Annotated in this window: 52 protein-coding genes, 1 tRNA gene and 1 pseudogene (2 of these 54 cut by a window edge); 34 read left to right on the top strand and 20 right to left on the bottom strand. The window is 71.5% G+C overall.

Features of this window, described 5'->3' with window-relative positions; all coding sequences use genetic code 11:
* The 3 genes and pseudogenes from IF88_RS40975 to IF88_RS48305 form a co-directional block, all read left to right on the top strand.
* Window positions 1–3,044 carry the 3' portion of an RHS repeat protein gene (locus IF88_RS40975; protein WP_051837657.1) on the top strand. 979 nt of this gene lie to the left of the window's left edge, so only the last 3,044 of its 4,023 coding nucleotides appear in the window; its start codon lies beyond the left edge, outside the window; its stop codon occupies window positions 3,042–3,044.
* 313 nt (window positions 3,045–3,357) lie between these two features.
* Window positions 3,358–3,642 (top strand): annotated as a pseudogene (locus IF88_RS48310) (RHS repeat-associated core domain-containing protein); the annotation flags it as partial.
* Window positions 3,643–3,992: 350 nt separating this feature from the next.
* Window positions 3,993–4,448, top strand: a complete 456-nt coding sequence (locus IF88_RS48305) for a hypothetical protein (protein WP_234323725.1) — start codon at window positions 3,993–3,995, stop codon at window positions 4,446–4,448.
* 700 nt (window positions 4,449–5,148) lie between these two features.
* Here IF88_RS48305 and IF88_RS0127775 read toward each other — a convergent pair.
* Entirely contained in the window at window positions 5,149–5,949 is an 801-nt protein-coding gene (locus IF88_RS0127775; RefSeq protein ID WP_030718227.1) for a phosphatase, read from the bottom strand.
* 56 nt (window positions 5,950–6,005) lie between these two features.
* A complete protein-coding gene (locus IF88_RS0127770; RefSeq protein ID WP_030718224.1) occupies window positions 6,006–6,584 on the bottom strand; it encodes a TetR/AcrR family transcriptional regulator in 579 nt (192 codons plus the stop codon).
* Between the two features lie 99 nt (window positions 6,585–6,683).
* Here IF88_RS0127770 and IF88_RS0127765 point away from each other — a divergent pair, with 99 nt between their 5' ends.
* The 10 genes from IF88_RS0127765 to IF88_RS0127720 all read left to right on the top strand — a co-directional run bounded on the left by IF88_RS0127765 (window position 6,684) and on the right by IF88_RS0127720 (window position 19,963).
* Complete coding sequence (locus IF88_RS0127765) at window positions 6,684–8,315, top strand: carboxyl transferase domain-containing protein (RefSeq protein ID WP_030718222.1); 1,632 nt, start codon at window positions 6,684–6,686, stop codon at window positions 8,313–8,315.
* Between the two features lie 16 nt (window positions 8,316–8,331).
* On the top strand, window positions 8,332–10,422 hold the full coding sequence (locus tag IF88_RS0127760; RefSeq protein ID WP_030718219.1) for a biotin carboxylase N-terminal domain-containing protein: 2,091 nt from the start codon (window positions 8,332–8,334) through the stop codon (window positions 10,420–10,422).
* Window positions 10,419–11,354, top strand: coding sequence for a hydroxymethylglutaryl-CoA lyase (locus IF88_RS0127755; protein ID WP_030718216.1), 936 nt, complete (start codon window positions 10,419–10,421; stop codon window positions 11,352–11,354). The genes IF88_RS0127760 and IF88_RS0127755 overlap by 4 nt, the downstream gene beginning before the upstream one ends.
* A 7-nt stretch (window positions 11,355–11,361) precedes the next feature.
* Window positions 11,362–12,522 (top strand): acyl-CoA dehydrogenase family protein, encoded by a 1,161-nt coding sequence (locus IF88_RS0127750; RefSeq protein ID WP_030718213.1) that lies wholly within the window; start codon window positions 11,362–11,364, stop codon window positions 12,520–12,522.
* A gap of 141 nt (window positions 12,523–12,663) precedes the next feature.
* Window positions 12,664–13,701 carry an ABC transporter substrate-binding protein gene (locus tag IF88_RS0127745; protein ID WP_030718209.1) on the top strand — a complete coding sequence of 346 codons (1,038 nt, stop codon included), beginning with the start codon at window positions 12,664–12,666 and terminating at the stop codon, window positions 13,699–13,701.
* A gap of 72 nt (window positions 13,702–13,773) precedes the next feature.
* Window positions 13,774–14,679, top strand: a complete 906-nt coding sequence (locus IF88_RS0127740) for a siderophore-interacting protein (RefSeq protein ID WP_030718206.1) — start codon at window positions 13,774–13,776, stop codon at window positions 14,677–14,679.
* Window positions 14,680–14,825: 146 nt separating this feature from the next.
* A complete protein-coding gene (locus IF88_RS0127735) occupies window positions 14,826–16,316 on the top strand; it encodes a pyridoxal phosphate-dependent decarboxylase family protein (RefSeq protein ID WP_030718202.1) in 1,491 nt (496 codons plus the stop codon).
* A complete protein-coding gene (locus IF88_RS0127730) occupies window positions 16,300–17,601 on the top strand; it encodes a lysine N(6)-hydroxylase/L-ornithine N(5)-oxygenase family protein (protein ID WP_030718199.1) in 1,302 nt (433 codons plus the stop codon). The genes IF88_RS0127735 and IF88_RS0127730 overlap by 17 nt, the downstream gene beginning before the upstream one ends.
* On the top strand, window positions 17,598–18,185 hold the full coding sequence (locus tag IF88_RS0127725) for a GNAT family N-acetyltransferase (RefSeq protein ID WP_030718198.1): 588 nt from the start codon (window positions 17,598–17,600) through the stop codon (window positions 18,183–18,185). Before IF88_RS0127730 ends, IF88_RS0127725 begins: the two co-directional genes overlap by 4 nt.
* The gene (locus IF88_RS0127720) at window positions 18,182–19,963 is read left to right on the top strand and encodes an IucA/IucC family protein (protein ID WP_030718195.1); all 1,782 of its coding nucleotides are present in this window, start codon (window positions 18,182–18,184) and stop codon (window positions 19,961–19,963) included. Before IF88_RS0127725 ends, IF88_RS0127720 begins: the two co-directional genes overlap by 4 nt.
* 265 nt (window positions 19,964–20,228) lie before the next feature.
* Here IF88_RS0127720 and IF88_RS0127715 read toward each other — a convergent pair whose 3' ends face one another.
* A complete protein-coding gene (locus IF88_RS0127715) occupies window positions 20,229–21,827 on the bottom strand; it encodes a beta-N-acetylhexosaminidase (RefSeq protein WP_030718190.1) in 1,599 nt (532 codons plus the stop codon).
* A 51-nt stretch (window positions 21,828–21,878) separates the two neighbouring features.
* Here IF88_RS0127715 and IF88_RS0127710 point away from each other — a divergent pair, with 51 nt between their 5' ends.
* The 3 genes from IF88_RS0127710 (at window position 21,879) to glmS (ending at window position 25,018) form a co-directional block, all read left to right on the top strand.
* A complete protein-coding gene (locus IF88_RS0127710) occupies window positions 21,879–22,763 on the top strand; it encodes a DUF4429 domain-containing protein (protein ID WP_030718188.1) in 885 nt (294 codons plus the stop codon).
* Window positions 22,764–22,859: 96 nt separating this feature from the next.
* Window positions 22,860–23,135 (top strand): hypothetical protein, encoded by a 276-nt coding sequence (locus IF88_RS0127705; protein ID WP_030008735.1) that lies wholly within the window; start codon window positions 22,860–22,862, stop codon window positions 23,133–23,135.
* A gap of 65 nt (window positions 23,136–23,200) precedes the next feature.
* Entirely contained in the window at window positions 23,201–25,018 is a 1,818-nt protein-coding gene (glmS, locus tag IF88_RS0127700; protein WP_030718185.1) for a glutamine--fructose-6-phosphate transaminase (isomerizing), read from the top strand.
* Between the two features lie 33 nt (window positions 25,019–25,051).
* On the opposite strand, the gene IF88_RS0127695 is transcribed toward glmS, so the two are convergent.
* The 3 genes from IF88_RS0127695 to IF88_RS0127685 form a co-directional block, all read right to left on the bottom strand.
* Window positions 25,052–26,227 (bottom strand): RNA-guided endonuclease InsQ/TnpB family protein, encoded by a 1,176-nt coding sequence (locus IF88_RS0127695; protein WP_030718182.1) that lies wholly within the window; start codon window positions 26,225–26,227, stop codon window positions 25,052–25,054.
* 125 nt (window positions 26,228–26,352) lie between these two features.
* Entirely contained in the window at window positions 26,353–26,919 is a 567-nt protein-coding gene (locus IF88_RS0127690) for an acetate uptake transporter (protein ID WP_030718179.1), read from the bottom strand.
* A gap of 98 nt (window positions 26,920–27,017) precedes the next feature.
* Window positions 27,018–27,551, bottom strand: a complete 534-nt coding sequence (locus tag IF88_RS0127685) for a universal stress protein (RefSeq protein WP_030718175.1) — start codon at window positions 27,549–27,551, stop codon at window positions 27,018–27,020.
* A 458-nt stretch (window positions 27,552–28,009) separates the two neighbouring features.
* Here IF88_RS0127685 and IF88_RS0127680 point away from each other — a divergent pair, with 458 nt between their 5' ends.
* From IF88_RS0127680 to IF88_RS0127665, 4 genes are all read left to right on the top strand, one after another.
* Complete coding sequence (locus tag IF88_RS0127680; RefSeq protein WP_037807239.1) at window positions 28,010–28,330, top strand: hypothetical protein; 321 nt, start codon at window positions 28,010–28,012, stop codon at window positions 28,328–28,330.
* Between the two features lie 376 nt (window positions 28,331–28,706).
* Complete coding sequence (locus IF88_RS0127675; RefSeq protein ID WP_030718170.1) at window positions 28,707–29,876, top strand: helix-turn-helix domain-containing protein; 1,170 nt, start codon at window positions 28,707–28,709, stop codon at window positions 29,874–29,876.
* 107 nt (window positions 29,877–29,983) lie between these two features.
* On the top strand, window positions 29,984–30,586 hold the full coding sequence (orn, locus tag IF88_RS0127670) for an oligoribonuclease (RefSeq protein ID WP_030718168.1): 603 nt from the start codon (window positions 29,984–29,986) through the stop codon (window positions 30,584–30,586).
* 95 nt (window positions 30,587–30,681) lie between these two features.
* Window positions 30,682–30,754, top strand: a tRNA-His gene (locus tag IF88_RS0127665).
* A gap of 47 nt (window positions 30,755–30,801) precedes the next feature.
* Here IF88_RS0127665 and IF88_RS0127660 read toward each other — a convergent pair.
* Window positions 30,802–31,827, bottom strand: coding sequence for a LacI family DNA-binding transcriptional regulator (locus tag IF88_RS0127660; protein WP_030718167.1), 1,026 nt, complete (start codon window positions 31,825–31,827; stop codon window positions 30,802–30,804).
* A 101-nt stretch (window positions 31,828–31,928) separates the two neighbouring features.
* Between IF88_RS0127660 and IF88_RS0127655 the strand changes: the two genes are divergently transcribed.
* Genes IF88_RS0127655 through IF88_RS0127640 form a run of 4 tightly spaced genes read left to right on the top strand, consistent with a single transcriptional unit; the run spans window position 31,929 to window position 36,421 of the window.
* Complete coding sequence (locus IF88_RS0127655; protein WP_030718165.1) at window positions 31,929–33,266, top strand: ABC transporter substrate-binding protein; 1,338 nt, start codon at window positions 31,929–31,931, stop codon at window positions 33,264–33,266.
* Between the two features lie 7 nt (window positions 33,267–33,273).
* A complete protein-coding gene (locus tag IF88_RS0127650; RefSeq protein WP_030718163.1) occupies window positions 33,274–34,269 on the top strand; it encodes a carbohydrate ABC transporter permease in 996 nt (331 codons plus the stop codon).
* Window positions 34,266–35,090: a carbohydrate ABC transporter permease gene (locus IF88_RS0127645; protein WP_030718161.1), complete on the top strand. Its 825-nt coding sequence runs from the start codon at window positions 34,266–34,268 to the stop codon at window positions 35,088–35,090. The genes IF88_RS0127650 and IF88_RS0127645 overlap by 4 nt, the downstream gene beginning before the upstream one ends.
* Window positions 35,087–36,421 (top strand): GH1 family beta-glucosidase, encoded by a 1,335-nt coding sequence (locus IF88_RS0127640; RefSeq protein ID WP_030718158.1) that lies wholly within the window; start codon window positions 35,087–35,089, stop codon window positions 36,419–36,421. Before IF88_RS0127645 ends, IF88_RS0127640 begins: the two co-directional genes overlap by 4 nt.
* Window positions 36,422–36,442: 21 nt before the next feature.
* On the opposite strand, the gene IF88_RS0127635 is transcribed toward IF88_RS0127640, so the two are convergent.
* Window positions 36,443–37,258, bottom strand: coding sequence for an SDR family oxidoreductase (locus IF88_RS0127635; protein WP_030718157.1), 816 nt, complete (start codon window positions 37,256–37,258; stop codon window positions 36,443–36,445).
* Between the two features lie 80 nt (window positions 37,259–37,338).
* Here IF88_RS0127635 and IF88_RS0127630 point away from each other — a divergent pair, with 80 nt between their 5' ends.
* Window positions 37,339–37,917, top strand: coding sequence for a TetR/AcrR family transcriptional regulator (locus tag IF88_RS0127630; RefSeq protein WP_037807233.1), 579 nt, complete (start codon window positions 37,339–37,341; stop codon window positions 37,915–37,917).
* Window positions 37,918–37,935: 18 nt separating this feature from the next.
* Here IF88_RS0127630 and IF88_RS0127625 read toward each other — a convergent pair whose 3' ends face one another.
* Window positions 37,936–38,757, bottom strand: coding sequence for an NAD(P)H-binding protein (locus IF88_RS0127625; RefSeq protein ID WP_030718153.1), 822 nt, complete (start codon window positions 38,755–38,757; stop codon window positions 37,936–37,938).
* 109 nt (window positions 38,758–38,866) lie between these two features.
* On the opposite strand from IF88_RS0127625, the gene IF88_RS0127620 reads away from it, so the two are divergent.
* Window positions 38,867–39,370 carry a MarR family winged helix-turn-helix transcriptional regulator gene (locus IF88_RS0127620; RefSeq protein WP_051837654.1) on the top strand — a complete coding sequence of 168 codons (504 nt, stop codon included), beginning with the start codon at window positions 38,867–38,869 and terminating at the stop codon, window positions 39,368–39,370.
* A 100-nt stretch (window positions 39,371–39,470) separates the two neighbouring features.
* Window positions 39,471–39,788 (top strand): hypothetical protein, encoded by a 318-nt coding sequence (locus IF88_RS46755; protein ID WP_158754596.1) that lies wholly within the window; start codon window positions 39,471–39,473, stop codon window positions 39,786–39,788.
* A 659-nt stretch (window positions 39,789–40,447) separates the two neighbouring features.
* On the opposite strand, the gene IF88_RS40970 is transcribed toward IF88_RS46755, so the two are convergent.
* The 5 genes from IF88_RS40970 to IF88_RS0127590 form a co-directional block, all read right to left on the bottom strand.
* Window positions 40,448–40,627 (bottom strand): hypothetical protein, encoded by a 180-nt coding sequence (locus IF88_RS40970; protein WP_037807229.1) that lies wholly within the window; start codon window positions 40,625–40,627, stop codon window positions 40,448–40,450.
* Window positions 40,628–40,664: 37 nt separating this feature from the next.
* Window positions 40,665–41,336: an NADPH-dependent F420 reductase gene (locus tag IF88_RS0127605; RefSeq protein WP_030718147.1), complete on the bottom strand. Its 672-nt coding sequence runs from the start codon at window positions 41,334–41,336 to the stop codon at window positions 40,665–40,667.
* A gap of 53 nt (window positions 41,337–41,389) precedes the next feature.
* Window positions 41,390–41,524, bottom strand: a complete 135-nt coding sequence (locus IF88_RS49140) for a hypothetical protein (protein WP_267884534.1) — start codon at window positions 41,522–41,524, stop codon at window positions 41,390–41,392.
* Between the two features lie 212 nt (window positions 41,525–41,736).
* Complete coding sequence (locus IF88_RS0127595; protein WP_030718145.1) at window positions 41,737–43,131, bottom strand: sensor histidine kinase; 1,395 nt, start codon at window positions 43,129–43,131, stop codon at window positions 41,737–41,739.
* Between the two features lie 7 nt (window positions 43,132–43,138).
* Window positions 43,139–43,828: a response regulator transcription factor gene (locus IF88_RS0127590; protein WP_078893179.1), complete on the bottom strand. Its 690-nt coding sequence runs from the start codon at window positions 43,826–43,828 to the stop codon at window positions 43,139–43,141.
* Between the two features lie 79 nt (window positions 43,829–43,907).
* On the opposite strand from IF88_RS0127590, the gene IF88_RS0127585 reads away from it, so the two are divergent.
* Complete coding sequence (locus IF88_RS0127585; RefSeq protein WP_030718141.1) at window positions 43,908–44,450, top strand: hypothetical protein; 543 nt, start codon at window positions 43,908–43,910, stop codon at window positions 44,448–44,450.
* Between the two features lie 25 nt (window positions 44,451–44,475).
* Here the strand turns inward: IF88_RS0127585 and IF88_RS0127580 are convergent, their stop codons facing one another.
* The 3 genes from IF88_RS0127580 to IF88_RS0127570 all read right to left on the bottom strand — a co-directional run bounded on the left by IF88_RS0127580 (window position 44,476) and on the right by IF88_RS0127570 (window position 46,617).
* The gene (locus IF88_RS0127580; protein ID WP_030718139.1) at window positions 44,476–45,120 is read right to left on the bottom strand and encodes a class I SAM-dependent methyltransferase; all 645 of its coding nucleotides are present in this window, start codon (window positions 45,118–45,120) and stop codon (window positions 44,476–44,478) included.
* A gap of 176 nt (window positions 45,121–45,296) precedes the next feature.
* A complete protein-coding gene (locus tag IF88_RS0127575; RefSeq protein ID WP_030718138.1) occupies window positions 45,297–46,175 on the bottom strand; it encodes a spermidine synthase in 879 nt (292 codons plus the stop codon).
* A gap of 34 nt (window positions 46,176–46,209) precedes the next feature.
* On the bottom strand, window positions 46,210–46,617 hold the full coding sequence (locus IF88_RS0127570) for a hypothetical protein (RefSeq protein WP_030718137.1): 408 nt from the start codon (window positions 46,615–46,617) through the stop codon (window positions 46,210–46,212).
* 240 nt (window positions 46,618–46,857) lie between these two features.
* Here IF88_RS0127570 and IF88_RS0127565 point away from each other — a divergent pair, with 240 nt between their 5' ends.
* Complete coding sequence (locus IF88_RS0127565; protein WP_030718136.1) at window positions 46,858–48,177, top strand: hypothetical protein; 1,320 nt, start codon at window positions 46,858–46,860, stop codon at window positions 48,175–48,177.
* A gap of 9 nt (window positions 48,178–48,186) precedes the next feature.
* On the opposite strand, the gene IF88_RS0127560 is transcribed toward IF88_RS0127565, so the two are convergent.
* Both IF88_RS0127560 and IF88_RS0127555 read right to left on the bottom strand, forming a co-directional pair.
* Entirely contained in the window at window positions 48,187–48,528 is a 342-nt protein-coding gene (locus tag IF88_RS0127560) for a VOC family protein (protein ID WP_030718135.1), read from the bottom strand.
* 826 nt (window positions 48,529–49,354) lie between these two features.
* Window positions 49,355–49,951, bottom strand: a complete 597-nt coding sequence (locus IF88_RS0127555) for a histidine phosphatase family protein (RefSeq protein WP_030718133.1) — start codon at window positions 49,949–49,951, stop codon at window positions 49,355–49,357.
* A 169-nt stretch (window positions 49,952–50,120) separates the two neighbouring features.
* On the opposite strand from IF88_RS0127555, the gene IF88_RS0127550 reads away from it, so the two are divergent.
* From IF88_RS0127550 to IF88_RS0127540, 3 genes are read left to right on the top strand one after another with little or no spacing between them, the layout of a single operon-like run.
* Complete coding sequence (locus IF88_RS0127550) at window positions 50,121–51,263, top strand: hypothetical protein (RefSeq protein ID WP_078893178.1); 1,143 nt, start codon at window positions 50,121–50,123, stop codon at window positions 51,261–51,263.
* Window positions 51,260–52,897 carry a hypothetical protein gene (locus tag IF88_RS0127545; RefSeq protein WP_030718129.1) on the top strand — a complete coding sequence of 546 codons (1,638 nt, stop codon included), beginning with the start codon at window positions 51,260–51,262 and terminating at the stop codon, window positions 52,895–52,897. The genes IF88_RS0127550 and IF88_RS0127545 overlap by 4 nt, the downstream gene beginning before the upstream one ends.
* Window positions 52,894–54,234, top strand: a complete 1,341-nt coding sequence (locus IF88_RS0127540; RefSeq protein ID WP_030718126.1) for an AAA domain-containing protein — start codon at window positions 52,894–52,896, stop codon at window positions 54,232–54,234. The genes IF88_RS0127545 and IF88_RS0127540 overlap by 4 nt, the downstream gene beginning before the upstream one ends.
* A 205-nt stretch (window positions 54,235–54,439) precedes the next feature.
* Here the strand turns inward: IF88_RS0127540 and IF88_RS0127535 are convergent, their stop codons facing one another.
* A complete protein-coding gene (locus IF88_RS0127535; RefSeq protein WP_030718123.1) occupies window positions 54,440–54,919 on the bottom strand; it encodes a MarR family winged helix-turn-helix transcriptional regulator in 480 nt (159 codons plus the stop codon).
* A 112-nt stretch (window positions 54,920–55,031) separates the two neighbouring features.
* On the opposite strand from IF88_RS0127535, the gene IF88_RS0127530 reads away from it, so the two are divergent.
* Both IF88_RS0127530 and IF88_RS0127525 read left to right on the top strand, forming a co-directional pair.
* Entirely contained in the window at window positions 55,032–55,601 is a 570-nt protein-coding gene (locus IF88_RS0127530; RefSeq protein WP_030718120.1) for an NADPH-dependent FMN reductase, read from the top strand.
* A gap of 222 nt (window positions 55,602–55,823) precedes the next feature.
* Window positions 55,824–55,941, top strand: the 5' end (the start) of a protein-coding gene (locus IF88_RS0127525; RefSeq protein ID WP_030718117.1) for a hypothetical protein. It continues 224 nt past the right edge of the window; 118 of the gene's 342 nt are visible here — the first part of the coding sequence; the start codon lies at window positions 55,824–55,826; its stop codon lies beyond the right edge, outside the window.

Raw genomic sequence — 55,941 nt, 5'->3', positions numbered from 1 at the left:
GCGCGTACCAGGACGTCGACTCCTGGACCCTGGACCAGAACTTCCCGCCGGCGGGCGACGGCATCTCCACGCCCATGTGGCTGAAGTCCATCGCGCGCACCGCCAAGGGGGGCGCCGCGACGGACGTCCCGTTCGATCCCGTCACGTTCGCCGGTGAACCGCGCCCCAACCGGGTGGACAAGACCGGGGACGGCCTGGCCCCCTACATCCGACTGCGGATGTCCCAGGTCAACACGGAGACCGGCGGCACCATCGGTGTCACCTACTCCCAACAGGACTGCACGCCCACCGCGCTCCCGGCCGCGGACGCGACGAACACCACCCGCTGCTACCCGGTCAAGTGGGTGTGGGAGGGCGACGACTCCAAGCTCGACTGGTTCAACATCTACGTCGTCACCCAGATCGTGGAGGGCGACAACCTTGCCTCGACGCCCGACAAGGTGACCTCGTACACCTACGTCGGCGGGGCAGCCTGGGACAAGGACACCAGCGAGTTCACCAAGGCCGAGGACCGCGTCCACTCCATCCCACGCGGCTACGAACTGGTCCAGACCCGCACCGGTGCGGCCAGTGACCCGAAGACGCTGTCGGAGAGACGTTACTTCCGGGGCCTCGACGGCAAGGCGGTCAAGGACGGCACCGGGGCCACGGTCACGGACCGGCCAGAGTTCGCCGGCATGGTCCGCGAGTCGGCCACCTACGAAGGCGACGACACGAGCAAGCTCGTGAGCGCCACGTCCAGCACGCCGTGGCGTTCGGGTGAGGTGGCCAAGCGTCTTCGCCCCGGCCTTCCCAACCTCGTCTCCTACAAGACCAATGTCGAGAAGGAGTCGACCCGCACCACCGTCACCGGTGGCACCCGCACGACCGAGACCAGCCACCACTTCGACGAGTACGGCATGGTCGACTGGCAGTCGAGCACCGGTGACACCGCCAAGACCGGCGACGAGTCCTGCACGAGGACCAGCTACGCACGCAACACCGCCACCTGGATCCTGGACCGGCAGAGCCACGTCGAAACTGTCGCGCTGCCCTGCGAAACCACCGGCAGCACTCCGGGCGACGTCATCAGCGACACCCGCACCTACTTCGACAACGGCACGCTCGGCACCGTACCCGGCACGGGTCTGGTGACGAAGGCCGAGAAGATCAACGGCAAGGGCGACGGCTACGACACCACGTCGAGCATCCCGTCCACCTGCGGTGCGGACAAGAACCAGCTCTGCTACGACATGTACGGCCGGGCACTGGCGGCCGCCGACGCCTACGGAAAGGTCGCCACCACCGCCTACACGCCGGCCACCGGCGAGGTCCCGACCGCGATGACGGCGACCAACGCGCTGGGCCACACCGTCACCAGCCAGCTCGACCCGTTGCGCGGTCAGGCGACCAAGGTCACCGACCCCAACGGCAAGGTCACCACGACCGCGTACGACGCACTGGGCCGGGTGACGAAGGTCTGGGTGCCGAACTGGACCGCGGAGGCCAACCCGGACCTGCCGAGCCGGGTGTTCGAGTACACCGTCCGCAACAGTGGTCCCAACGTCGTCACGTCCAAGACGCTGACCCACGACTACAAGTACTCCGTCGTCCACTCCATCCAGGACGGTCTGCTGCGCGAGCGCCAGACGCAGACCCAGCCACCCGACCTGGCCGGCCGTCTGGTCACGGAAACCTTCTATGATACCCGCGGCCTGGCGTGGCGTTCCTCCGGTACGTACTACGCCGACGGCACGCCTTCGCCCGATCTGGTCACGGGACAGGAGCTCAACTACCCGTCCTCCACCGACATCCTCTTTGACGGTGCCGGCCGCCCGGCCTCGGTGATCGCCAAGAAGTTCGGCACCGAGACCAAGCGCACCACGACCAGCTACACCGGCGACACCATCACCGTCAGCCCGCCCCCGGGCGGCACCACGAGCACCACCGTCGTCGACGCGCTGGGCCGCACGATCGAGACCAAGCAGTACACCGACCCGGCTCGAACCGCCTCGCAGTCGACCGTCTACACCTACAACAAGCTCGGCCAGCTGAGCCAGGTCACCGACCCGGGCAACGCCAAGTGGACGTACACCTACGACGTCCGCGGCCGCCAGGTGGAGGTGAACGACCCGGACAAGGGCGTCACCAAGACGGCTTACGACATTGGTGACCGCGTCACCGATGTCACGGACGCCCGCGACGTCACCCTGCACACCGACTACGACGACCTCGGCCGTCCCGTCGCCACCAAGCAGGGATCGACGACTCTGACGTCGTCCGTCTACGACGTCGTGGCCAAGGGCCAGCCGGCCAAGTCCACGCGCTACGTCGACGGCAAGGCGTACACCTCGGAGGTCCTGGCCTACAACGACCTCTACCAACCTCTCGAATCCCAGGTCACCGTTCCGTCCACCCCCGACACCGGCGCCTTGGCCGGCACCTACAAGTGGACGAACACCTACAACATCGTCGGCCAGGTCCTCACGACCAGGCACCCGGCCATGGGCGGTCTCCCGGCCGAGACGGTCGGCAGCACCTACAAGTCGGTCTCCGGCCTGCTGAACAACATGGGCGCAGGCAGCAGTCGCCTCGTGTCGGCGATGACCTACGACCACTACGGCCGCACGATCCGCCAGGAGCTGGGCGCGTCCGGCCAGCGCCTGTACCGGACGAACGAGTACGACGAGCACACCGGTACCCTCACCCGCACCGTCGCCGACCGGGGAGCTTGCGCCCCAGCGGATCGAGGACACCAAGTACACCAACGACCCCGTCGGCAACCTGACGGCGATCGCTTCGGCCTACGGCCAGGACGCCGCCCGGACCACGGACACCCAGTGCGTCAACCTCGACTCCCTGCGCCGCATCACCGAGGCCTGGACCGACAAGGGCGAGACCTGCGCGACCGCCCCGTCGGCTTCCGTCATCGGTGGCGAGGACCCGTACTGGACCACGTACACCTACGACGCCGTCGGCAACCGCAAGACGGAGACCAAGCACAAGACCGCCTCGGGCCCGACCGCGGACACCGTCCGCACGTACGCGCCCCCTACGCCCGGTAAGCACGACCTGCCGAAGGTCACCCAGACCGGCACCGCCCCGCACGACGAAACCTTCACCTACGACGCGATCGGCAACACCAAGACCCGCAAGAGCGGCACGGGTGAAACCCAGTACCTCGACTGGGACGCCGAGGGACGCCTCAAATCCCTCGCACAGGGCACGTCCACGAATTCGTTCGTCTACTCGGCCACGGGTGAACGTATTCTGCGCAAGGAGAAGGACACCACCACGCTGTACCTGCCCGGGGACAACGAGCTGAAGCTCGACAAGGCCGGCACGATCACCGGGACCCGCTACTACGGCGATGTCGCGATGCGCACGGGCGGCAAGCTGACTTTCACTCTCAGCGATCACCACGGGACCGGCACCACCCAGATCACGGCTGATGCCACGCAGACGGTCACACGCCGCAAGACCGGGCCCTTCGGTGAGGCTCGCGGCAGCCAGGCCACAGCCTGGGCCGGCGAGAAGACCTTCGTCGGAGGCACGAAGGACAACGACAGTGGCCTGACCCACATCGGTGCCCGTGAGTACGACCCCATGATCGGCCGATTCATCTCCGTCGACCCGATCATGGACCTGAAGGACTCGCAGCAGCTCCACGGCTACACCTACTCCGCCAACAACCCCTTCACCTACTCCGACCCGGACGGCCTCCGGTACTTCGAAGGCGACAGCGACGGTGGCTTCGAGGCCGCTCCCGAAAAGGTCGTCGAAGCAGCCAGGAGGTACAGCGCCGGATACGGAAAGAAGTCCAGCGGGTGCGTGATCTATTGCGGTATCAATGGGACCTACTTCAAAACACCGGGGAAGGGGTCGAAGCCGGCACCGCCCCCCAAGAAGGTTGAACACGCCCTTGGCGCTCCCCTCACCACCGATCAATTCAAGTCGATGCGGCAAAACGGCTACCAAGGAACTTCCGACTACACAGTGGAAGAGCAGAAGACTTGGATGGAAATTCAGGACTGCGTGAAGGGGGGAGCAATATTGAGGAATGCAGAGGGAATAGCGAAACAAAGAAGAACGCGTGGGCGATCGAAGATTGGATCGACGAGAACAAGGACAGTATCTCCCTCGCGAACGAGACCGCTGGAACTATCGCCACGGTGTCCGCGGTGGGCGGCGCAGGGTGTGCCCTCTGGGGGAATATGCCGTGCGCTGCAGTCGGAGCGTCGATCGCCAAGTGGTCCATGGTCGGCAAGACCGTCATCCGGGTACCCATGGTCATCCACGCCTGCGGGTCCTACTCCAGCGGCGCCCAGGGTTGCACCGAGCAGATTCTCGGCTTCGTGGGGGACCTGTCTGGTGTAGCGTTCGGCTTTGTCGGCGAGGGAGCGATCGCGCAAACCATAGCCGACAGGGTCGTGACGACTTTCGGGTTCAGGGGGATGTGGCGAGAATGAAGAGGTCGACAAGCAATATACTGAAAGGCCTCCTCTATTCTGGAATATTCCTCACCATTCCGGTGATCGTCCTGGTCGAGGCCATTAGCTCGACGCACGACTCTTACCTCCCGCTTGCCGCGGCGTTGATGACCTGCCCCCCATTCCTGTGCATCATATGGCGATTCCAATTCGCCCCTGGATTGCGCATGGAGAAGGAGCACCTCGTTGTTCGCGAGCCGTATCGCACGGTATGTATTCCATGGTCGGAGATTTCTGAACTGAAATGGCGACGAACTCCCCTTGGGTATCATCTTTACTTGGTGAATAGAGCAGTCGGCGGAGGGAAATTTTGCCCTCGGGCCTTCCAACGAGTCCTGGGAGGAAAAAATGCAAGAATGCGGCTCTTGGTCGACATGGAAGCCATGCGACATGCCGCGTCCGGGGCGCCGGGAGGGCCTATGCGCCAGCAGCGGTCCAGCCTCGTACCGGAATTCGCCTCTGTCATCCTTTTCGTCCTCTGCCTGATCGTGACACTGGCCGGCCAGTGATCACGAGGGGTGGTCCGGCGGGCACTCCCCGCCGGGCAACCTCGGGGATCCCGGGGCTACATCGGCGCACGCGGTCATCGCGGCCGCGCCGAATTCCCCTGGCCCGGACACGAGGAAGCCCCGGCCGGATTTCCGGCCGGGGCTTTCCCCTGTCCGTTGTGGCGGCGCCTTCAGCTCAAACCCGCCGCCTGCAGGAGGTACGCCACCAGCGGGTCGTAGAAGCGGGGGTCGCGGACGTGGTCGTCCAGGGGGATCGCGACCTGGAGGGTGCCTTCGGCTTCGCCGATGAACAGGGCCGGGTCGTTGCAGTCGGCGTAGCCGACCGCGTCCAGGCCGCGCTGGGCCGCGCAGCCCGCCCAGCCGTGGTCGGCGACGACCAGGTCCGGCTGGGGGCGGCCCGAAGCCGTCAGGCCGTCCAGGATCGCGGCCATCGGCTCCGGGGAGTGGGTGTGCCAGAGCGTGGCGCCCCGCTCCAGGACCGCGACGTCGGCGAACTGCCACACCGAGCCCTCGTCGGCCACCAGGCCCGACGGGATGACGACGATCTCGCAGCCCGCGGCGCGCAGGGCCGCCGCCGTGGCCCGGTGGACGTCCAGCAGTCCGCCCGGGTGGCCGGTGGCGAACAGCACGCTCTGCCGGTCCAGCACCGCCTTGCGCAGCCGCGCCGCCAGCCGGTCCAGGCCGGCCACGGTCAGCTCCGGGTCGATGGTGTCCTGGCCGTACCGGAAGGCCGGGTCGTCCACGACCCCGCACCGCTCCGCCATCACCGCGAGGACGTCCTGCTCGTCCGTCCAGCGGTCGCCCAGCTCCAGCCCGAGCCAGTAGTGCCGGTCGCCGTTGGCGAGCTTGCGGTAGTGGGAGAGGTTGTTCTCGCGCGGGGTCGCCACCTGCCCCGCGATCCGCGTACGGACCAGATGGTCGATGAGTTCGGCACGGCTCGGCGTCTCTATCGGCTTCGGCATACGGGCCATTCTGCCGCCGCCCGGGCGGAGGCGGCGCGTCCATTCCGATCGGCGGACGCCCCGGGTCATGCCGTCAGCGCCCCGAACGCCCCGTGCGCGAGGCGGCGCAGCAGCGATTCCGTCGCCTCCCGGCCCAGGGCCGCCAGGTGGGGGGTGGAGTTCAGCAGGCCGAAGACCGCGTGCACGGAGACGCGCACCTCGGCCTCGGCGACCTCCGGGTGCAGTTCCCGTACGACCTCCACCCACAGCTCCACGTACTGGCGCTGGAGCTGCCGTACGAGCTTGCGGTCGGCCTCCCGCAGCCGGTCGAGCTCCCGGTCGTGCAGCGTGATCAGCGCACGGTCGTCGAGCGCGAAGTCGATGTGCCCGTCGATGAGGGAGGACAGGACCCGCTCCGGGGCGCCCGCCGCCTGCGCCACCCGGTGGCGGCCGCCGGTCAGCAGCCGCTCGCTGATGCCGACGAGCAGCTCGGCGAGCATGGCGTCCTTGCCCGCGAAGTGCCGGTACAGGCCGGGGCCGCTGATGCCGACCGCGGCGCCTATCTCGTCGACGCCGACACCGTGGAATCCACGCGCGGCGAAGAGGCGGGCGGCCTCACTGAGGATCTGCTCGCGACGGGTGGGGGCGGCCGCTCTGGTGCTCATGGGAAACCATTCTAGACAGGGCCGTTAGCGCTCGTTAACCTAGGCCGTACATGCGTTAACGCTTATTAACAGCGTGCACCGAGCAAGGGAGCTCGACCGATGCAGCAGGCACCAGTGCTGACGAGCGCCGCGGACCCGGCGTCCGAGGCCTGGCGGACCAACGAGGCCGCCCACCGCGAGCTGACCGAGGGCCTGCGCGCCCGGCTCGACGCGGCCCGGCTCGGCGGCGGCGAGAAGGCCCGCGCCCGCCACACCGCCCGCGGGAAGCTCCTCCCCCGCGACCGCGTGGACACCCTCCTCGACCCCGGATCGCCCTTCCTGGAGCTGGCCCCGCTGGCCGCCGAGGGCATGTACGGGGGCGCCGCCCCCGCCGCCGGGGTCATCGCGGGCATCGGCCGGGTCAGCGGACGCGAGTGCGTGATCGTCGCGAACGACGCCACCGTCAAGGGCGGCACGTACTACCCGATGACCGTCAAGAAGCACCTCCGCGCCCAGGAGGTGGCCCTGGAGAACCGTCTCCCCTGCCTCTACCTGGTCGACTCCGGCGGCGCCTTCCTCCCCATGCAGGACGAGGTCTTCCCCGACCGCGAGCACTTCGGCCGCATCTTCTACAACCAGGCCCGCATGTCGGGGGCCGGCATCCCGCAGATCGCCGCCGTCCTCGGCTCCTGCACGGCGGGCGGGGCGTACGTGCCGGCCATGAGCGACGAGGCCGTCATCGTCCGCAACCAGGGCACGATCTTCCTCGGCGGCCCGCCGCTGGTGAAGGCCGCCACCGGTGAGGTGGTCACGGCCGAGGAGCTCGGCGGCGGCGAGGTCCACTCCCGCGTCTCCGGCGTGACCGACCACCTCGCGGAGGACGACGCGCACGCGCTGCGGATCGTACGGAACATCGTGGCGACCCTGCCGGAGCGCGGGGCCCTGCCCTGGGCGGTCGAGGCTCCGGAGGAGCCCAAGGTGGACCCGTACGGCCTGTACGGCGCGGTCCCCGTCGACTCGCGCACCCCGTACGACGCCCGCGAGATCATCGCGCGGATCGTGGACGGGTCCCGCTTCCAGGAGTTCAAGTCCGAGTTCGGCCAGACCCTGGTCACCGGCTTCGCCCGGATCCACGGCCACCCGGTCGGGATCATCGCCAACAACGGCATCCTGTTCGCCGAATCCGCCCAGAAGGGCGCGCACTTCATCGAGCTGTGCGACCAGCGCGGCATCCCGCTCCTCTTCCTCCAGAACATCTCCGGCTTCATGGTCGGCAAGGACTACGAGGCGGGCGGCATCGCCAAGCACGGCGCCAAGATGGTGACGGCCGTGGCCTGCACCCGGGTGCCGAAGCTGACGGTGGTCGTCGGCGGCTCGTACGGCGCGGGCAACTACTCGATGTGCGGGCGGGCGTACTCGCCGCGGTTCCTGTGGATGTGGCCCAACGCCAAGATCTCCGTGATGGGCGGCGAGCAGGCGGCCTCGGTCCTCGCCACCGTCAAGCGCGACCAGATCGAGGGCGCGGGCCAGGAGTGGCCGGCCGAGGACGAGGAGGCCTTCAAGGCCCCGGTCCGCGCGCAGTACGAGGAGCAGGGCAACGCCTACTACGCCACGGCGCGGCTGTGGGACGACGGGGTCATCGACCCCATGGAGACCCGGCAGGTGCTGGGACTGGCCCTGACCGCGTGCGCGAACGCCCCGCTGGGCCAGAAGGATCAAACGCAGCCGGGCTTCGGCATCTTCCGTATGTGACGTGAGGACCTCACTGATGTTCAGCACTGTTCTGGTCGCGAACCGCGGCGAGATCGCGGTCCGGGTCATCCGCACACTGCGGGAGCTCGGCATCCGCTCCGTGGCCGTCTTCAGCGACGCCGACGCGGACGCCCGGCACGTACGGGAGGCCGACACGGCCGTCCGGATCGGTCCGGCGGCGGCCGCCGAGAGCTACCTGTCGGTGGAGCGGCTCCTCGACGCCGCCCGCCGCACGGGCGCCGAGGCCGTCCACCCGGGCTACGGCTTCCTCGCCGAGAACGCGGCCTTCGCCCAGGCCTGCGCGGACGCCGGGCTGGCCTTCATCGGGCCACCGGCCTTCGCCATCTCGCTGATGGGCGACAAGATCCGCGCGAAGGAGACGGTGAAGGCGGCGGGCGTGCCCGTGGTTCCCGGCTCCTCCGGCAGCGGCCTGACCGACGCCGAACTGGTCGCGGCCGCGGCGGAGATCGGCATGCCGGTGCTGCTCAAGCCCTCCGCGGGCGGCGGCGGCAAGGGCATGCGGCTGGTCCGCGACGAGATGGTGCTGGCCGAGGAGATCGCGGCGGCCCGCCGCGAGGCGAAGTCCTCCTTCGGCGACGACACCCTGCTGGTGGAGCGGTGGATCGACCGGCCGCGGCACATCGAGATCCAGGTGCTGGCGGACGCCCACGGGAACGTGGTGCACCTCGGTGAGCGCGAGTGCTCGCTGCAGCGCCGGCACCAGAAGGTGATCGAGGAGGCGCCGTCGGTCCTGCTCGACGAGAAGACGCGTGCGGCGATGGGCGCGGCGGCGGTCGACGCGGCCCGCTCGTGCGGGTACGTCGGCGCGGGCACGGTGGAGTTCATCGTCCCGGGCGGGGACCCCTCCTCCTACTACTTCATGGAGATGAACACCCGCCTCCAGGTCGAGCACCCGGTGACGGAGCTGATCACGGGGCTGGACCTGGTGGCGCAGCAGATCCGGGTGGCAGCCGGCGCCCCGCTGGGCTTCGACCAGTCCGGGGTGACGCTGACCGGCCACGCGATCGAGGCCCGCGTCTGCGCGGAGGACCCGGCGCGCGGGTTCCTGCCGTCGGGCGGTACCGTCCTGGCCCTCTCCGAGCCGGACGGCGGGGCCGTGCGCACGGACTCCGGGCTGACGGCGGGCGTGCCGGTGGGGTCGACGTACGACCCGATGCTGTCGAAGGTCATCGCGTACGGGCCCGACCGCGCCAGTGCGCTGCGCCTGCTGCGGGGGGCTCTGGCGGACACCGTGATCCTGGGTGTCCAGACGAACGCCGGTTTCCTGCGGAGGCTGCTGGCGCACCCGGACGTGGTGTCGGGCGACCTCGACACCGGGCTGGTGGAGCGCGACCTCGCCGAGCTCCTGCCGGAGGGGGTCCCGGGCGAGGTGTACGCCACTGCAGCCCTGCTGGCGCAGGGTCCCCGGGCTCTGCCCGGACCCGCTCCTCAAACGCCGGAGGGGCTGGGTGGGTGGGCCGACCCCTTCGACGCCGCCAACGGCTGGCGTCTGGGCGGCACGCCCGCCTGGACGGTCCACCACTTCCGCCTTCCCGGCCAGGATCCGGTGCAGGTTCGTACTCGCCCCCTGGGAACGGACTCCGAGCTCCTCATCTCGGACTCGTCCGGGCCAAATCCAGCCCCGCCGGCGTTTGAGGCGCGGGGGTCCGGGGGCAGCGCCCCCGGCGCACCGGCCCGCGGCCGGATCCTCACCCGCACCCCCGACACCGTCACGGTCGAACTCGACGGCGTCACGCACCGGTTCAGCCACGCCACCTCCCCGGAGGGGACCTGGCTCGGCCGCGACGGCGACAGCTGGCACGTCCAGGCGTACGACCCCGTCGTGGCGAACCTCAGCGGGGCCGGACGCGGAGGCGCGGACACCCTCGCCGCCCCCATGCCCGGCACCGTCACCGTCGTCAAGGTGGCCGTCGGCGACCGGGTGACGGCCGGGCAGAGCCTGCTCGTCGTCGAGGCCATGAAGATGGAGCACGTCATCTCCGCCCCGCACGCCGGCACCGTCACCGAGCTCGACGTGACCCCCGGCACCACGGTGGCGATGGACCAGGTCCTGGCCGTCGTCACCCCGGACGAGGAGGGCGAATGAACCGCCTGCCCATGACCGTTCCGGTCTCCGGCCTCCCGGCCCGGGTCCGGATCCACGAGGTCGGCGCGCGCGACGGGCTCCAGAACGAGAAGAGCGCCGTACCCACCGAGGTCAAGGCGGAGTTCATCCACCGTCTGGCCGCCGCCGGGCTGACCACCGTCGAGGCCACCAGCTTCGTGCACCCCAAGTGGGTTCCGCAGCTGGCCGACGCCGAGGCGCTGTTCCCGCGGCTCGCGGACCTCGACGGGGTGGCCCTGCCCGTCCTCGTCCCCAACGAGCGCGGCCTGGACCGCGCGCTCGCCCTCGGGGCCACCCGCATCGCCGTCTTCGGCTCGGCCACCGAGACCTTCGCCTCCCGCAACCTCAACCGGACCGTCGCCGAGTCCCTCGCGATGTTCGAGCCCGTCGTGGCCCGCGCGAAGCAGGAGAAGGCGCACGTCCGCGGCTACCTCTCGATGTGCTTCGGCGATCCCTGGGAGGGCCCCGTCCCGGTCCACCAGGTCGTACGGGTCGCGAAGTCCCTGCTGGACCTCGGCTGCGACGAGCTGAGCCTCGGCGACACCATCGGCGTCGCCACTCCCGGCCACGTCCAGGAGCTGCTCAGCAGCCTGAACGAGGCGGGCGTCGGCACCGACCGCATCGGCGTGCACTTCCACGACACCTACGGCCAGGCCCTCTCCAACACCCTCGCCGCGCTCCAGCACGGTGTGACCACCGTCGACGCCTCCGCCGGCGGCCTCGGCGGATGCCCGTACGCGAAGAGCGCCACCGGCAATCTCGCGACCGAGGACCTGGTGTGGATGCTCGACGGCCTCGGCATCGAGACCGGGGTCGATCTGGCCGCCCTCACCGCCACGAGCGTGTGGATGGCCGAACAGCTGGGGCGTCCCAGCCCCTCACGCACCGTCCGCGCCCTCTCCCACAAGGAGTAGTCACACCATGTCCCTCGACCACCGGCTCACCCCTGAGCACGAGGAACTCCGCCGCACCGTCGAGGCGTTCGCGCACGACGTCGTCGCCCCGAAGATCGGCGACCTCTACGAGCGGCACGAGTTCCCCTACGAGATCGTCGCCGAGATGGGCCGCATGGGCCTGTTCGGCCTGCCCTTCCCGGAGGAGTACGGCGGCATGGGCGGGGACTACCTCGCCCTCGGCATCGCCCTGGAGGAGCTGGCGCGCGTCGACTCCTCGGTGGCCATCACCCTGGAGGCCGGCGTCTCCCTGGGCGCCATGCCGATCCACCTCTTCGGCTCGGAGGAGCAGAAGCGGGAGTGGCTGCCGAAGATGTGCTCCGGCGAGATCCTCGGCGCCTTCGGTCTGACCGAGCCCGGCGCGGGCTCCGACGCCGGCGGCACCCGCACCACGGCCGTCAAGGACGGCGACGAGTGGGTCATCAACGGCTCGAAGTGCTTCATCACCAACTCCGGTACGGACATCACCGGTCTGGTCACGGTCACCGCCGTGACGGGCCGCACGGCGGACGGCCGCCCGGAGATCTCCTCGATCATCGTCCCGTCCGGCACCCCGGGCTTCACGGTGGCCGCGCCCTACTCCAAGGTGGGCTGGAACTCCTCGGACACCCGTGAGCTGTCCTTCGACAACGTACGGGTGCCCCTGGCCAACCTGGTGGGCGCGGAGGGCCGCGGCTACGCCCAGTTCCTGCGGATCCTCGACGAGGGCCGGATCGCCATCTCGGCGCTCGCGACCGGGCTCGCGCAGGGCTGCGTGGACGAGTCGGTGAAGTACGCCAAGGAGCGGCACGCCTTCGGCAAGGCGATCGGTGACAACCAGGCCATCCAGTTCAAGCTGGCCGACATGGAGATGCGCGCCCACATGGCCCGCATCGGCTGGCGCGACGCGGCCTCCCGGCTGGTGGCCGGCGAGCCCTTCAAGAAGGAGGCGGCGATCGCGAAGCTGTACTCCTCGACCGTGGCCGTCGACAACGCCCGTGAGGCGACCCAGATCCACGGCGGCTACGGGTTCATGAACGAGTACCCGGTAGCCCGCATGTGGCGGGATTCCAAGATCCTGGAGATCGGCGAGGGCACCAGCGAGGTCCAGCGCATGCTGATCGCCCGTGAACTGGGCTTCTCCGCCTAGCCGCAGGGTTCGTCCGGGTCCGGGCGGAACGAGGGGGCCCAAGAACTTAGGGCCCCCTTACCGTTTTCGGCCAAGGTTAGGCTAACCTTCCTCACGAACGGCTCAGTGGCCGCCCGGATACGCACGAAAACGGACATCGACATGCCCAAGTCCCGAACCTCCTCCTTCACCCGCCGCGGATTCATCGCGGCAGGCGGCGCCCTCGGCCTCGTCGCTGCGCTCGCCGCATGCGGTGGCACCGACTCGGCGAAGGGCGACGGCGGCAAGGACAACGGCGCTGCGGCCTCCGGCCCCTGGACCTTCAAGGACGACCTCGGCAAGGAGGTCAGCACCAAGGCGAAGCCGAAGAACATCGTCGCCTTCACCGGCACCGCCGCCGCGCTCTACGACTACGGCGTCCCGGTCAAGGGCGTCTTCGGCCCGACCAAGACCGCCGACGGCAAGCCCGACGTCCAGGCCGGCTCGATGGACATCTCCAAGGTCGAGATCCTCGGCAACGTCTACGACGACTTCAACGTCGAGAAGTACGCGGCCCTCCAGCCCGACCTTCTCGTCACCAACACCTGGGACGGCACGTACTGGTACGTCCCGGAGGCCTCCAAGGACAAGATCCTGAAGCTGGCCCCGGCCGCCGCGATCTCCGTGGGCGGCGACGCCACCCTCGACAAGGCGCTGGAGCGCACCGCGGACCTCGCCAAGTCCCTGGGCGCCGACATGAACGCCAAGACCGCCGTCGACGCGAAGGCCCGCTTCGAGGCCGCCGCCGCGAAGGTGCGCGAGGCCACCAAGGCCAACCCGGGCGTCAAGGTGCTCGTGGGCTCCGGCTCCGCCGACCTGTTCTACGTCTCCACCCCGGACACCTCGGCCGACCTGAAGTACTTCAAGCAGCTCGGCGTCGAGTTCGTCACCCCGGAGAAGCTGGACGAGGGCGGCTTCTTCGAGAGCCTCAGCTGGGAGAACGCCGGCAAGTACAAGGCCGACGTCGTCCTGCTCGACAACCGCACCGGCACCCTGCAGCCGGAGGAGCTGAAGGCGAAGGCCACCTGGGCCGAGCTCCCGGCGGTCAAGGCCGGCCAGATCACCCCGCGCGTCACCGAGCCGATCTACTCGTACGCCAAGTGCGCCCAGATCCTCGAGGACCTCGCGAAGTCCATCCAGAACGCCAAGAAGGTCAGCTGACCCGCTCGACCCGCGGCGCCCGGTGACCCCGGGCGCCCGTAGGCCGTTCCGACTTCCAGGGGGATCCTCCGCATGACCGTCACCACGTCCGACGACACCGCTCCGGCCGTCGCCCACTTCAGGTTCTTCGAGCTCGAAGTGGTCCGCACGCGCCGCCTCGGCCACTCGTTCCTGCGGGTCACGTTCGGCGGGGAGTCCCTGGCGGACTTCCGCTCGGGCGGCTTCGACCAGAGCCTGTCGCTCTTCCTGCCCCCGGCCGACCAGGAGCACACCGTGCTCCCGTCCACGGACGAGGACACCTGGTTCGCCGCCTGGCGCGGGATGCCGGACGAGGAGCGGCCGGTGATGCGCTCCTACACGGTGCGCGAGCAGCGCCGCACGCCCGAGGGGGCGGTCGAGGTCGACATCGACTTCGTCCTGCACGGCGACGCCTCGCCGGCCTCCCGCTGGGCCGGGCGCGCGGTCGCCGGCCGCCGGATCCTGGCCATCGGCCCGGCCGTCGCGGAGAACAAGTCCGTACGCTTCCAGCCGCCGGCCGCCACCGACGCGATCTGGATGTACGCGGACGAGACCGCCCTGCCGGCCGCGGCCTCGATCCTGGACCGGCTGGCCGCCGGGACCCGGGTCCGGGCCTGGTTCGAGGTCCCGCACGAGGACGACCGGATCGCGCCGGACACGCTCGCCGACGCGGACATCACCTGGATCGTGCGCGAGGGCCACGGCCGGGAGCGGACCGAGCAGGTGCTGAGCGTGCTGCGCTCGGCCGAACCGCCCGCCGCGGAGGTCCCGTACGTCTGGCTGGCGGGCGAGGCCGGCACCGTTCGCGCGGTGCGCCGCCACTTCGTGCAGGAACGATCCGTCGACCGCCGCGCGGTGCGTTTCACCGGTTACTGGCGGCTCGGCGCGAGCGAGGAGCAGCTCCTCGCCGAGGCGTACGCCGGCAAGGCCCCGAGCGAGGACCCGGCGTCCGAGCTGTAGTCAGCTGCCGTACCCCGCAAGCCCGTTGAGAGGGGCCCTGGCTTCAAGCCAGGGCCCCTCCCCATTTGGCCTATTAGCTTAGGTTAGGCTAACCTAAACATCACCCACCCCACCCTCCCCTTCTCCCCCTGCCCGGAGGAAAGTTGATGCACGCGCATCTGCTGAACGAGACGACCGCGGACCTCTACCGGCGTTCCGTCACCGAGGGCGTCGACCGTGTCGCCGCCAAACTCGCGACCACGGAACGGCCCCACACCGGTATATCCGTCGACGAACTCGCCCCGGTCATCAACGGGATCGACCTGGACAGGCCGCTCGCGGACGCGGCCGCCGTCCTGGACGAGCTGGAAGACGTCTACCTGCGCGACGCGGTGTACTTCCACCACCCGCGCTACCTCGGGCACCTCAACTGTCCCGTCGTGATCCCCGCGGTGCTGGGCGAGGCGGTCCTCTCGGCCGTCAACTCCTCCCTCGACACCTGGGACCAGTCCATCGGCGGCACGCTGATCGAGCGCCGCCTCATCGACTGGACCGCCCAGCGCATCGGCCTCGGCCCCGCCGCGGACGGCATCTTCACCTCCGGTGGCAGCCAGTCCAACTTCCACGCGCTGCTCCTCGCCCGTGACGAGGCCTGCCGGATCGTCATGAAGCGGGCCCTGGACGAGGGCGCCGAGCTCACCAAGGCCGAACTCCTCCCCCGACTGCGCATCTTCACCTCCGAGGCCAGCCACTTCAGCGTGCAGAAGTCGGCCGCCATGCTCGGCCTCGGCTACGAGGCCGTCATCTCGGTGCCCGTCGACCGCAACCGCCGGATGGACACCGCGGTGCTCGCCCTGGAGCTGGAGGAGTGCGCCGCCGAAGGCCTCTTCCCGATGGCCGTCGTGGCCACCGCCGGCACCACCGACTTCGGGTCCATCGACCCGCTCCCCGAGATCGCCCGCCTGACCGCCGAGCACTCCGCGTGGATGCACGTGGACGCCGCGTACGGCTGCGGACTGCTGGTCTCCCCCACCCGCCGGCACCTCCTCGACGGCATCGAGCACGCCGACTCGGTCACGGTCGACTACCACAAGTCGTTCTTCCAGCCGGTCAGCTCCAGCGCGATGCTGGTCCGCGACCGCGACACCCTCAAGCACGCCACGTACCACGCGGACTACCTCAACCCGCGCCGCATGGCAGAGGAGCGCATCCCCAACCAGGTCGACAAGTCCATCCAGACCACGCGCCGCTTCGACGCGCTCAAGCTCTGGATGACCCTGCGCGTCATGGGCGCCGACGGCGTCGGCTCGCTCTTCGACGAGGTCGTCGACCTGGCCGCCGCCGGCTGGGACCTCATCGACGCCGACCCGCGCTTCGAGGTCGTCGTCAAGCCGCAGATCTCCACCCTCGTCTTCCGCTTCCTGCCCGGCCGGGAGGTCCCCGCCGACCTCGTCGACGAGGCCCAGCTCCACGCCCGCAAGGCGCTCTTCGCCTCCGGCGAGGCCGTCGTCGCCGGGACGAAGGTGGACGGAAAGCAGTACCTGAAGTTCACCCTCCTCAACCCGCAGACCACGACGGCCGACATCGCTGCCGTCCTCGACCTCCTCGCCGCACACGCCGAGCAGTTCCTGGGAGAATCCCTTGCCGTCCACCACTGAGACCCATGACTTCATCGGTATCGGCCTCGGTCCCTTCAACCTGGGACTCGCCTGCCTCACCGCGCCGATCGACGAGCTGAACGGCCTGTTCATCGAGTCGAAGCCGCACTTCGAGTGGCACGCGGGGATGTTCCTGGACGGCGCGCACCTGCAGACGCCGTTCATGTCGGACCTGGTCACCCTCGCCGACCCGACCTCGCCCTTCTCCTTCCTGAACTACCTGAAGGACCAGGACCGGCTGTACTCGTTCTACATCCGGGAGAACTTCTACCCGCTGCGCGCCGAGTACAACGACTACTGCCGCTGGGCCGCCGACCGGCTCGACAACGTCCTGTACTCCACCTCCGTCACCGAGGTCACCTACGACGAGCAGGCCGGTCTCTACGAGGTCCACACGGACAAGGGCGAGACCCACCGGGCCCGCCGCCTGGTCCTGGGCACCGGCACCCCGCCGCACGTCCCGCAGTCCTGCGAGGGCCTCGGCGGCGACTTCCTGCACAACTCCGCCTACATGCAGAACAAGGCTGAGCTGCAGAAGAAGAAGTCCATCACCCTGATCGGCTCCGGCCAGAGCGCGGCCGAGATCTACTACGACCTGCTCGCCGAGATCGACACGTACGGCTACCAGCTCAACTGGGTGACCCGCTCCCCGCGGTTCTTCCCGCTGGAGTACACGAAGCTGACGCTGGAGATGACCTCCCCCGAGTACGTGGACTACTTCCACGCCCTCCCCGAGGACACCCGCTACCGGCTGGAGACCCAGCAGAAGAACCTCTTCAAGGGCATCGACGGCGACCTGATCAACGCCATCTTCGACCTGCTCTACCAGAAGAGGATCACCATGCCGGGGCAGGTGCCGACCACCCTGCTGACCAACACCTCCCTGAACAGCACGGCGTACGACACCACCACGGGCACCTACACCCTGGGGCTGCGCCAGGAGGAGCAGGAGCGGGACTTCACCCTCGCCTCCGAGGGCCTGGTCCTGGCCACCGGCTACAAGTACCAGGTGCCCGAGTTCCTCGCCCCGGTGCGCGGGCGGCTGAACTTCGACGGCCACGGCCGCCTCGACGCCGGCCGCAACTACAGCGTCGACACCACGGGCCGCGGGGTGTACCTGCAGAACGGCACCACCCACAACCACTCCCTGACCTCGCCCGACCTGGGCATGGCCGCGTACCGCAACGCCTGCATCGTGGGCGAGCTCCTCGGCCGCGAGTACTACAAGGTCGAGAAGTCCATCGCGTTCCAGCAGTTCGCAGCCCCGGAAGGCACGCACGCATGAGCACCACCGAAACCCTCTTCAGCCGGACGGACGCGGCCCTCGGGACCTTCACCATCCGCCCGCTGGACCCCTTCGCCGACGCGGAGCTGCTGCACGGGTGGGTCACGCACCCGAAGGCCTCGTTCTGGATGATGCAGGACGCCTCGCTGCCGGACGTCGAGCGCGAGTACATGCGGATCGCCGCGCACGAGCACCACCACGCCTTCATCGGTCTCCACGAGGGCCGCCCTGCCTTCCTGATGGAGAGCTACGACCCGAGCGAGCTGGAACTGGTCGGCCTGTACGACGCCCGGCCCGGCGACGTCGGCATGCACTTCCTCGTCGCGCCGAGCGACCAGCCCCTCAGCGGCTTCACCCGCGCCGTGATCACCACGGTGATGGCCGCCCTCTTCGCCGACGCGGAGACGGAGCGCGTCGTCGTCGAACCCGACGTCCGCAACACGGCGGTGCACGCCCTCAACGCGGTGGTCGGTTTCGTCCCCGAGCGCGAGATCCGGAAGCCGGAGAAGGAAGCCCTCCTCAGCTTCTGCACCCGCGCCCGGTTCGAGGCCGCCACCGGCATCACCCAGGAAGTGTCGATATGAGCCTGGCCGACGCCGTCTCCCACCTCTCCCCGGAACTGTGGGCCCGCGCCAACCGCGCGCTGGTCCGCAAGGCCCTCGCGGAGTTCTCCCACGAACGCCTCCTGACGCCGAAGCCGCTGGGCGACTCCTGGTACTCGGTCCTGAGCGACGACTCCACGGTGGAGTACCGGTTCAAGGCCGTCCTGCACGCCCTCGACCACTGGGCGGTGGACGAGTCCTCGGTCACCCGCTTGCAGGACGGCGCCGAGCTCCCGCTGGACGCGCTCGACTTCCACATCGAGCTGCGCGAGGCGCTGGGCCTGAGCCCGGAGGTCCTGCCCGTCTACCTGGAGGAGATCTCCTCCACCCTGGCCGGCACGGGCTTCAAGTACACGAAGCCGCAGGTCTCCTCCGACGTCCTCGCGAAGTCCTCCTTCCAGGACATCGAGACGGGCATGACCGAGGGCCACCCCTGCTTCGTGGCGAACAACGGCCGCCTCGGCTTCGGCGTGCACGAGTACCTCTCGTACGCCCCGGAGACGGCGAGCCCGGTCCACCTGGTGTGGGTGGCGGCCCGCAAGGACGTCTCCACCTTCACGGCCGGCGCGGGCCTGGACCACGACTCCTTCGTCCGCGCCGAGCTGGGCGAGGAGACGGTCGCCGGGTTCGCGGCGCAGCTGGAGGCCCTGGGCCTGGACCCGGCCGACTACCACCTGCTGCCGGTCCACCCCTGGCAGTGGTGGAACAAGACCACGGTCACCTTCGCCGCCGAGATCGCCAACCGCCGCCTGGTGCTGCTGGGCGAGGGCTCGGACGCGTACCTGGCCCAGCAGTCGATCCGTACGTTCTTCAACACGAGCGCCCCCGAGAAGCACTACGTCAAGACGGCCATCTCGGTGCTCAACATGGGCTTCATGCGGGGCCTGTCGGCCGCCTACATGGAGGCCACGCCGGCCATCAACGACTGGCTGCACCAGCTGATCGAGGGCGACGAGGTCCTGCAGTCGGTGGACTTCTCGATCATCCGCGAGCGGGCGGCGATCGGCTACCACCACCGCCAGTACGAGCGCGCCACCGACCGCTACTCGCCGTACCGCAAGATGCTGGCCGCGCTGTGGCGCGAGTCCCCGGTGAACTCCCTCAAGGGCGACGAGCGGCTCGCCACCATGGCCTCGCTCCTGCACGTGGACGCCGAGGGCAAGTCCTTCGTCGGCGCCCTGATCGAGGAGTCGGGCCTGACCCCGGCGCAGTGGCTGCGGCACTATCTGCGGGCCTACCTGGTCCCGCTGCTGCACTGCTTCTACCAGTACGACCTCGCGTACATGCCGCACGGCGAGAACACGATCCTCGTCATCGAGGGCGGCGTGGTGAAGCGGGCGATCTTCAAGGACATCGCCGAGGAGATCGTGGTCATGGACCCGGACGCGGTGCTGCCGCCCGCGGTCGAGCGGATCCGCGCGGACATCCCGGAGGACATGAAGCTGCTGTCCGTCTTCACGGACGTGTTCGACTGCTTCTTCCGCTTCCTGGGCCCGATCCTGGCGACGGAGGGCATCTGCGAGGAGGACACCTTCTGGCAGGCGGTGGCCGACTGCGCTCACGCGTACCAGGAGTCGATGCCGCAGCTCGCGGAGCGCTTCGCGCGGTACGACCTCTTCGCGGAGGAGTTCCAGCTGTCCTGCCTGAACCGCCTCCAGCTGCGGAACAACAAGCAGATGGTCGACCTCTCCGACCCGTCCGCCGCGCTGCAGCTGATCGGCACCCTCAAGAACCCCGTCGCGGCCTTCGCCCGGCGGTGACACACGGGGCGGGGGCGGTATCGATACGGTCCCTCGGTACCGCCCCCTCCCCCACGGCGCGACGGCGTGGCCGCGAAGCCCGGACTGGCCCTCTTCGCGGCCGCGCCCTCGCGTGAGCGTTCCCCGAAGCGCCGGAGGCGGCGTCCGCGGCACCCCCGTTGCCGCGGACGCCGCCTCCGGCTTCCGGCTCCCCCGGCCCCCCTCCGCGCCAAGTGTGCGCCCGCAGACAGGTGTTGTGGAGTCGATTTCTAGAAATGTTTTCTAGTTACCTCGCCCAGGGCACCTCCGGGGCCCGGTAGAAGCCGATGCCCTGCGCGTCGAGGCGGGGCTGCTGGGCCGCCAGACGGCGGCTGTACGAGGTCCAGTCCAGCGAGCCCGCCGGGGACCAGCCGAGCTCCGCCAGGCCCAGGACCCGCGGGAACGCCATCAGCTCCCAGTCCGCGCGCGTCGCGACGTTCTCCGTCCACAGCGGTGCCTCCACCCCCAGGACGGCGGACTCCGGGACCCCGGCCAGGTAGGCCCCCGGGTTCCAGGAGTACGACCGCTTCACCGGTACGTACCCGGCCCACGCCAGCCCCGGCTTGGTCGCCGCCTCGTACTTCATGTCCAGATACAGCCGGTCCGCCGGTGACAGCACCAGCGGGTGGCCCGCCTTCGCCGCCGCCACCACGGCCGCCCGGTCCGCGTCGGAGGTCTTGTCGTGGCCCCAGTACTGGAGCACCGCACCCTGCGCCGGCCGCGCCGTCGCCAGCTGGTGCCAGGCCATCACCGTCTTCCCGTGCCGGCCCACCACCGCCTGCGCCCGGTCCATGAAGGCCGCGTAGTCCGCCGCCGGCGTCACGTGCGCCTCGTCGCCGCCGATGTGCAGGTAGCGGCCGGGGGTCAGCGCCGCCAGCTCGCCGAGCACCTCGTCGATGAACTCGTACGTCCGCTCCTTGGCCACGCACAGGGAGCTGAAGCCCACCTTGGTCCCGGTGTACCGGGCCGGGGCCTTCCCGTCGCAGTTCAGCTCCGGGTAGGAGGCGAGCGCGGCGTTCACGTGTCCCGGCATGTCGATCTCCGGGACCACGTCCACGTACCGCTCGCCCGCGTAGGCCACCAGGTCCCGGTACTCGCCCTTCGTCCAGTGCCCGCCGGGCCCGCCGCCGACCTCGCTGCCGCCCCCGTACTCCGCCAGCCGCGGCCAGGAGTCGACCGCGAGCCGCCAGCCCTGGTCGTCGGTCAGGTGCAGGTGCAGCGTGTTGACCTTGTACTGGGCGAGCTGGTCCACGTACCGCTTGACCTGCTCCACCGAGAAGAAGTGCCGTGCGATGTCGACCATCGCCCCCCGGTACGCGAAGCGCGGCCGGTCGGTGACCGTCCCGCCCGGCACCGTCCCGGGCCCGGCGACCGGCACCAGCTGGCGCAGCGTCTGCCCCGCGCGGAAGAGGCCGGCCGGAGTCCGCGCGGTGAGGGTGATCCCGTCGGGGCCGGACTCCAGCCGGTACCCCTCGTCGCCCAGGCCGTCGGCCGCCTCGTCGATCCTGAGCCGGATCCCGTCCCCCTGCGCCCCGTCGACCACCGGCAGCGGCAGCCCGCTCGGGCCGCGCAGCTGCTCCGCGAGGAGCTCGCCCACCCGGCGGACCTCCTCGTCCGCGCCCCGGCCGGTACGGATGACCGTGCCCGCCCCGAAGGAGTACCCGGGCCCCTCCGCGCGCGCGGAGACCGGCGCGGGCAGCAGCCGCTCGAAGGGCGCGGGGGCCGCGGGCGGATCGTCGCCGGGTCTGGCGTCGTCCCCGTGGGCGGCGGTGCAGGAGACGGAACCGCCCACGAGACCGAGGGCCAGCAGGGCGCCGAGCGTGCGTCGCAGTCGCAGGACTCTCATGGCCCAGGTATAGGCCAACTGGCCCGTCCGTGACGGTGGGAGAATCGCCGGATGGCGGAAATCATCCAGAAGGACGGCACTTGGAGCTTCGACGGGGACGCGGTGCGCATCGTGCCGGGCCGCGACAAGGGGGTGGCACTGTTGCGGCAGACCCTCGGCGAGGTGGTCGTACCGCTGCGCGCGCTCGCGGGGATCTCGTACGAGCCGAGCCGGAAGGCGGGCCGGCTGCGGCTGCGGCTGCGTGACGGCGCGGACCCCCTGCTCCAGGTGACGGGCGGACGCCTGCCGGAGGCCTCCGACCCGTACCGGCTGACCGTGGAGTCGGACCGCAGCGGGGTCGCGGAGTACTTCGTGGACGAGGTGCGCAACGCGCTGCTGCTGGACCAGGTGGACACCGGCCCGGTGGACACCTACCTGCTGCCGGGGCCGGCCGTGCCGATCGCGGTGGGCGCGGGCGACGGAACGGCGGCCTTCGACGGCGACCGGGTGGTGCTGGACTGGAACTGGACGACGGAAGAGGCCAAGCGCTCCGCCGGGCCGCGGGAATTCCGGATCGCCGACCTGCGCACGGTGGAGTGGTCCCCGTCGAAGGGCCTGGAGAACGGCTGGCTGCGCTTCACCCTGACGGGCGCCCCGCCGGCCCCGGCGCCCAAGTACGACCCGCACACCGTGGAGCTCTTCGGTTTCAAGAAGGACCCGCTGATGGCGCTGGTCGCGGCGGCCGTGGCCGTACGGATGCCCCACCCGGCGGCGCCGCAGGAGGGTCCGGCCGACGCGGTCGCCGCGCCCGCGGAGCTCTCCCCGTCGGCCGCCCCCGCCGAGGACCACGACGCCCTGTTGCGGCGGCTGCGCGAGCTGGGCGATCTGCACCAGGTCGGGGTCCTGACGGCCGACGAGTTCGCTGCGGCGAAACAGGCGGTTTTGCGGCGTTTCTAACCGGAGTCACCTATTCACTGGTCCAGACCAGGGAGATCCTGCCCGGATTCGGGCAGGATCTTTGCGTTCAGCGCCGTTAGCCGCCAATATCTACGAGTGCTCGATCGCCGCCCGTCGCATGACGACCTCGTCGACCACCTGGTGCGCAGCACCGCGCTGCAGCGCGGTGAAGCCGCCCGGGTGGTACTCGACGTGCTCGCCTACTTCGACGAGACGACCGAGGAGTTCGTCCGCCGCCGCCACCGGGAACTGCAGTCCGGCGGAGCGGTCAACGCGGAGATCTTCGAGCGGATCGCGGCCGAGCTGCCGCACCGCGCCGTGGCGCCTCCGGAGCTCTCGCTCCGGCAGCTGCGCCGCATCGTCTACGGCTGAGCCGGCGGCCGCGGACGCGGCTGCGGGCGGGTACACGAACCGAACTTCAGGAGGGGCAAAACCGTATGTGCGGAATCGTCGGTTACATCGGCAAGCGTGACGTGGCACCGCTGCTGCTGGAGGGCCTGCAGCGGCTGGAGTACCGCGGATACGACTCCGCGGGCATCGTCGTGAACAGCCCGAAGGCCTCCGCCCTGAAGGTGGTCAAGGCCAAGGGCCGCGTCCGCGAGCTGGAGTCCCGCGTCCCCAAGCGCTTCGCCGGCACCACCGGCATCGCCCACACCCGCTGGGCCACGCACGGCGCCCCGAGCGACATCAACTCGCACCCGCACCTGGACGCCGAGAACAAGGTCGCCGTCGTCCACAACGGCATCGTCGACAACGCTTCCGAGCTGCGCGCCAAGCTCGAGGCCGAGGGCGTCGTCTTCGTCTCGGAGACCGACACCGAGGTGATCGTCCACCTGATCGCCCGCTCCGAGGCCGAGTCCCTGGAGGACAAGGTCCGCGAGGCCGTCAAGGCGATCGAGGGCACCTACGGCATCGCCGTCATGCACGCCGACTTCGCCGACCGCATCGTCGTCGCCCGCAACGGCTCCCCGGTCGTCCTCGGCATCGGCGAGAAGGAGATGTTCGTCGCCTCGGACGTCGCCGCCCTGGTCGCGCACACCCGCCAGGTCGTCACCCTCGACGACGGCGAGATGGCCACTCTGAAGGCCGACGACTTCCGGACCTACACCACCAGCGGTGCCACCACCACCGCCACGCCGGAGACCGTGGAGTGGGAGGCCGCCTCATACGACATGGGCGGCCACGACACGTACATGCACAAGGAGATCTCCGAGCAGCCCGACGCGGTCGACCGCGTGCTGCGCGGCCGGATCGACGACCGCTTCAACACCGTGCACCTGGGCGGCCTGAACCTGGACCCGCGCGAGGCGCGCGGCATCCGCCGGGTCAAGATCCTCGGCTGCGGTACCTCGTACCACGCGGGCCTCATCGGCGCCGGCCTCATCGAGGGCATGGCCCGCATCCCCGCGGACGCCGAGCCGGCCTCCGAGTTCCGCTACCGCAACCCGGTCGTGGACCCCGACACCCTCTACATCGCGGTCTCCCAGTCGGGCGAGACGTACGACGTGCTCGCGGCCGTGCAGGAGCTCAAGCGCAAGGGCGCCCGCGTCCTCGGCGTGGTCAACGTGGTCGGCTCCGCGATCGCCCGCGAGGCCGACGGCGGCGTGTACGTGCACGCCGGCCCCGAGGTCTGCGTCGTCTCCACCAAGTGCTTCACCAACACGGTCGTGGCCTTCGCGCTGCTCGCCGTGCACCTGGGCCGCATCCGGGACCTTTCGGTCACCGACGGCAAGCGGATCATCGAGGGCCTGCGCAAGCTGCCCGCGCAGATCCAGGAGATCCTCGACGGCGAAGAGGACATCAAGAAGCTCGCGGCCGAGTTCGCCGAGGCCAAGTCGATGATGTTCATCGGCCGGGTGCGCGGCTACCCGGTGGCCCTGGAGGCCTCCCTCAAGCTGAAGGAGATCTCCTACATCCACGCCGAGGCCTACCCGGCCTCCGAGCTCAAGCACGGCCCCCTCGCCCTGATCGAGCCCTCGCTGCCGACGGTCGCGATCGTTCCGGACGACGACCTGCTGGAGAAGAACCGCGCGGCGCTGGAGGAGATCAAGGCCCGCAGCGGCCGGATCCTGGCGGTCGCCCACCGCGAGCAGGAGAAGGCGGACCACACCATCGTGGTCCCGAAGAACGAGGACGAGCTGGACCCGATCCTGATGGGCATCCCGCTCCAGCTGCTGGCGTACCACACGGCCCTGGCCATGGGCCGCGACATCGACAAGCCGCGCAACCTGGCGAAGTCGGTCACCGTCGAGTGACGATCCTCCCCGCGCTGAAGGCGGGGATTCCCTTCAGCCCGCGTGGGCGGGCTGAAGGGCTTCACGCATCCGCCTCCGGCCGGTGGCCGGGACTCGCATCCGGGGGATGCTGCGCGTGCTGTTGATGTCCGAGCCGCCCGTCCGGCGGGCTCGGGCCTCGATCTCCATCGAGGCATTGTGGTCGGCGTCGTCCTCGTACCCGCACCGGGTGCAGGCGAACAGCCGGCCGCGTCCCTTACGGGACCCGGGATCGACCAGGCCGCAGGCGGCGCAGGTCTGAGAGGTGTGGAACGGCGGCACGGCAACGAGTACAGACCCGTACATGCGGGCCTTGTACTCGAGCTGCCGCCGCCGCTCCCCCGGAGTGTTGTCGAGGACCGACCGGTTCAGCCCGGCCTTCGCCCGGACGTTCTTCCCCGGGGCCTCGGCAGCGCCTTTCGCAGAGGCGGTCATGCTCTTCACGCTCAGGTCCGTCGTGCGCAGGCGGCGGCTGTACTTCCCGTCGTTGTGTTTCTTGGCGTAGGTGATCTGTCGCGCCTTGCGCTGTTCCAGCGCCTTGAGCCGCTTCTTCTCCTTGGCTTTCAGTGACGGGGCCATGAGGCGGGGTGTGGTCTCGGTGGAGACGAACGCGGACGCGGCAACCCCGAAGTCCACCCCGCACGCGGGCTTCCCGTTCGGCACGTCCGGCATGCGGCCCGTGTGGACGCCGAAGGAGACGTGCCAGCCGTTGCCGTCCCGGGACATCGTGGCATTGCGGACCGTGCCGCCGATCGCTCGGGAGAGCCGGAACCGCAGCCAGCCGAGCTTGGGCAGACGCACCTCGGCCCACTTGCGGTTCAGCTTGCGGACCTCGACCGCCTGGCCAGGGAGCGGAATCGACAGACGGTGCCCACGCTTCTTCCGCGCCGGAAACCCAGCGGGGTGGCTTGGGTTCCAGAAATTGTCGTACGCACGGTCCAGGCTGCGCAGAACCTGCTGCCCGGACTGCGCGGGCAGGTCACCCATCCAGTCCAGGTCGGTCCGGGCGGCCGTCGGGAACTTGCACTGCTCGACAGAACGCAGGGTGTACCGACGCTGCTCCCACAGGTACACCCGCTGCTCAAGAGCCACGTTCCAAAGAGCACGCGCCGTATGTCCCCACCGCACCAGGACCTGGTCCTGGACCTCGGTGGGGTACGCACGATATTTGCGCCCCGCGTCCGCCTTCACGCGGCCTATCGTGCCAACGGCCCATCAACGAAATGCTCCCCTGCGCGGAAAAGATAGAAAATGCCCTTTTAAAGACGAGAACGGCCCCCGGAATCTCGGGGGCCGTTCCGTTCTTACGTAGCCGTTCAGCTCGCGGCGACCGCGCCGCGCCGGGACTTGCCGACGGCCATCGGCCAGTGCGCCAGGGCCGCGGTGGCCCCGTACCAGGCCAGCAGCCCGGACACGGAGGCGACCCAGCCGCCCGCCTTGGCGAGCCCGCCGTTGTCCATGAAGGAACCTATCGCCAGCAGGACGAGCGACAGGGTCAGCAGGCCGTAGACGCCCTGGCTGAAGAGACCGCTCGCGGCGTCGATCGTGAGGGTCAGCGCGAGCATCGCGAACAGGACGAGAAACGTTCCGGCCGCCTCGTCGGAGACCGAGGCCCCCGCGCCCTTGGCCCAGGTGAACCAGAAGATGCCGAGGCCCGCGAACGCGGTGCCGTTGAACCCGTTGCCGCCGCGGTACTCCAGGAGCCCGAGGAGGAACAGGGCCGCGCCGCCGACGTACATCGCCAGCGACACGGAGTTGGCAGCGGACACTCCGTCGATGACACCGGTGTGGCCGATACCGAACGCGAGAAGGGTGAGACCCAGGGCGATGTTCCCGAGGGTCGAAGTCGAGGCCGTGCTTCCCGCAGAGACACCATTGTCCACGGCGGGCTCCCTTCGATCTGCAGTTGTTTGCTGCGTCCCAGCAGCATTTATCTACCCTTTACACGAGGGCACAACCGCACAATCGGCTTAACAGAGGGTCACGGAATGACAACAACGGGTCGCTGCGCGCGCTTGGCGAGGCGGCCGGCCACCGAGCCGAAGATCCGGCCCACGATCCCGTGCGTGGAGCCCACCACGATGGCGTCGGCCGAATACTCCCGGCCGACCTCCTCCAGCTCATGGCAGATGTCACCACCCCGCTCGACCAGGATCCACGGCACTTCGGCCAGGTAGTCCGCGCAGGCGAGCTCCAGCCCGAGCACCTCGGTGCGGTGGTCCGGCACGTCCACGAAGACGGGCGGCTCGCACCCCGCCCACACGGTGGTGGGCAGCCGGTTGGCGACATGGACGATGATCAGACCCGATCCGGAGCGCCGCGCCATGCCGATCGCGTACGCGAGGGCACGCTCACTGGACGTGGATCCGTCGAATCCCACAACGACCCCGTGCCGGAAGGCCGGATCGCAGGGCATGCGTGTCTGTTCCACCGCGCGCAGATCGGCGGCCGACGCGGGGTCGGCGAGGCGTTTGCGCTTGCGGTCCGCGGGTTCGGAGAATTCGTGACCGGCCATGGGTGTCTCGGCGAAGAGGTCCTTGGAGGAAGGAACAGGGGCGAAATCGGCGACGCAGTGTGACGGAGCTCTGTCCGGGAAGCATCTTCCCAAGCCCACACCCACCAGGGTACGGCGACACTCGTGTCCTGCACAGGGCTTGCCGCCCTTGGAGAGCGTCCCAGGGAGCATGCCGGAGCGAGCGCTCCTTGGCAATGACCCCTGTCCCCTACAGCCAGTGACGAGACGGGGGCGTCGCCACCCGTGCGCGCAGTGACCGAGCCGCGCCGCGCGGCGTTGGACACGCGTCCGACCGTCCAGGAAGAGCCCGCAGGGAGCACGCCGTGCCCGGTCATCCGGTTCACCCCGTCCAGCCAGCTCAGCCGACGCAGTCCGTCCGGTCCCTCCAGCCCGCCGACCCGGGCCCGCGTTTCACCCCGGCGCCCCGCCCGGGACGCCATTCGTCCCTTCACCCGTCCGTGCAGTCCGCCGCACGCGCCCATGACGACCCCGCGGGTGACGTGGTGCGCTGGGCCGCCTTCAGCTGCCTGCTCGTCCCCGTGGTCCTCGTCGTCTACGGAACCTCCTTCGGCGGGGCGGCCGTCGCGACCCTCGGCCTGCTGGCCGTGACGGCCGCGTGCCGGGTCCTGCTGCGCCACTCGGAGAAGGCGGAGCGGGCCGCGGCGCGGGTCCTGGCGGAGGAGCGGCCACCGCCGTCCCGGCGCCGCCGGCACTCGCGCGGCGGGGCCGGGATCCGCCGCGGCTGCCACGGCTCCGGAGCCGGGTCCCCGCAGGACTGACTCATTCGCACACCCACACACGCACGTTTTCAGCCAACTTCCCGGCAGGGTCCCCTCCTTGCCGGAATGTCCCCCCAACCCCCTCACCACCAGCGACTACAGAGCCCGAGGGGCGTAGAGGCCCTACGGGTACTGGCCACAGCCAGGCGCCGGACTTCCCATTCGGGTAGCGGAGCGGAACCCTTACTGATCGAATGCTTTTCGCCAAGTTGAGAAGTCGACATAGCGCTGCGTGCTGAACTTGTCACGCCGACACCACGGGACGCAGTAGATTCGATCATGTATTTACGGCGGGGGATCCACGTGCAAGGCCGAGGGGAAACGTGCAGGTGCGACCAGACCAAGGAGTCGCGACACCCAAGGGGGGCTTAGCGCCATGAGCCAGGATTCCACCGCCGTCGTCACAGACGCCGGCCGGAAGCTCGCGGGGCGTCGCCGCAGGGAGATCGTCGCGGTGCTGCTCTTCAGCGGCGGACCGATCTTCGAGAGCTCCATTCCACTTTCCGTGTTCGGCATTGACCGGCAGGACGCGGGAGTTCCACGCTATCGACTGCTCGTGTGCGCCGGTGAGGACGGTCCGCTCAGGACCACCGGCGGACTCGAACTGACCGCGCCATACGGGTTGGAGGCGATCGCCCGGGCAGGCACGGTCGTCGTTCCCGCCTGGCGCTCCATCACTTCACCGCCGCCTCCCGAGGCGCTGGACGCACTGCGTCTGGCGCACGAGGAGGGGGCCCGGATCGTCGGACTGTGCACGGGAGCCTTCGTGCTCGCCGCCGCCGGTCTGCTGGACGGCCGGCCCGCGACGACGCACTGGATGTACGCGCCGACGCTGGCCAAGCGGTACCCGTCCGTCCATGTCGATCCGCGCGAACTGTTCGTCGACGACGGCGACGTGCTCACGTCCGCGGGCACCGCGGCCGGAATCGACCTGTGCCTGCACATCGTGCGCACGGACCACGGCAGCGAGGCGGCCGGGGCCCTGGCCCGCAGGCTCGTCGTGCCGCCGCGCCGCACGGGCGGTCAGGAACGCTATCTCGACCGGTCACTGCCGGAGGAGATCGGCGCCGACCCGCTGGCCGAGGTCGTCGCCTGGGCGCTGGAGCACCTCCACGAGCAGTTCGACGTGGAGACCCTGGCGGCCCGCGCCTACATGAGCAGGCGCACCTTCGACCGCCGGTTCCGCTCGCTCACCGGCAGCGCGCCGCTGCAGTGGCTGATCACCCAGCGGGTGCTCCAGGCACAGCGGCTGCTGGAGACCTCCGACTACTCGGTCGACGAGGTCGCCGGGCGCTGCGGGTTCCGCTCGCCGGTCGCCCTGCGGGGTCACTTCCGGCGGCAGCTGGGGTCCTCCCCGGCCGCCTACCGCTCCGCCTACCGGGCACGCCGGCCGCAGGCCGACGTCGCGCAGGTGGCCGAGATCTCGGGGCCGGTTCCGCACCAGCGCACTCCGCAGCCCCACCGGGCGGCGGCGGCCCTGGCCGCGGCGGGCCCGACGGTGACGGAGCTCTACGCCCCGGGCCGGGTCCTGCGGGAACACGCGTAACCCCCACCACGGGTACGACGAACGGAAGGTCCCCCATCGGTCACCGCCGATGGGGGACCTTCCCCATATGCGGTCCGCTCCGTGGGGGACCGCATAAGGTGGGACACATGAACGATCGCATGGTGTGGATCGACTGCGAGATGACCGGGCTCTCGTTGACGGACGACGCACTTATCGAGGTGGCCGCACTGGTCACCGACTCGGAGCTCAACGTGCTCGGCGAAGGCGTGGACATCGTGATCCGCCCGCCGGACGCGGCCCTGGAGACCATGCCCGACGTGGTGCGCGAGATGCACACCGCCTCGGGGCTGCTCGACGAGCTGGCCGGCGGGACCACCCTCGCGGACGCGGAGGCGCAGGTCCTGGCGTACGTGCGGGAGCACGTGAAGGAGCCCCGCAAGGCGCCGCTCTGCGGGAACTCGGTCGGCACCGACCGCGGCTTCCTGCTGCGCGACATGGCCGCGCTGGAGAGCTACCTGCACTACCGGATCGTGGACGTGTCCTCGGTCAAGGAGCTGGCGCGCCGCTGGTACCCGCGGGCCTACTTCAACAGCCCGCCGAAGAACGGCAACCACCGGGCGCTCGCGGACATCAAGGACTCCATCACCGAGCTGCGCTACTACCGGGAGGCGGTCTTCGTGCCGCAGCCCGGGCCCGACTCGGACACCGCCCGGACCATCGCCGCCAAGCACACCGTGCCGGGCGCGTAGTACCTCCCGGAGGGGGGCACGGGAAAGGGTGGAGCGAGCACCCTCCCGGACCCTGTACCCTTTTCTTCGGCCGGTCGGTTTTCCGACCGGACATGGTGGGTGTAGCTCAGTTGGTAGAGCACCTGGTTGTGGTCCAGGTGGCCGCGGGTTCAAGTCCCGTCACTCACCCTGCGGGAAGGCCCCGATCGCGAAGGCGATCGGGGCCTTCTGCGTTCCTACGAGGACTCGCGGACCACCAGGCGGTTCGGCAGCACGACGGACGCCTCGGCCGTCTCCCCCGCGATCCTCGCCAGCAGCACCTGCGCCATGGTGCGGCCCATCTCCTCGATCGGCTGCCGGACGCTGGTCAGCGGCGGATCCATGTGCCGGGCCACCACCGAGTCGTCGAAGCCGACCAGCGCCACGTCCTGCGGTATCCGGCGGCCGGCCGCGCGCAGCTCCCGCAGGGCGCCCGCCGCCATGACGTCCGAGGCGGCGAAGACCGCGTCGAGCCCGGGGCGGCGTTCCAGCAGCTCGCGCATGGCTCGGCGGCCGCCGTCCTCGGTGAAGTCGCCGACCGCGATCAGCGGTTCGTCGACGGGGTGTCCGGCGGCGGCCAGGGCCTGCCGGTAGCCGTCGAGGCGGCACTGGGCCCCGTACACGTCCAGCGGTCCGGTGATCGTGGCGACCGTGCGGCGGCCCCGCGCGAGGAGGTGGCGTACGGCTTCGGCCGCGCCCGCCAGGTTGTCGGAGTCGACGGACGGCAGCGTCTCGGCGGCGGAGCGGCGGCCGCTGATCACGGTCGGGATGCCGAGCTCGGCCAGCAGCTCCGGCAGCGGGTCCCCGGCATGGACGGAGACGAGCAGGACGCCGTCCACGCGGTGCCCGGACAGGTACTGGGCGAGGCGGCGGCGCTCTCGGTCGCTGCCGGCCAGGGTCAGGACGAGCTGGACGTCGGTCTCGGCGAGGGCGGCGCCGACCCCGCGGACCACTTCGGAGAAGTAGGGCTCGGCGAAGAAGCGGGCCTCGGGCTCGGGGATCACGAGGGCGATGGCGTCGTTGCGGTTGGCCGCCAGCGCCCGCGCGGCGCGGTTCGGCACGTACCCCAGCTCCGCCACCGCGGCCTCGACCGCGGCCCGGGTATGCTCGCTGACCTTGGGGGATCCGTTGATCACCCGGGAGACCGTGCCGCGCCCTACCCTGGCGCGCGCCGCGACCTCCTCCAGCGTGGGCCGTCCCCCGCTGCGCCCGTGCCCGTTCATGGCTTCCTCCCGGTTGTGAATCTACCCCTTGACGGCTGTGGGAGCGCTCCCACACTGTGTCACAGACACCCGGCACGTTCCGTCCTTCAGGGAGGATGCACATGCGAGCCCAAGCCCGAGTGCGAAGAAACCTCGTCACGGTGGTCACCGCGGTGGGAGCGGCCGCCCTGCTGCTCGCGGGTTGCGCCCAGGACCCGGCCGAGAAGCCGGACGCCGGCGCCCCGGCCGACGGCAAGGGGAAGACCACCCTCACCGTCGGGGTCTTCGGGGCCTTCGGCCTCAAGGAGGCCGGGCTCTACGACGAGTACATGGCGCAGAATCCCGGGATCCGGATCGAGCAGACCTCCATCGAGCGCAACGAGAACTACTACCCCCAGCTCCTCACCCACCTGGGCACGGGCAGCGGGCTCGCGGACATCCAGGCCGTCGAGGTCAACAACATCGCCGAGATCACCGCAACCCAGGCCGACAAGCTCGTCGACCTCGGCAAGGCACCGGGCGTCGACAAGGCCGCGTACCTGCCGTGGAAGTGGGCGCAGGGCACGGCGAGCGCGGCGAAGGGCGGTGCCACCGTCGGCCTCGGCACCGACATCGGTCCGCAGGGCATCTGCTACCGCAAGGACCTCTTCGAGGCGGCCGGGCTGCCCACCGACCGCGCCGCGGTGGGGGCGCTGTGGGCGGGCGACTGGAACAAGTACCTGGAGACGGGCCGGGCGTACAAGGCGAAGGCCGGCGACGGGAAGGCCTTCGTGGACTCGGCGTCAGGCGTGATGGCGGCGGTGACCGGGGGCAGCGCCCAGCGGTTCTACGACGAGCAGGGCAAGGTCGTCTACAAGACCAACCCGGCGGTGCGCGGGGCCTTCGAGCTGGCGGCCTCCTTCGCCACCGACGGGCTGAGCGCCAAGCTCCAGCAGTTCACCCCGGGCTGGGACCAGGGCTTCGCCAACGGCTCCTTCGCCACGGTCTCCTGCCCGGCCTGGATGCTCGGCTACATCCAGGACAAGGGGGGCCCGGCGGGCAAGGACAAGTGGGATGTGGCGCAGGCGCCGAAGCCCAGCAACTGGGGCGGCTCCTTCCTCGTCGTGCCGAAGGCGGGCAAGCACGCCCAGGAGGCGGCGAAGCTGGCGGCGTGGCTGACGGCTCCGGAGCAGCAGGCGAAGCTCTTCGAGAAGCGGGGCAGCTTCCCGAGCGCGAGCGCCGCGTACAAGCTGCCGTCGGTGTCGGGCGCGCAGCACGCGTACTTCGGCGGCGCCCCCATCGGCGAGATCTTCGCGAAGGCGGCGGAGGGGGTGCCCGTGACGGTGGTCGGCCCGAAGGACCTGGTGATCTCGCAGAACCTGGCGGACATCGGCATGCTCCAGGTCGACCAGAAGGGCCGCTCGCCGCAGGAGGGCTGGGAGGCCGCCGTGAAGGCGATCGACAACGCCCTGGACCAGTGAGGCGCCGGTGACGGACGAGACCGCTGTCCTGTCCCCCTCCGCCGTCGGCCCGCAGCGGCCGGCGGCGGAGGGGGGCGGCCGGGGCCGGCGGGGCCAGGTGTGGCGCTCGCGCCGCTACCGCTGGGACCTGCGCTTCAGCCCCTACGCCTTCGTGGCACCCTTCTTCCTCTTCTTCGCCGCCTTCGGGCTGTTCCCGCTGCTCTACACGGGCTGGGCGGCGCTGCACCAGGTGGAGCTGACCGATCCGGACAGCATGACGTGGGTGGGGCTGAACAACTTCACCCGGCTGTGGGGCGACGAGTTCTTTTGGAACGCGCTGCGCAACACCTTCACCATCGGGCTGCTGTCCACGGTTCCGCAGCTGGCGATCGCGCTCGGCCTGGCCCATCTCCTCAACTACAAACTGCGCGGCTCCGCCTTCTTCCGGGTCGCTCTGCTCACCCCGTACGCGACCTCGGTAGCGGCCGCGACCCTCGTCTTCGTGCTGCTGTTCGGCCGGGACTACGGGATGATCAACTGGGCTCTCTCGGGGGTCGGTTTCGGGGCGGTCGACTGGCAGAACGGAACCTTCGCCTCGCAGTTGGCGGTGTCCACCATCGTGATCTGGCGGTGGACCGGCTACAACGCGCTGATCTACCTGGCCGCCATGCAGGCCGTGCCGGGCGAGCTGTACGAGTCCGCCGCGCTGGACGGGGCCTCGCCCTGGCAGCAGTTCCGGCACGTCACGGTGCCCTCGCTGCGACCGACGATCTTCTTCACCTGCGTCGTGTCGACGATCGGGGCGACGCAGCTGTTCGGGGAGCCGCTGCTGTTCAACGGCGGAGGGGCTGCGACGGGCGGCTCTGACCACCAGTTCCAGACGCTCGGGCTGTACCTGTACGAGCAGGGCTGGGTGAACCTGCACCTGGGCCGGGCCTCGGCGATCGCGTGGGCGATGTTCCTGATCCTGCTGCTGATCGCCGGCGCGGCGCGGCTGCTGCGCGGACGGAAGGACTCCCGATGAGATCACTGCGCGCGGGCCGGTTCGCGTACCTGGTGCTCGGCCTGTTCACGGCCGGCTCGCTCTTCCCGCTCGTGTGGACGGCGATCGCGGCCTCCCGGAACAGCACGCGGCTGGCGCAGACCCCGCCGCCGTTCTGGTTCGGCGGGAACCTGGGGCGCAACCTCCAGGTCGCCTGGACCGACGCCAACATGGGCACCGCCCTGCTGAACACCGTGATCGTGGCGGGCACGGTCACCGCGGGCACCGTGCTCTTCTCCACCCTGGCGGGCTTCGCCTTCGCCAAGCTCCGCTTCCGCGGCCAACGGACGCTGATGGCGCTGGTGGTCGGGACGATGCTGATCCCGCCGCAGCTGAGCGTGGTGCCGCTCTACATGCTGATCGCGAAGCTGTCGTGGACCGACCGGCTCCAGGCGGTGATCCTGCCGACCTTGGTGGGTGCCTTCGGGGTGTTCTTCATGCGCCAGTACCTGGTGCACGCGCTGCCGATCGAACTGGTGGAGGCGGCGCGCACCGACGGGGCGAGCTCCCTGCGGGTCATGTGGCACGTGGTGTTCCCGGCCGCTCGGCCGGCCATGGCGGTGCTGGGGATGCTGACCTTCGTCATGGCCTGGAACGACTTCTTCTGGCCGATCGTCGCACTGACCCAGAACGGCAGCCCGACGGTGCAGGTGGCCCTGACCGGGCTCGGGCGGGGCTACATACCGGACCAGTCGGTCATCATGGCGGGCGCGCTGCTGGGGACGCTCCCGCTGCTGCTCGTGTTCATCGTCTTCGGCCGCCAGATCGTCGGCGGCATCATGCAGGGAGCGGTCAAGGGATGACGGACATGCGATTCCCCGAGGGGTTCCTCTGGGGCACCGCCACGGCGGCCTTCCAGATCGAGGGCGGGTCCGCCTCGCGCGGGCCCTCGATCTGGGACACCTTCTGTGCCACGCCGGGGAAGGTGTACGGCGGGCACACGGGCGACGTGGCGGCCGACCACCTCCGGCTGTGGCGCGAGGACGTCCGGCTGATGGCCGAACTCGGGCTCGGTGCGTACCGGTTCTCGGTGTCCTGGCCGCGCGTGCTGGCCGGCGGGATCGGCTTCTACGACCAGCTCGTCGACGAGCTGCTCTCCCACGGGATCACCCCCTGCGTGACCCTCTACCACTGGGACCTGCCGCAGGAGCTGGAGGCCGCGGGGGGCTGGCCCGACCGGGAGACGGCCTACGCCTTCGCCTCGTACGCGGCCCAGGTCGCGGAGGTGCTGGGCGACCGCGTGGAACTCTGGACCACGCTCAACGAGCCCTGGTGCAGCGCCTTCCTCGGCTACGCCTCCGGGGTGCACGCCCCGGGCCGCACCTCCCCCGCCGACTCGCTGCGTGCCGCCCACCACCTGAACCTGGCCCACGGCATGGCCGCCGCCGCGCTGCCCGCCCGGTCCCGGGTCGGCATCGCGCTCAACCCCAGCGCGGTACGGCCGCTGACGCCGTCGGCGGCCGACGCGGACGCCGCGCGCCGTATCGACGCCCTCGCCAATCGGATCTTCACCGGGCCGCTGCTGCACGGTGCCTATCCGCCGGACCTGCTGGCGGACACCGCCGCGGTGACCGACTGGTCCTTCGTGCGCCCCGGCGACGAGGCGCTGATCCACCAGCCGCTGGACTTCCTCGGCGTGAACTACTACACCCCGGCGGTGGTGTCGGCGGCCCCCGACGGGAACGGCCCGCGCGCCGACGGCCACGGCGGTACGGCCCACTCCCCCTGGCCCGCGGCGGACACGGTGGCCTTCCACCAACCGCCCGGCGAGCGGACCGACATGGGCTGGTCGATCGACCCGAGCGGCCTGTACGACCTGCTGATGCGCTTCACCCGCGAGGCGCCCGGCCTGCCGCTGCTGGTCACCGAGAACGGCGCGGCGTACGCCCCGGACGTGCACGACCCGCTCCGCATCGCGTACCTGGAGGCCCATCTCGCCACCATCCACCGCGCCTTGGCAGACGGCGCCCCCGTCGAGGGCTATTTCCTGTGGTCGCTGCTGGACAACTTCGAATGGTCCTACGGCTACAGCAAGCGCTTCGGCATCGTGCACGTGGACTACGAGACCCAGGTCCGCACCCCGCGCTCCAGCGCCCGCTGGTACGCCCGCCTGGCCCGCGAGGGGGCCTTCTGACAGCCGGGCGCGGGGCACCGGTCAGCGGAAGGCCGGGGCGGAACGGGCCGCCCAGTCGGCGAAGGGGCGGGGCGCGCGGCCGAGTATCCGCTCGACGGCGGGGCTCGGTGCCAGCTCGGCGGGCAGCGGTTCGCCGAGGATCCCCAGAGTGCCCTCCACGACCGGCTCGGGCATGAAGGTCAGCATCTGCACGCGGGCCTCCTCCCGGGTCTGCTCGACGAACCGAACGGGCTCGCCCAGGGCCGCGGATATCGCCTCGACCCGGTCCCTCGGGGTGACCAGGGCGGGCCCGGTGAGCTCGTAGGTCCGGCCCGTGTGGCCGGGCTCGCGCAGGACCGCGGCGGCGACCTCGGCGACGTCCGCCGGGTCGACGGTCGGGAGCCCGACATCGCCGAACGGCGCGACGGCCGTGCGCCGCGTACGGATCGTCTCGGCCCAGGCGAAGGCGTTGGAGTTCAGGCCGCCCGAGCGCAGGATCGTCCACTCCAGGCCGCTCCGGCGGACGGCCTCCTCGAACCGCGCCGGGTGGCGGTAGACCTCCGGGCGTGTCCCGACGCCCTGGGACGAGAGCAGTACGACCTGGCGTACCCCGGCTGCCCCGGCCCGTTCGAGGATGCCCTGCGGATTCTCGCCGGCGACGAGCAAGAAGAGCGCGTCGGCCCCGTCCAGCGCGGGGCGCAGGCTCTCCGGCTCGGCGAGGTCGCCCTGGTGGTGGCGGACCCCGTCGGGCATCCGCGCCGCACCCCGGGAGACGGCGGTCACCTGCTCGCCGCCCTCGGCGAGGATCCGCACCAGTTCCCGTCCGACGTTCCCGGTCGCACCCGTCACTGCGATCATGACGATCCCCCTTGTGAGTTAGTTGACTGACTTAGTTCGATCATAGCCCCCTCCCCTATCGCTCGTCTACAGTTAGTCAGGTGACTGACTCAAATAAGGCTTCGCGGACGTCCGGCAAGCGCGAGCGGCTGGCGTCCGCCGCGGCCCAGGTGCTCCACGCGCAGGGCATCGCCCAGACCACCCTCGCGGACATCGCCCAGGCGGCGGAGGTCCCGGTGGGCAACGTCTACTACTACTTCAAGACCAAGGACCAGCTCGTCGAGGCCGCGATCGACGCTCACGCCCAGACCCTGCGGGGGCTGATCACCGCCCTCGACGCACTCCCCACCCCCCAGGACCGCCTGAAGGCCCTGCTGAACGGCTGGGTCGAACAGCGCGAGCTCACCGCCCGATACGGCTGCCCCACCGGCACCCTCGCCTCGGAACTCGACAAGCGCGCCGACGGGCTGGACCGGTCGATCGCCGCCGTCATGCAGGCCCTTCTCGACTGGGCCGAGCAGCAGTTCCGCGAGATGGGCCGCACCGACGCCCGCGAACTCGCGGTTGCCCTGATCGCCGCCTACCAGGGCATCTCCCTGCTCACCAACACCTTCCGCGACCCGGACCTCATGACCACCGAGGCCCGCCGCCTGGAGCGCTGGATCGACTCCCTCACCTGAGGTCATGTGCCGCGGCGCTCAGGCCGCGAAGGCGTCGGCGTGGTCCTGCGCCCAGGTCTCGAAGGTGCGCGCCGGGTGGCCGGTGAGGCGCTCGACGCTGTCGGTGATCTCGACCGGGAGGCCGTCCGAGGAGGCCCAGAAGTCGAGGAGGGCATCGGCGTAGGGGCCGGGTATGTAGCCGTCGACCTCGGCCTTCCACTGCTCGGCGGAGACGGCCTCGAAGGGTATGGGCCGCCCGAGCACATCGCCGAGTATCGCGAGCTGGGTCGCGAAGGTCAGCGACTGCGGGCCGGTCAGGGTGTAGGCGCGGCCGGCGAGGGCGGGGTCGGTGAGGACGGCGAAGGCCGCCTCGGCCAGGTCGGCCTCGTGGACGGGGTCGCAATAGGCGCCGGGGTAGGGCAGGTGGACCGGACGGCCGGACTTCACCGACCAGGCCCAGCCCTGGGCATTGCTCGCGAAGGAACCCGGGCGCAGCAGCGTGGTGCGCAGCGGGGAGGCCGACAGGGCCTGTTCGACGGCGAGGTGGGACGCGGACAGCGGGCTGCCGGCGGCGTCGGGGGCGAGCACCGAGGAGGAGGACAGGAGCACGACGTGCTCGACCCCCGCACTGACGGCTTCCTTGACGAAGGCGTCGACACCGGAGGCCTCCGCATAGAGGAAGACGGAACGGACACCGGCGAGAGCGCCGGGGAAGGTCGACGGATCGGTGAGGTCGCAGTGGACCGCGTCGGGGGTGTCCCGCTCGCGGGAGCCGAGACGGTAGGGGACGCCGTGGGCGTCGAGGAGGGCGCGGAGACCGCGGGCGACGGCGCCGCGGCCGCCGGTGACGAGAATCGACATGGCTGACTGCTTCCTCATCTGGAGTTGGGCATAGAATCCACATGTGGCGCAGATTCTGTGCGACACATTCTCTGCGTCACACAGTTAAATTTGAAGCACGGAGGAGCCGATGTCAACCGATCCCACTCGTACGAGTGGTGCGCGGTGGAGCCGCGCCGAGCTGCTCGCGCGCATCGTCACCGAGAGCCAGCGGCACTACGCCGACTACTCCCTCTTCAACCAGGCCATGGCGGACCACGTCGGCCTCCACCCCACCGACATGCAGTGCGTCGCCCTCCTCGACATGGAGCCCGGACCCGTCAGCACCGGCGACATCGCCCGCCTCACCGGCCTGACCTCCGGTTCCGCCACCCGCCTCGTCGACCGCATGGTCAAGGCGGGCGTCGTCGAGCGGCACGCCGACCCGAACGACCGCCGCCGCTCCCTCGTCTCCCTCTCGCCCGTGGCCCGCGAGCGGATCGGCGCTGCGTGGGACACCCCCGGCCGTGCCTTCGGCGCCGTCCTGGAGAGCTACTCCGACACCGAGCTCGCCGTCATCGCCGACTACCTGCACCGCGCGGCCGAGGTCGGCCGGGCCCAGGCCAAGCGGCTCAACTCGGGGGAAACCGGCTGACGGTCTTCCGAGGGGTCCGTTCCGCCGCTACGGTCCCGTTCAACGGGCAACAGCGCGCGCCGGAGAAACGGGAGGGTCGGCGTGCGGTCGGAGGTTGTCCGTGTCCCAGCCCGTCCCCGCCCCCACGCCCCCACCTGAGTCCGCAGCCGCGTCCGCACCCGAGTCCGCACCCGCGTCCGCACCCGCGTCCGCACCCGAGTCCGCGGCCTCGGCCGGCGGCTTCCGCCGGGTGTTCGCACTCGGCGGTACCGCCCTCCCCCTCCACGCGTTCCTCGCCCGGCTCCCCGCCGCGCTCTGCCCCATCGGCACACTCCTGCTCATCAACGCCCGCGACGGCATCGGCGACGCCGGCGCCGTCGCCGCGGCGCTCTGGCTCGGCCAGGCCCTCGGCGGCCCCGTCATCGGCCGGCTCGGTTGACTGCGTCGCTCGGGCCGGCAACGAGGGGCCGGCTGTGCCGGGGCCGGGCGCCCGTTGGCTGCGCCGCGCGTGCAGGTACGAGGGGGCCGGCTGTGCCGGGGCCGGGCGCCCGTTGGCTGCGCCGCGCGTGCAGGTACGAGGGGGCCGGGTTGACTGCGTCGCTCGGGCCGGCAACGAGGGGCCGGCTGTGCCGGGGCCGGGCGCCCGTTGGCTGCGCCGCGCGTGCAGGTACGAGGGGGCCGGCTGCGCCGGGGCGGCCGCCCGTTGGCTGCGCCGCGCGTGCCGGGTGCGAGGGGGCCGGCTGTGCCAGGGCCGAGCGCCCGTTGGCCGCGCCGCGCGGGCAGAGTACGAGGGGGCCGGCTGTGCCAGGGCCGAGCGCCCGTTGGCCGCGCCGCGCGGGCCAGGTACGAGGGGGCCGGCTGTGCCGGGGCCGGGCGCGCGCCGGGGCGTCTCCTCGGGCGCCGAACGTGACGACGGGTCGGAGAGCTGAGCGGAAGTGCGTTCGACGCCCTGCGGGGATCACCCCGACACACACCCGACCCCGGCCCAACCGGCCGGGCGGGCTCCGGGGGCGCTGCGATCCGGCCGGTCAGGCCCCGAGGCCTCCCGTCAGGGCGAGGACTGCATCGCCGCCAGGCCCTTCGCCAGGTCCTCGGCGTTCATGACGGGGAGCTGTCGTCCAGGTCGAGGACGATCCAGCAGGAGCGGACGCCCTCGTGCAGACCGAAGCAGGCCGCCTCCGGCTTCACCGTGTCCATCAACTTCTTGACCGCCTGGGGCAGCGCGCCGGTCTTGATGCCCTCGCCCACCCTCGGCGCGGCCCGGGGGCGCGGCAACATACACGCCCCCGTCCGTGCGGCGGAATCCGGGGACCCGTCAGTCGGAAGACGCCCCCTGGATGTGGAAGTTGAAGTCCGTGTGCCCGAGGGAGCCCATCAGCCGGAGCCAGACCGGCAGCAGCATCTCGGCGCCCCGCGCCGTCTCGATCCCGCCCAGGTCCAGGATGCTCCGCTCCGGCCAGCCGAAGGAGTGGAGCAGCTCCCGTACGGCCTTCTTCGCGTCCGCGTCCTCGCCCGAGAGGAAGACGTGGTGCTCGCCGGCGACCCGGCCCGGATCGACCATGACCAGGCAGTTCATCGTGTTCAGCGTCTTGACCACGCGCAGCCCCGGGAAGGTGCGCTGGATCAGCTCGCCCAGGCTGTCGGTGTCCACCGGCTCCAGGCTCGGCGGGAAGCCCCGCGAGAAGTCCAGCGGGTTCGCTACGTCGATCAGGATCTTGCCGTCCAGGTGGGCGGCGTCCGCCTCCGTCAAGGCGGCGATGCTGACCTGCCCGCCGGTGGCGTTGACCAGGGTGTCGCCGTCCCGCGCGGCTTCCGCGAAGCCGGCGAGCCGCACCCCGGGCTGCCCCGCCTGCCAGTCGGCGTACTCGGCGCGCCCGGCGGTCGCCCCGGGGTCCCGGGTGCCGATGACCACCTCGTGGCCCAGGGAGGCGAGCCGGGCCGCCAGCGTGCGGCCGACGATCCCGGTTCCGAGGACTGCGTAGCGCATGCCTGATTCCTTCCGCTCGGCCGGGGAGCCCCGGCTGGTCCAGGATCCCCACGTCATACAAGAACTGGTACCGGTTCGCCGCCGGAACCGTCCGCCGTGGCGTGGGCGAAGGCCACGGCGATGCCGATGGCTACCACCGAGGCCTGGAACAGGATCCACGCCCACACGTACGGGTGCAGGCCGAGCATGCCGGTCATCTCGGGCCCGGAGGGGTAGAAGAGGCCGCCGCAGGCGACGCCCGTCCAGCCGAAGGCGAAGCAGCAGGCGAGGCAGCAGGCGAACCCCCGAGCACGACCGTTCGGGACGAGTCACGGCACCTGGCGATCAGCGGGGCGAGGAGGCCGCCGAAGATGAGGGTGTCCATGCCGCGGACCGTACCGAGGCGGCCACCGGCCGCCCGCTAGGCGCGCCCCCGGTTACGTCGGTTGCCGCGCCGGCCACGGCCCGCACGCCCGCCGCCGGGACCGCCGAGGGTCCGGCCGTCCAGGCCGATCCACACCCGGACCTCGGTCCCGCCGAGCACCGAGCGCCCCAGCCGTACGTCGCCGCCCGTCGACTCCGCGACGCGGCGCACGATGTCGAGGCCCAGGCCGGTCGATCCGTCGCGGCCGCCGTCGTTGCCCCGGCGCAGGGCCGCCTCCGGGTCGGCGATGCCGGGTCCCGCGTCCGAGACGAGCACGATGACCGCGTCACCCGCGTCGTGGACGTCCACCGAGAAGGGCGTGCCCTCGGGGGTGTGCCGGAAGACGTTGCCGAGCATGGCGTCGAGGGCGGCGGCGAGCTCGGGCCGGGCCACGGGGATCCGTACCGTGCGGTCCACCCCCGCGAGCCGCACCTCGCGGCCCTCGTCCTCCGCGAGCGCCGACCAGAAGTCCATCCGGTCGCGGATCACCTCGGAGGCGTCGCAGCCGGCGCCCGCCCCGACCAGGCCGGTGGCCGGGCGCTGCTCCCGCGCCGTGCGGATGATCGTGTCGACCTCGCGCTCCAGCTGCTCCACCGCGGCCCGGGTCTGTTCGGCGGCCGCGCCGTCGCCGAGCGAGGCCGTGTTGAGCCGCAGCACCGTCAGCGGCGTCCGCAGCCGGTGCGAGAGGTCGGCGGCCAGCTCCCGCTCGTTGGCGAGGAGTTGCACCACCTGGTCCGCCATCGCGTTGAACGCGACGGCCGCCGAGCGGAGTTCCTTCGGTCCCACCTCCGGGACCCGCGCCCCGAGCCGGCCCTCGCCCAGTCGGTGGGCGGCGTCCGCGAGCCGCTCGGCCGGGCGCACCAGCCGGGCGCCGAGCCGGTCGGCGACCGCCACCGAGCCCACGATCAGTGCCAGCCCGACGCCCGCGAGCACCACCCAGGCCGTCGCGACGCCGTTGCTGACCTCGCTCTCCGGTACGAAGATCTCCACCACCGCGATGTCCCCGGAGCCGAGCGCGGTCGGCTGGAGCAGCGCCGACCCCCCGCCGGGCACCGAGGCGGTCGTGGCCCGCCCGATCCGCCGGGTCTCGGCGACGGCGTGCTCGCCCGCCCGGCCCCGGCCGATCTCCACCGGCGCGCTGTCGCCGATGGCCGGGACGTGGACGGCCATCCGCCGGGCGGCGCCCATCTGCGTGGACTCCACGGCCTTCTGCAGCTGGACCGGGTCGGTGGTGATGGACAGGGTCGGCCCGATGGTGGCGGCCTGCCGTTCGGCGTTGGAGAAGGCCCGGTCGCTGGCCATCTCCTGGACGACGAGCCCGAGCGGCACCGCGAAGGCCACGACCACCATGGCCGTGACCGCGAGGCACACCTTGACCAGGGCCCATCTCATCGGGGCATCACTGCGGCGGCTCCAGCTTGACGCCCACACCCCGCAGCGTGTGCAGGTACCGCGGGCGGGCGGCGGTCTCGCCGAGTTTGCGGCGCAGCCAGGACAGGTGGACGTCGATGGTCTGGTCGTCCCCGTACGACTGCTGCCAGACCTCGGCGAGCAGTTCGCGCCGGGCCACGACCACCCCGGGCCGCCCGGCGAGGAAGGCCAGCAGGTCGAACTCCCGCCGGGTGAGGTCCAGTACGGTCCCGTCGAGCTCGGCCTGGCGGCGCAGCGGGTCGATGGCGAGCCCGCCGACGCGCAGGACGCGCGAGGGGGGTTCGGCCCCGGCGGCGGCCCGGGAGCGGCGCAGGACGGCGGCCATGCGGGCGGAGAGGTGCTCCACGGAGAACGGTTTGGTCAGGTAGTCGTCGGCGCCGTCGTTGAGCAGGCGGACGATCTCCGCCTCGTCGTCGCGCGCGGTCGCGATGATCACGGGCACGTCGGTGATGCCGCGCAGCATCTTGAGCGCCTCCGACCCGTCCAGGTCGGGCAGTCCGAGGTCGAGGATGACCACGTCGAAGCGGTGGTGCGCGACCTCGCGCAGGGCCTCCAGGGCCGTGCCGACGCTCCGCACGGTGTGCGAGGCCTCGGTCAGGTGCCGGATGAGGGCGGAACGTACGAACTGGTCGTCCTCGACCACGAGCACACTTGCCATGGCCCGCACCGTAGTCCATTCGAGGGACCCAGCGGGGTGTCGGGCTGCTCTTGTGACGGGTGGTGCAGTATGTGCCCTGATGCGACGAGGACTTCTTCATGCCATGGCTTGGACGCTGGCGACCGGGGCGGCGGTGACGCTGTCGTGGTGGGGCGTGCACAGCGTCATGTCGGGGACGGCCTACGATCCGCCGCTCGCGGTGCCGCTCGCCGCCCAGCCGCTGTCCTCCTCGACGCAGCGCGCGCAGCCGCCGGATCCCCCGGCGCAGTCCGCGTCCGCGTCGCCCTCCGCCTCCCCGACGCCGGCCGCGCCGTCGTCGGCCGGGCCCTCCTCCGGCAAGCCGTCCCAGAAGCCCGCGGCGACCCCGTCCCCCTACGGGCAGGGGGACGGGCAGGATCCGGGCAAGGTGAAGGCCTATCCGGTCTCCGGCGGCCGGGTCGTCTTCTCCCTGGGCGCGTCCTCCGCCGAGCTGGTCTCGGCGACGCCGGCGGCCGGCTGGCGGATGCAGGTGTGGAAGCAGGACTACTGGATCCGGGTCACCTTCACCCGGGACGGCCGCGAGGTCTCGGTGTTCTGCACCTGGCACGACCACCCGCCGCTGGTGGAGATCGTCGACCCCTGAGGCGGACCGTCCCGGACGGGAGGCCTCAGGCCGGGACCGTGCCCACCAGCACGAACTCGTTGTACGGGAAGACCTTGCCCATCGGCCGGGGGAAGGGGAAGGAGTAGGTCCGCCGGACCGCTATCCCCGCCTTGGCCGCGTGGCTGCGCAGCTCCTCGAAGCCGACCCAGCGGATGTGGGTGGCGTCGGACCGGAAACCGACCTCCTGCGGGGTGATCATGACGACCGACCCGCCCGGCTTGACCAGCGGAAGGTACTGCTCCAGCAGCGTCGCCGCCGTGTCCTCCTCGACGTGCTCCAGCACGTGCGCGACCAGCAGGCTGTCGAAGGAGCCGGGACCGCAGTCCGGCGCGGCGGCCAGCCCGTCGGGGGTGTAGGCGTTCAGTCCGCGCTCGCGGCAGGTCTGCACCGAGTGCGGGTTGTGGTCGACGCCCACGCTGTCCGGGCCGCAGTTGAGCAGGTTCCGCCCCAGCCCGCAGCCGATGTCGAGGACCCGGCCCAGCTGCAGTCGCTGCAGGTTCCAGCGGTACGGCGCCTGCGTGGGCAGCAGCCGCTTGATTCCGGACTGCTCCAGGCGCGCCAGCCGCTGGGTGTAGTCGGAGCCGGCGGTGCTGGGGGTACTCGGGGTGCCGGGGGTGGGGGCACCGGGAGTTGCGGGGAAATCAGACATTGCCTTGCCGTCTCCTGAACGCGTCGTAGGAGGGCAAGCCCTCCTAGGGGTTCACAGGCTACGCAGGGCGGCCGTCCGCCGGGAGTACTCTGGGGATCTTTATCTGTAACTGCGCAAACCTCATCCGTCACCGGTCCGCCTCCGCCCGGGAACCCCGCGCAGGGAGACCCGCTCGGCTACCGGAAGACCGAGGGCGGCGGCTGCGGCGAGGCCACCGCGGAGGCGTCGGCGACGGGGGCCGCGCCGCCCGCGAAGTCGGCCAGTGCCCGGCCGTGCTCGACCCGGCCCGGGTGCGGGTCGCTCGCGACCCGGCGGGTGAATTCCGCGACGGGCAGCTCGCGGTCGGCCGCCACCAGGACGGCGTTGCCGAATCGTTTCCCCCGCCACACCACCGGGTCCGCTGCCAGCGCCAGCTCCGTGAACCGGGACGCGGCCGTCGCGATCTGGCTCCGCAGGTGGGTCAGCGGCGGACCGTCCGCGAGGTTGGCCACGTACCACCCGGTGGGCGCGAGGGCGCGGCGTACGTCGTCCAGGAACTCGGTGCTCGTCAGGTGCGCCGGGGTGCGCGCCCCGCTGAACACGTCCGCGATCACCAGGTCCGCCCAGCCGTCCGGAACCTTCGCCAGGCCCGCCCGGGCGTCCACCGCCCGGACCCGGACCCGCGCCTGCGGGTCCAGCGGCAGGTGTTCCCGTACGAAGGCCACCAGCGCGGCGTCGATCTCCACGATCTGCTGGGTCGAGCGGGGACGGGAGACGGCCGTGTAGCGGGCGAGGGTGAAGGCGCCGCCGCCCAGGTGCACCACGTTCAGCGGCTGCCGGGCGGGCGCGACGAGGTCGATGAGGTGGCCGATCCGCCGCTGGTAGGCGAAGTCCAGGTACGTGGGATCGTCCAGGGCCACGTGCGACTGCGGGGCCCCGTCGATCAGCAGGGTCCAGGCCCCGGCGCGCTCGCGGTCCGGCTCCAGCTCCGCCCGGCCGCCGTCCACCTGCCCGGTGACCGCCTCCGCGGTGCCGCGACCGCGCTGCCTGCCCTTGTTCCTGTCCTTGCCCGCCACCACCCCATTGTGCCGGGCCGCCGTCGCGGAGGGGTCAGCGGCAGTTGTCCGCGGCCTCGATCAGCCGGGCCGCCTCGCCGAGCGCCGCGCGCAGCACCTCGGGGTCGGTGACCGGCCCGACGGCCTCCGGCGGGAGCAGCCAGCCGGTGACGCCCGCGGCGGGCGAGGCGGCGTCGCCGAAGCGCATCCCGCGCCCGTTGGTCTGCGTACAGGCGCTGCCCGGCAGGTCCCACGCGTCGGCGGTGCCGGGCGGAACGAGGAAACCGAGGGTGTCGCCGGATCCGTCGTGCAGGACGGGTCCGACCCCGCCGGCCTGGCTGGCGGCGCGGCGGATGATGTCCACCGCCTCCAGCCCCTGCCGCGTCGGCACGGTCACCAGATCCAGATCCAGGTCCTGGGCCGTGCCGGGCTCGGACGCGGTGTTCGTTCCAGTGCTCTCCATGCCGCCCTCCACCAAGGGAACCCCTCCTCGATCCGTATCCGCATGGGTTCAACGCACGGGAACGTCAACGGGTGCGGCGGCAAGACGCTGCAAAGGATGGCAGTTCATGGCGGATCGCGGGTGAGATATCCGTTTTGTAGGCAAACATCGCATGAACACCCCCTCGCTGGCGGTACGTTCATGCGCGCCGGACCCCAGTCACAGCACCGGTGCTGCGTTCTTGCCAGAGAGGTCACGTCCATGGCGGCGTCCCCCCACTCACCCAACTCCACCTTCCGGCGGCTGCGCGGGCAGCACTCCCCGGCCGAGTTCGCGGCCTTGGTGCGCCGGGCGGCGAAGGAGATCGGAGAAACGGTTTCCTGCGACGCGCGCTACATCGGCCGCGTCGAGTCCGGCGAGATCCGCTGCCCCAACTACGCCTACGAACGCGTCTTCCTCCACATGTTCCCCGGCCGCGCCCTGGCCGACCTGGGCTTCTCCCCCCGCGAGAGCGTCCGTGGCCGCTCGGGCCGGCGCGAGTCCTCCCCCGTGCTCATCCACCGTTCCCCTTCCAGTGCCAAGGAGAGCGACGTGCTGCGTCGCGCGTTCATGGCGGGCGGCTCCGCGACCGTGGCGGCCGCGACGCTCAGCCTCACCCTGCTCGGCGACACCCGCCGGCTCCCTTCCCGCGCCGGCGAGTCCGAGGCCGCCGCCGTCGAGGACGCCGTACGCCAGATCCGGCTGCTGGACGACCGGCACGGGGCCGACGCCCTGTACCGCAGGGCCGCCGAGCCCCTGCGCACCGCCTACGCCCTGCTCGACGCGGGGGCCACCCGGCAGTCCACCGAGGACCGGCTGCACGCGGGCGCCGGCGAACTGGCCGTCTCGGTCGGCTGGCTGGCCCACGACTCCGGCCGCTTCGACGACGCCCGCTCGCACTACGCGGAGGCCCTGGCGACGGCCCGGGTCGCCCGGGACGCGGGCCTGGAGGCGCACGCCTTCAGCAACATGGCCTTCCTGGCCCGGGACTGCGGCCGCTCCCGCGAGGCGGTACGGGCGGCCCAGGCGGGCCGCCGGGCCGCGCGCTCCCTCGGTTCCCCGCGGCTGCTGTCACTGCTCGCCCTGCGGGAGGCCGGCGGCTGGGCGGGGCTGGCCGACCGCAAGGCCTGCGAGGAGGCCCTGACCCAGGCCCACACGGAGTTCTCCCGGGGCGAGGCCGACGCCGACCCCGAGTGGATGTCCTTCTTCGGCGAGGCGGAGCTGGAGTTCCTGGAGGCCCGCTGCTGGGCGGCGCTCGGGGAACACGCCCGCGCGGCCCGGCACGCCCGCCGCGCCGCCGACCTCCAGGACCCGCACTTCGCCCGGAACGTCGCCCTCTACACCGCCGAGCTGGCCGGGGACCTGGCCCGCGCGGGCGCCCCCGACGAGGCCGCCTGGGCGGGCGGGCGGGTGCTGGACCTGCTGGCCGAGGTGCAGTCCACCCGGGTCCGGTCGATGCTGTCGGAGACGGCGGGCGCGCTCGTTCCGCACCAGCGCTCTCCTCGGGTGGGGGCCTTCCTGACGAGGCACGCGGTGCTCTGACCCCGCCGGTCAGCCGCCGACGTACTCGTAGACCCCGCCGTCGGGGTGGCGCACCACCGCACGGCGGCCGTTGGGCGTGGGGGCGGGGGCGGCGATCACCTCGCCCCCGGACGCGGCGCAGTGCGCGACGGCCGCGTCCAGGTCCGCCACGGAGAGGGTGGCGGCCACTCCCGCGAACCGCTCGGCGATCGCGTCGGGCCCGCTGAACAGCAGGAACGGGCCGACGCTCGCCAGGTCCAGGCCGGCGAACCCGAACCGGGTCGCGGGCTGGCCGGTGAGGCGGACGTAGAAGTCCAGGGCCGGACCGAGATCGTCCACGCGCCGCCGCAGCACCACGGAGGTAATCGTCATACCGATATCCTCCCCGCCGCCCGCCTCCCAACTCCGTTGTGGTGGACTCAATTCAACGGGGTCGAAAACCGGCTCAAACGCCGGAGGGGCTGAACTTGTGCGGCGCAGCTGGATGGTGCGGCGCAGCCGGAAGGTACGGCTCAAAGATCGGGGCTCCGCCCCGGACCCCGCTCCTCAAACGCCGGAGGGGCTGAACTTGTGCGGCGCAGCTGGATGGTGCGGCGCAGCCGGAAGGTACCTCAAACGCCGGAGGGGCTGAACTTGTGCGGCGCAGCTGGATGGTGCGGCGCAGCCGGAAGGTACGGCTCAAAGATCGGGGCTCCGCCCCGGACCCCGCGCCTCAAACGCCGGCGGGGCTGAACTTGTGTGGCGGAGGCTGGACGGTGCGTCAGCACTGGATGGTGGGTCAGCACTCGATGGGCTGAGGAATCGGCACAGCCAGGCCGGTTGGGACGGGGGTGGGTGTGTGTCGGGGTGATCCCCGCAGGGCGTCGAACGCAAGGTGCCCCCAGCTCGCCGACCCCCCGACACGTTCGGCGCCCGAGGAGACGCCCCGGCGCGCGCCCGCCCCCGGCACAACCGGCCCCCCACCCGCTCGGCCTCGGCGCGACAGGCCCCCACCCCCGGCCCGAGCGGCGCAGCCAACCCGCGCCCGGCCCCGGCACACCGGCGCCCCCTCCAACACAGCCCCGGCCCGGCTCGACCCTGCCCGGCCTGGCCCGCCTCAGCCCGGCCCAGCCTGGCCCAGGCACGGCCCAGCACGGCCCGGCCCAGCCCAGCCCAGCACGGCCCGGCCCGGCTCGGCACGCTCCGTCAGGGCCGGGGCCTACGTGTCCAGGTGGCCCGTGTCGTTCCAGCGTTCCAGCGCGGGGGCGCCGTAGGCCCAGCCGAGGACCGAGAGGGAGGTGGGCTCCAGGCGGATGCGGGCGCCGAAGGAGGCTTCGAAGCCGAGCCACCGGGCGGCGAGGGTGCGCAGGATGTGGCCGTGGGCGAAGACCAGGACGTCGCGCTCCGCCGAACGCGCCCAGGCGACCACCTCGTCCGCGCGCGCCGCGACGTCGGCGACGGACTCGCCGCCCGGGACCCCGTCGCGCCAGATCAGCCAGCCGGGCCGGATCGCCTGGATCTCGGCCGGGGTCATGCCCTCGTAGTCCCCGTAGTCCCACTCCAGCAGCGCGTCCCACGGCTCCGCCCGGACCCCGAAGCCCGCCAGGTCGCAGCTCTCGCTCGCGCGGACCAGCGGGCTGGTGCGGACCTCGACCCCCGAGAGGTTCCTCCACGGGTCGCGGGCCAGCCGCTCGCCGAGCAGCTTCGCCCCCCGCTTGCCCTCCTCCAGCAGGGGCACGTCCGTGCGTCCCGTGTGCTTGCCGAGCTGGGACCACGCCGTCTGGCCGTGGCGGGCCAGCAGGATGCGGGGGGCCATGGGGTTCTCCCGTTTCATACGAGTCTGTGCGCGTTCATGCGTTTTTCCGGTCATTCAGCCGTCCGCCCATCATCCAACAACACGTGGACGGGGCGGACTCCACCCGCCCCCGCCGCCGGTTTCCGCGCTAAGTCCACGATTGTCAGTGGCGGATGGGACACTTCCGCCCGTGAGCTCCTACCCGCCCAGCAGCCCCGCGCAGCCGACCACGCTGCGGCAGCGGCTCGCCGGCCTGCGCGGCCCGGCCGTGCCGCCCCGTCCGCTCGACGCCCGGGCGCTGGCGGCCCTCGCCGCCAATCCCGGCTGCGGCAGACGGGCCCTGCTCGACGGCGCGGGCGTGGACAAGAACGCCCTCGCCACCGCCCTCGGCTCGCCCGCCGCGTTCGGGCAGTCGCAGTTCGCCATAGTCCGCGGGAACTCCTTCGAGGCCAAGGTCAAGGGCGACGGCGGAGCCGAGCTGCTGCGGCTGGTGCACGCGCACCTCGACCCGGCCGCCGAGCCCCCCGGCGCGGGCGCCCACGTCCCCGACCTCACCGCCGCCGGGCCCGAGGGCCGCTCCGCCCGGACCGCCCTCGCCCTGCGCGAGGCCACCGCGGCGAAGGCGTGGACCCTGCTGGACCACCCGATGCTGGCCCTGGAGGTGGCCGGCTCCCCGGCCTACCTGGAGCCGGACGCCGTGGTCGTGCATCCCGACGGCCGCTGGACCGTTGTGGAGATCAAGTCGTTCCCGATGATCGACGGGGCCGCCGACGCCGCGAAGGTGGGCGCCGCCGCCCGCCAGGCCGCCGTGTACGTGCTGGCGCTGGAGAAGACCACCGGGAAGCTGGCGGGCGCCGAGGTCGGGCACACCGTGCTGCTGGTCTGCCCCAAGGACTTCTCCAACCTGCCCACTGCCTCGCCCGTCGACATCCGCCGCGAGCGCTCCGTGACCCGGCGCCAGCTGGACCGGCTGACCCGGGTCGAGGAGCTGGCCGCGACGCTGCCCGAGGGGCTCAGCTTCGACCCGGCGACCCGGACCACCGAGGAGCTCGTCGAGGCGGTGTCCGCCGTGGACGCCGCCTACGCCCCCGAGTGCCTGGCCGCCTGCGAGCTGGCCTTCCACTGCCGGGACCGGGCCCGCACCGCCGGCGCGGTGACCGCGCTGGGCCGTTCCGTACGGGGCGAGCTGGGCGCGCTGACAACCGTCGAGGAGGCCCTCGCGGCGGCCTCCGGGGCCGGCTGCGCCGAGGATCCGACCGCCGCCGCCCTGCACCGCGCGGCCCGGCTGCGCGCCGAGGCGCTGGAGTCGTCGGCAGCGGAGGTCGGCGCATGAGCCTGCTGAACACGCTGGCCCGGCTGCAGGCCGTACGGGCGGGCCGCGCCCAGCCGCTCGCGACCGTACGCCACCGCCACCTGAGCGAGACCCCGATGGTCTTCGTGCCGCTGACCACAGCGGGTGAGGCCGGCGCTCCGCTGGGCGCGCTGGTCGGCACGGACCGGCACGCGCCGTCGGTGTTCGTGATACCCCAGCCGCGCGACCGGGACCTGCGGTGGGCGTTCCTCGCGGACCTGGCGGTCCCCGTGCTGGCCCACATCGACGCGTACGCGGACGTGGTGGAGCCGGCCGAGCGCAGCGAGACCGACCCGGAGACGGGCAAGCGGGTCAAGGTGGAGACCGAGTTGTGCGTGGACGCGCCGCAGCTGATCGTGCCGAGCCGGGCGGGCATCGAGTACGTACGGCTGCTGGGGCGGTCGATGCGGTTCCGGCGGACCGCCGAGGAGGAGCCGGAGAACCCGTATCCGGCGCCCTCGCAGGTGCCGATGCTGGGCCGCTGGTTCACGCACCTCGCCGAGCGCTCGCGGGTGCCGGGCTCCTCGATGCTGCTGTCGGCGACGGATCTGCTGTCGCGGCACTGGGCGACCGGCCAGAGCAACCTGGAGGACCAGCACCTGGGCGCGCTGCTGGGCTGGATCGACCCGCCGGAGGGCCTCTCGGGGGCCGAGGCGGCGATGCGGGCGGAGCTGGGCCGTGACGCGGAGGGCCGGCTGCTGTGCCCGCCGGCCGGTCCGGCCACCGACCCGGCCTTCGACAACAAGCTGCTGGCGCCGGCCATCGCCCGGTACGACGCGGCGCGCTCGGCCCTGGCGGCCGGGCCCGGGGACGACGACCACGGGGTGGGGAAGACCGAAGAGGCGCGGAAGACCGGAGAGGCGCGGAGGGCCGAGGAGGTCCGCAAGGCCGAGGAGGCCGTGCGCCGGCTGGTCGTGGACCAGATGTCGAACACCTGGTGGGCGACGTGGGAGGCGATCGACCTGCTGCGCTCCCTGCCGCCGGGCGAGCGCGCGGAGGAGCGCTGGACGCGCGACCGCTGGTCGTACACCGGTCACCGGGACCGCGTACGGGCCGGCGAGCCGCCGCAGCCGCGCCGCGACGACGCGGTGACGGCCGCCCAGAAGCTGGCCACGCGGGAGACCGAGCAGGTGCGGCTCGACGCGCAGGAGGCGCTGGACGACCCGCTCGTCATGGCGGGTCGGCGCCTCGCGGGCGAGGCCTTCGCAGGCGAGGTCACCGAGGTGGTGATGGAATGGACGGAGTCGAAGCGGCCGAGCCCGCGCCCGCTGGTGACGGTGGCCACGGAGGACCGGCCGCAGCTCGCGGACGGGGGCGGCGGGAAGGTGTTCCGCTCGCTGGACGGTCGCCCGCAGAGCGCGCAGTTCGTACGCTTCGAGGAGGACGGGCGGCTGGTGCTGCGGCTCCTCGACAAGATGGGCCGCGGCCGGGACCCGGAGCCGGGGTCCGTCCCGGAGAAGGGTGACCGGGTCTGCTGGACGCTCTTCGAGCACGACGCGCGCGGCGGCCCGAAGCTCCCGGAGCCGGAGCAGACCCCGTGGACCCACGGCGGCCCGCCGGGGCACCTGAGCGCCGTCCCCCTGCCCGACGCCGTGACCGACGAGGATCTGCTGTGACCGCGACCGCATCCTTCGACCCCGGGGCCGCGGCCGCCGAGGCGACCGCCGCGATCCTGCGCGACACCCTGCACGGGGCCGAGCGGGGCGTGGTCGTCGACTCCCCGCCCGGGGCCGGCAAGTCCACGCTCGTAGTCCGGGCGGCCCGGGAGCTGGCCGCGGCCGGGCGCCGGCTGATGGTGGTGGCGCAGACGAACGCGCAGGTCGACGACCTGGTGCTGCGGCTCGCCGACAAGGACCCGGACCTGAAGGTGGGCCGGCTGCACAGCAGCGAGGGCGACGCCTACGATCCGGCGCTGCGCGCGCTGCCCTCGGTCACCCTGTCGGCCAAGCCGAAGGACCTGGCGGAGCTGCCGATCACCATCTCCACGGCGGCGAAGTGGGCCTTCGTCAAGGACGTCGAGCCCTGGCAGCACGCCATCGTCGACGAGGCGTACCAGATGCGCTCGGACGCGCTGCTGGCCGTGGCCGGGCTGTTCGAGCGGGCGCTGTTCGTGGGCGACCCGGGTCAGCTGGACCCCTTCAGCGTGGTCGGCGCGGAGCAGTGGGCGGGCCTGTCGTACGACCCTTCGGCGAGCGCCGTCAGCACCCTCCTGGCGCACAACCCCCAGCTGCCGCAGCACCGGCTGCCGGTGTCCTGGCGGCTCCCGGCGACGGCGGCCCCGCTGGTCTCCCGCGCGTTCTACCCGTACACGCAGTTCCGCAGCGGTACGGGCCGGGGCGAGCGGCGGCTGTCGTACGGGGTCCCCTCGGACGGGTCGGCCCCGGACCGGGTGCTGGACGAGGCCGCCGAGGCGGGCTGGGGCCTGCTGGAGCTGCCCGCGCGGCACACCCCGCGCACCGACCCGGAGGCGGTCGGGGCGGTGGCGCTGGTGGTCCGCCGCGCCCTGGACCGCGGGGCGGTGACCTCCGACGAGCAGTCCGAGGGCCCGTCCCCGCTGACGGCGGACCGGATCGCGGTCGGCACCGCCCACCGCGACCAGGCGGCCGCGGTCCGCGCGGCGCTGGCGGGGCTCGGGGTCACGGGGGTCACGGTGGACACCGCGAACCGCCTCCAGGGCCGCGAGTACGACCTCACGGTGGTCCTCCACCCCCTGTCGGGGCGCCCGGACGCGACGGCCTTCCACCTGGAGACGGGCCGTTTGTGCGTCCTGGCCTCCCGGCACCGGCACGCGTGCGTGGTGGTGGCCCGGGCGGGCATAGCGGAACTCCTGGACGACCACCCCTCGACGGAACCGGTCCAGCTGGGCGTGACGGTGAAGTTCCCGGACGGCTGGGAAGCCAACCACTCGGTCCTGGCCCATCTGGCGGAACACCGCATCCCCTGGCGCCCGTAACGGCACCTGCCGCCCCGGCGTGGCGACGCCGACGGACGGACCTGCAGCGAGGGCCACCGCCTCACTGCAGGTCCTGGTCCAGTTCGATCTCTGCGGTGGCTACGTCCTTGTCCAGTCGCAGCTTGCGGCATATTGGCCGAAACCGTGCCCGCCCGAGCCCCGCCACGAACGGACCCGCCTCAAGACCGGGTGACCGCAATCCCGCTCAGGTCTTGCGCTGGGCGCCCAGGCGTTCGCGGAGGAGTTCGCCGACTTCGGCGAGGGTGCGGAGTTGGGCCGGGGTCAGGATGTCGATCAGGTGACGGCGGACGGATTCCACGTGGAGGGGGGCCGCCGCCGTGATGGTGGCCACGCCCGTCCCGGTGAGGACGACCTCCGCACCCCGGCCGTCCGTGGCCACCTCCTCGCGGCGGACGATGCCGCGCTTCTCCATGCGGGTGAGCTGGTGGGACAGCCGGCTGCGGGACCACTGCATCAGTTCGGCCAGTGCCGTGATCCGCATGCGGTGGCCGTCCGTGGAGCCGAGCACCGACAGGACGTCGTAGTCGGCCTCGGAGAGTCCGCTGTCCTGGCTGAGGTCCCGCGCGATCTCCGCGTCGACCAGCGGGAACATCCGCCGCCACGCGTACCAGGCGTCCTGTTCGGGCTCCGTGAGCCAGCGGGGCGGCTCGGATGCGGGGGTCATGCCTTCCACTTTAGCCAGGTCGGTGACACATCATCTATCTCGTTGACACGTCACACACTTTGCGGGTTTTATCGGTGACACATCAACAACCGCACCGATCGGGAGCTCCTTCATGACCCGCCTGCACGTCATCTCCGCCGCCACCCGCCCGACCTCCTCCGGCCGCCCCCTCGCCCGCTGGGTCACCGAGCAGGCCCGCGACCGCGGCGGCTTCGAGGTCACCCCCGTCGACCTCGCCGAGATCGCGCTGCCCTTCCTCGACGAGCCCGAATACGCCTCGACCGGGAACTACGCCCACCAGCACACCCGCGACTGGAGCGCCCTGGTCGACTCGGCCGACGCCTTCCTCTTCGTCCTGCCGATGTACAACGGCGGCTTCTCGGCCCCCTTCAAGAACGCCATCGACTTCCTCTACAACGAGTGGAAGGGCAAGCCAGTCGGCCTCGTCAGTTACAGCGCCGGTCCCACCGGCGGCGCCCCGGCCGCCGAGATGCTGCTGCCGGTGCTCACCCGCCTCGGCATGCTGCCCGCCGAGCGGTCCGTCGCGATCCCGGGCATCCCCAAGCTCATCGGACCCGAGGGCTTCGAGGCCCCCGAGGCGCTCGTCGGCGAGCTGGCCGGCGTACTGGACGACGTGGCCGAGCTGGCCGCGCGGCGCGCCGCGGAGTCCGTCACGGTCTGAGGCTCCGGAGGAGGTGGGGGGCCGTACGCGGCGTGCGCGTACGGCCCCCGCCGCCGGCTCCGGCCGCTCGCCTGTGCGACTCCCGCACCCCTCAGGCGGTCGGTCTGCTCGTGCGCCTCGTCGGCCGTACAGGTGTTCCCGCCCATCGCGTGGGGTCTTGCGCGGCGTTGGACAATGGACGGTGGCCCGGAAGCATTTCGCACGCGCAGCAGGAGGACACGGATGGCAGAGCCCGAGCGGACCGAGCGACGGCTGCGGCCGGCGCCTCTGCTCTTCGAGCCCTCGGAGGCCGCGGGGGATCCGGAGCACTTCTTCGACCTGGAGTCGATCGAGGACCCCC

The sequence above is a fragment of the Streptomyces sp. NRRL F-2580 genome, from assembly GCF_000720115.1.
Lineage (GTDB): Bacteria > Actinomycetota > Actinomycetes > Streptomycetales > Streptomycetaceae > Streptomyces.
The sequence above is the reverse complement of the archived record's forward strand: the minus strand, read 5'-3'. Positions and strand labels throughout refer to the sequence as shown.

Bases quoted from the DNA above. Each gene is read 5' to 3' on its own strand.
- IF88_RS0127775 (WP_030718227.1), bottom strand. From the start codon at position 5,949: ATGGCCCGTATGCCGAAGCCGATAGAGACGCCGAGCCGTGCCGAACTC.
- IF88_RS0127770 (WP_030718224.1), bottom strand. From the start codon at position 6,584: ATGAGCACCAGAGCGGCCGCCCCCACCCGTCGCGAGCAGATCCTCAGT.
- IF88_RS0127765 (WP_030718222.1), top strand. From the start codon at position 6,684: ATGCAGCAGGCACCAGTGCTGACGAGCGCCGCGGACCCGGCGTCCGAG.
- IF88_RS0127760 (WP_030718219.1), top strand. From the start codon at position 8,332: ATGTTCAGCACTGTTCTGGTCGCGAACCGCGGCGAGATCGCGGTCCGG.
- IF88_RS0127755 (WP_030718216.1), top strand. From the start codon at position 10,419: ATGAACCGCCTGCCCATGACCGTTCCGGTCTCCGGCCTCCCGGCCCGG.
- IF88_RS0127750 (WP_030718213.1), top strand. From the start codon at position 11,362: ATGTCCCTCGACCACCGGCTCACCCCTGAGCACGAGGAACTCCGCCGC.
- IF88_RS0127745 (WP_030718209.1), top strand. From the start codon at position 12,664: ATGCCCAAGTCCCGAACCTCCTCCTTCACCCGCCGCGGATTCATCGCG.
- IF88_RS0127740 (WP_030718206.1), top strand. From the start codon at position 13,774: ATGACCGTCACCACGTCCGACGACACCGCTCCGGCCGTCGCCCACTTC.
- IF88_RS0127735 (WP_030718202.1), top strand. From the start codon at position 14,826: ATGCACGCGCATCTGCTGAACGAGACGACCGCGGACCTCTACCGGCGT.
- IF88_RS0127725 (WP_030718198.1), top strand. From the start codon at position 17,598: ATGAGCACCACCGAAACCCTCTTCAGCCGGACGGACGCGGCCCTCGGG.
- IF88_RS0127720 (WP_030718195.1), top strand. From the start codon at position 18,182: ATGAGCCTGGCCGACGCCGTCTCCCACCTCTCCCCGGAACTGTGGGCC.
- IF88_RS0127715 (WP_030718190.1), bottom strand. From the start codon at position 21,827: ATGAGAGTCCTGCGACTGCGACGCACGCTCGGCGCCCTGCTGGCCCTC.
- IF88_RS0127710 (WP_030718188.1), top strand. From the start codon at position 21,879: ATGGCGGAAATCATCCAGAAGGACGGCACTTGGAGCTTCGACGGGGAC.
- glmS (WP_030718185.1), top strand. From the start codon at position 23,201: ATGTGCGGAATCGTCGGTTACATCGGCAAGCGTGACGTGGCACCGCTG.
- IF88_RS0127685 (WP_030718175.1), bottom strand. From the start codon at position 27,551: ATGGCCGGTCACGAATTCTCCGAACCCGCGGACCGCAAGCGCAAACGC.
- IF88_RS0127675 (WP_030718170.1), top strand. From the start codon at position 28,707: ATGAGCCAGGATTCCACCGCCGTCGTCACAGACGCCGGCCGGAAGCTC.
- orn (WP_030718168.1), top strand. From the start codon at position 29,984: ATGAACGATCGCATGGTGTGGATCGACTGCGAGATGACCGGGCTCTCG.
- IF88_RS0127660 (WP_030718167.1), bottom strand. From the start codon at position 31,827: ATGAACGGGCACGGGCGCAGCGGGGGACGGCCCACGCTGGAGGAGGTC.
- IF88_RS0127655 (WP_030718165.1), top strand. From the start codon at position 31,929: ATGCGAGCCCAAGCCCGAGTGCGAAGAAACCTCGTCACGGTGGTCACC.
- IF88_RS0127645 (WP_030718161.1), top strand. From the start codon at position 34,266: ATGAGATCACTGCGCGCGGGCCGGTTCGCGTACCTGGTGCTCGGCCTG.
- IF88_RS0127640 (WP_030718158.1), top strand. From the start codon at position 35,087: ATGACGGACATGCGATTCCCCGAGGGGTTCCTCTGGGGCACCGCCACG.
- IF88_RS0127635 (WP_030718157.1), bottom strand. From the start codon at position 37,258: ATGATCGCAGTGACGGGTGCGACCGGGAACGTCGGACGGGAACTGGTG.
- IF88_RS0127625 (WP_030718153.1), bottom strand. From the start codon at position 38,757: ATGTCGATTCTCGTCACCGGCGGCCGCGGCGCCGTCGCCCGCGGTCTC.
- IF88_RS0127620 (WP_051837654.1), top strand. From the start codon at position 38,867: ATGTCAACCGATCCCACTCGTACGAGTGGTGCGCGGTGGAGCCGCGCC.
- IF88_RS40970 (WP_037807229.1), bottom strand. From the start codon at position 40,627: ATGTTGCCGCGCCCCCGGGCCGCGCCGAGGGTGGGCGAGGGCATCAAG.
- IF88_RS0127605 (WP_030718147.1), bottom strand. From the start codon at position 41,336: ATGCGCTACGCAGTCCTCGGAACCGGGATCGTCGGCCGCACGCTGGCG.
- IF88_RS49140 (WP_267884534.1), bottom strand. From the start codon at position 41,524: ATGCTCGGCCTGCACCCGTACGTGTGGGCGTGGATCCTGTTCCAGGCC.
- IF88_RS0127595 (WP_030718145.1), bottom strand. From the start codon at position 43,131: ATGAGATGGGCCCTGGTCAAGGTGTGCCTCGCGGTCACGGCCATGGTG.
- IF88_RS0127590 (WP_078893179.1), bottom strand. From the start codon at position 43,828: ATGGCAAGTGTGCTCGTGGTCGAGGACGACCAGTTCGTACGTTCCGCC.
- IF88_RS0127585 (WP_030718141.1), top strand. From the start codon at position 43,908: ATGCGACGAGGACTTCTTCATGCCATGGCTTGGACGCTGGCGACCGGG.
- IF88_RS0127580 (WP_030718139.1), bottom strand. From the start codon at position 45,120: ATGTCTGATTTCCCCGCAACTCCCGGTGCCCCCACCCCCGGCACCCCG.
- IF88_RS0127570 (WP_030718137.1), bottom strand. From the start codon at position 46,617: ATGGAGAGCACTGGAACGAACACCGCGTCCGAGCCCGGCACGGCCCAG.
- IF88_RS0127565 (WP_030718136.1), top strand. From the start codon at position 46,858: ATGGCGGCGTCCCCCCACTCACCCAACTCCACCTTCCGGCGGCTGCGC.
- IF88_RS0127560 (WP_030718135.1), bottom strand. From the start codon at position 48,528: ATGACGATTACCTCCGTGGTGCTGCGGCGGCGCGTGGACGATCTCGGT.
- IF88_RS0127555 (WP_030718133.1), bottom strand. From the start codon at position 49,951: ATGGCCCCCCGCATCCTGCTGGCCCGCCACGGCCAGACGGCGTGGTCC.
- IF88_RS0127545 (WP_030718129.1), top strand. From the start codon at position 51,260: ATGAGCCTGCTGAACACGCTGGCCCGGCTGCAGGCCGTACGGGCGGGC.
- IF88_RS0127535 (WP_030718123.1), bottom strand. From the start codon at position 54,919: ATGACCCCCGCATCCGAGCCGCCCCGCTGGCTCACGGAGCCCGAACAG.
- IF88_RS0127530 (WP_030718120.1), top strand. From the start codon at position 55,032: ATGACCCGCCTGCACGTCATCTCCGCCGCCACCCGCCCGACCTCCTCC.